45 protein-coding genes and 1 riboswitch are annotated in these 46,987 nt (G+C 53.2%); of the genes, 32 read left to right on the forward strand and 13 right to left on the reverse strand.

What is annotated here, in order from left to right:
* Nucleotides 1–135 precede the first annotated feature (135 nt).
* The 12 genes from cas10 to ACWIUF_RS10235 all read left to right on the forward strand — a co-directional run bounded on the left by cas10 (nt 136) and on the right by ACWIUF_RS10235 (nt 10,099).
* Complete coding sequence (cas10, locus tag ACWIUF_RS10180; RefSeq protein WP_448572295.1) at nt 136–1,341, forward strand: type III-B CRISPR-associated protein Cas10/Cmr2; 1,206 nt, start codon at nt 136–138, stop codon at nt 1,339–1,341.
* Nucleotides 1,338–2,078, forward strand: a complete 741-nt coding sequence (locus tag ACWIUF_RS10185; protein ID WP_448572252.1) for an RAMP superfamily CRISPR-associated protein — start codon at nt 1,338–1,340, stop codon at nt 2,076–2,078. Before cas10 ends, ACWIUF_RS10185 begins: the two co-directional genes overlap by 4 nt.
* A complete protein-coding gene (csx10, locus tag ACWIUF_RS10190) occupies nt 2,065–3,300 on the forward strand; it encodes a type III-D CRISPR-associated RAMP protein Csx10 (RefSeq protein ID WP_448572253.1) in 1,236 nt (411 codons plus the stop codon). The genes ACWIUF_RS10185 and csx10 overlap by 14 nt, the downstream gene beginning before the upstream one ends.
* Nucleotides 3,297–3,749 carry a hypothetical protein gene (locus tag ACWIUF_RS10195; RefSeq protein WP_448572254.1) on the forward strand — a complete coding sequence of 151 codons (453 nt, stop codon included), beginning with the start codon at nt 3,297–3,299 and terminating at the stop codon, nt 3,747–3,749. Before csx10 ends, ACWIUF_RS10195 begins: the two co-directional genes overlap by 4 nt.
* Nucleotides 3,750–3,775: 26 nt before the next feature.
* Nucleotides 3,776–5,035, forward strand: a complete 1,260-nt coding sequence (gene csx2 / locus ACWIUF_RS10200) for a TIGR02221 family CRISPR-associated protein (RefSeq protein WP_448572255.1) — start codon at nt 3,776–3,778, stop codon at nt 5,033–5,035.
* 65 nt (nt 5,036–5,100) lie between these two features.
* Nucleotides 5,101–5,949, forward strand: a complete 849-nt coding sequence (gene csx7 / locus ACWIUF_RS10205) for a type III CRISPR-associated RAMP protein Csx7 (protein WP_448572256.1) — start codon at nt 5,101–5,103, stop codon at nt 5,947–5,949.
* A gap of 19 nt (nt 5,950–5,968) precedes the next feature.
* Nucleotides 5,969–6,916 (forward strand): RAMP superfamily CRISPR-associated protein, encoded by a 948-nt coding sequence (locus ACWIUF_RS10210; RefSeq protein WP_448572257.1) that lies wholly within the window; start codon nt 5,969–5,971, stop codon nt 6,914–6,916.
* 116 nt (nt 6,917–7,032) lie between these two features.
* On the forward strand, nt 7,033–7,365 hold the full coding sequence (locus tag ACWIUF_RS10215) for a hypothetical protein (protein WP_448572258.1): 333 nt from the start codon (nt 7,033–7,035) through the stop codon (nt 7,363–7,365).
* A 65-nt stretch (nt 7,366–7,430) separates the two neighbouring features.
* Nucleotides 7,431–8,525: an RAMP superfamily CRISPR-associated protein gene (locus ACWIUF_RS10220; protein ID WP_448572259.1), complete on the forward strand. Its 1,095-nt coding sequence runs from the start codon at nt 7,431–7,433 to the stop codon at nt 8,523–8,525.
* A gap of 18 nt (nt 8,526–8,543) precedes the next feature.
* Nucleotides 8,544–8,906, forward strand: coding sequence for a nucleotidyltransferase family protein (locus ACWIUF_RS10225; RefSeq protein ID WP_448572260.1), 363 nt, complete (start codon nt 8,544–8,546; stop codon nt 8,904–8,906).
* Nucleotides 8,903–9,388: a ribonuclease toxin HepT-like protein gene (locus tag ACWIUF_RS10230; protein ID WP_448572261.1), complete on the forward strand. Its 486-nt coding sequence runs from the start codon at nt 8,903–8,905 to the stop codon at nt 9,386–9,388. The genes ACWIUF_RS10225 and ACWIUF_RS10230 overlap by 4 nt, the downstream gene beginning before the upstream one ends.
* Nucleotides 9,389–9,418: 30 nt before the next feature.
* Complete coding sequence (locus tag ACWIUF_RS10235) at nt 9,419–10,099, forward strand: hypothetical protein (protein WP_448572262.1); 681 nt, start codon at nt 9,419–9,421, stop codon at nt 10,097–10,099.
* Here the strand turns inward: ACWIUF_RS10235 and gatB are convergent.
* The 3 genes from gatB to ACWIUF_RS10250 form a co-directional block, all read right to left on the reverse strand.
* Nucleotides 10,096–11,586: an Asp-tRNA(Asn)/Glu-tRNA(Gln) amidotransferase subunit GatB gene (gene gatB, locus ACWIUF_RS10240; protein WP_448572263.1), complete on the reverse strand. Its 1,491-nt coding sequence runs from the start codon at nt 11,584–11,586 to the stop codon at nt 10,096–10,098. The two genes, ACWIUF_RS10235 and gatB, sit on opposite strands and share 4 nt — an antisense overlap.
* Nucleotides 11,587–11,909: 323 nt before the next feature.
* The gene (locus ACWIUF_RS10245) at nt 11,910–13,538 is read right to left on the reverse strand and encodes a cation:proton antiporter (protein ID WP_448572264.1); all 1,629 of its coding nucleotides are present in this window, start codon (nt 13,536–13,538) and stop codon (nt 11,910–11,912) included.
* Nucleotides 13,539–13,636: 98 nt separating this feature from the next.
* Nucleotides 13,637–13,736: riboswitch (Fluoride riboswitch) on the reverse strand.
* Nucleotides 13,737–13,926: 190 nt separating this feature from the next.
* The gene (locus tag ACWIUF_RS10250) at nt 13,927–14,760 is read right to left on the reverse strand and encodes an acyl-CoA desaturase (RefSeq protein WP_448572265.1); all 834 of its coding nucleotides are present in this window, start codon (nt 14,758–14,760) and stop codon (nt 13,927–13,929) included.
* A 217-nt stretch (nt 14,761–14,977) separates the two neighbouring features.
* Here ACWIUF_RS10250 and ACWIUF_RS10255 point away from each other — a divergent pair, with 217 nt between their 5' ends.
* Entirely contained in the window at nt 14,978–16,228 is a 1,251-nt protein-coding gene (locus ACWIUF_RS10255; RefSeq protein ID WP_448572266.1) for a methionine gamma-lyase family protein, read from the forward strand.
* A 531-nt stretch (nt 16,229–16,759) separates the two neighbouring features.
* Here ACWIUF_RS10255 and pdxH read toward each other — a convergent pair.
* Entirely contained in the window at nt 16,760–17,419 is a 660-nt protein-coding gene (gene pdxH / locus ACWIUF_RS10260; RefSeq protein ID WP_448572267.1) for a pyridoxamine 5'-phosphate oxidase, read from the reverse strand.
* A 162-nt stretch (nt 17,420–17,581) separates the two neighbouring features.
* Between pdxH and ACWIUF_RS10265 the strand changes: the two genes are divergently transcribed.
* The 6 genes from ACWIUF_RS10265 (at nt 17,582) to ACWIUF_RS10290 (ending at nt 25,108) form a co-directional block, all read left to right on the forward strand.
* Nucleotides 17,582–18,745, forward strand: a complete 1,164-nt coding sequence (locus ACWIUF_RS10265) for a GuaB3 family IMP dehydrogenase-related protein (protein WP_448572268.1) — start codon at nt 17,582–17,584, stop codon at nt 18,743–18,745.
* 348 nt (nt 18,746–19,093) lie between these two features.
* The gene (locus tag ACWIUF_RS10270) at nt 19,094–19,795 is read left to right on the forward strand and encodes an MBL fold metallo-hydrolase (protein WP_448572269.1); all 702 of its coding nucleotides are present in this window, start codon (nt 19,094–19,096) and stop codon (nt 19,793–19,795) included.
* Nucleotides 19,796–19,855: 60 nt separating this feature from the next.
* Nucleotides 19,856–20,728, forward strand: coding sequence for a sulfite exporter TauE/SafE family protein (locus tag ACWIUF_RS10275; protein ID WP_448572270.1), 873 nt, complete (start codon nt 19,856–19,858; stop codon nt 20,726–20,728).
* A 460-nt stretch (nt 20,729–21,188) separates the two neighbouring features.
* Nucleotides 21,189–21,842 carry a hypothetical protein gene (locus ACWIUF_RS10280; RefSeq protein WP_448572271.1) on the forward strand — a complete coding sequence of 218 codons (654 nt, stop codon included), beginning with the start codon at nt 21,189–21,191 and terminating at the stop codon, nt 21,840–21,842.
* A gap of 108 nt (nt 21,843–21,950) precedes the next feature.
* Complete coding sequence (locus ACWIUF_RS10285) at nt 21,951–23,543, forward strand: PAS domain-containing sensor histidine kinase (protein ID WP_448572272.1); 1,593 nt, start codon at nt 21,951–21,953, stop codon at nt 23,541–23,543.
* A gap of 272 nt (nt 23,544–23,815) precedes the next feature.
* Nucleotides 23,816–25,108 (forward strand): Glu/Leu/Phe/Val family dehydrogenase, encoded by a 1,293-nt coding sequence (locus tag ACWIUF_RS10290; RefSeq protein WP_448572273.1) that lies wholly within the window; start codon nt 23,816–23,818, stop codon nt 25,106–25,108.
* A gap of 80 nt (nt 25,109–25,188) precedes the next feature.
* Here the strand turns inward: ACWIUF_RS10290 and ACWIUF_RS10295 are convergent, their stop codons facing one another.
* The 3 genes from ACWIUF_RS10295 to ACWIUF_RS10305 all read right to left on the reverse strand — a co-directional run bounded on the left by ACWIUF_RS10295 (nt 25,189) and on the right by ACWIUF_RS10305 (nt 27,298).
* Entirely contained in the window at nt 25,189–25,560 is a 372-nt protein-coding gene (locus tag ACWIUF_RS10295; protein ID WP_448572274.1) for a cyclic nucleotide-binding domain-containing protein, read from the reverse strand.
* Nucleotides 25,561–25,841: 281 nt separating this feature from the next.
* Nucleotides 25,842–26,456 carry a dephospho-CoA kinase gene (coaE, locus tag ACWIUF_RS10300; RefSeq protein WP_448572275.1) on the reverse strand — a complete coding sequence of 205 codons (615 nt, stop codon included), beginning with the start codon at nt 26,454–26,456 and terminating at the stop codon, nt 25,842–25,844.
* Nucleotides 26,456–27,298: an Npun_R2479 family HD domain-containing metalloprotein gene (locus ACWIUF_RS10305; RefSeq protein WP_448572276.1), complete on the reverse strand. Its 843-nt coding sequence runs from the start codon at nt 27,296–27,298 to the stop codon at nt 26,456–26,458. The genes coaE and ACWIUF_RS10305 overlap by 1 nt, the downstream gene beginning before the upstream one ends.
* A gap of 684 nt (nt 27,299–27,982) precedes the next feature.
* Here ACWIUF_RS10305 and ACWIUF_RS10310 point away from each other — a divergent pair.
* The gene (locus ACWIUF_RS10310; protein WP_448572277.1) at nt 27,983–28,375 is read left to right on the forward strand and encodes a hypothetical protein; all 393 of its coding nucleotides are present in this window, start codon (nt 27,983–27,985) and stop codon (nt 28,373–28,375) included.
* A gap of 109 nt (nt 28,376–28,484) precedes the next feature.
* Here the strand turns inward: ACWIUF_RS10310 and ACWIUF_RS10315 are convergent, their stop codons facing one another.
* The gene (locus tag ACWIUF_RS10315; protein ID WP_448572278.1) at nt 28,485–29,228 is read right to left on the reverse strand and encodes an HAD family hydrolase; all 744 of its coding nucleotides are present in this window, start codon (nt 29,226–29,228) and stop codon (nt 28,485–28,487) included.
* A 14-nt stretch (nt 29,229–29,242) separates the two neighbouring features.
* On the reverse strand, nt 29,243–30,277 hold the full coding sequence (locus tag ACWIUF_RS10320; RefSeq protein WP_448572279.1) for a 30S ribosomal protein S1: 1,035 nt from the start codon (nt 30,275–30,277) through the stop codon (nt 29,243–29,245).
* Nucleotides 30,278–30,735: 458 nt separating this feature from the next.
* On the opposite strand from ACWIUF_RS10320, the gene ACWIUF_RS10325 reads away from it, so the two are divergent.
* Nucleotides 30,736–31,056, forward strand: a complete 321-nt coding sequence (locus ACWIUF_RS10325; RefSeq protein ID WP_448572280.1) for a hypothetical protein — start codon at nt 30,736–30,738, stop codon at nt 31,054–31,056.
* Here ACWIUF_RS10325 and nrdR read toward each other — a convergent pair.
* The 3 genes from nrdR to psbB all read right to left on the reverse strand — a co-directional run bounded on the left by nrdR (nt 31,053) and on the right by psbB (nt 33,708).
* Complete coding sequence (gene nrdR / locus ACWIUF_RS10330; RefSeq protein ID WP_448572281.1) at nt 31,053–31,691, reverse strand: transcriptional regulator NrdR; 639 nt, start codon at nt 31,689–31,691, stop codon at nt 31,053–31,055. The two genes, ACWIUF_RS10325 and nrdR, sit on opposite strands and share 4 nt — an antisense overlap.
* Before the next feature lie 172 nt (nt 31,692–31,863).
* A complete protein-coding gene (locus ACWIUF_RS10335; RefSeq protein ID WP_448572282.1) occupies nt 31,864–31,959 on the reverse strand; it encodes a photosystem II reaction center protein T in 96 nt (31 codons plus the stop codon).
* A gap of 225 nt (nt 31,960–32,184) precedes the next feature.
* Entirely contained in the window at nt 32,185–33,708 is a 1,524-nt protein-coding gene (gene psbB, locus ACWIUF_RS10340; RefSeq protein WP_448572283.1) for a photosystem II chlorophyll-binding protein CP47, read from the reverse strand.
* Nucleotides 33,709–34,025: 317 nt separating this feature from the next.
* Between psbB and ACWIUF_RS10345 the strand changes: the two genes are divergently transcribed.
* From ACWIUF_RS10345 to ACWIUF_RS10385, 9 genes are all read left to right on the forward strand, one after another.
* The gene (locus ACWIUF_RS10345) at nt 34,026–34,322 is read left to right on the forward strand and encodes a 2Fe-2S iron-sulfur cluster-binding protein (protein ID WP_448572284.1); all 297 of its coding nucleotides are present in this window, start codon (nt 34,026–34,028) and stop codon (nt 34,320–34,322) included.
* Between the two features lie 168 nt (nt 34,323–34,490).
* Nucleotides 34,491–34,607, forward strand: coding sequence for a photosystem II reaction center protein PsbM (psbM, locus tag ACWIUF_RS10350; RefSeq protein WP_265900949.1), 117 nt, complete (start codon nt 34,491–34,493; stop codon nt 34,605–34,607).
* A gap of 324 nt (nt 34,608–34,931) precedes the next feature.
* Complete coding sequence (locus ACWIUF_RS10355) at nt 34,932–36,170, forward strand: efflux RND transporter periplasmic adaptor subunit (protein ID WP_448572285.1); 1,239 nt, start codon at nt 34,932–34,934, stop codon at nt 36,168–36,170.
* 313 nt (nt 36,171–36,483) lie between these two features.
* Nucleotides 36,484–39,708, forward strand: a complete 3,225-nt coding sequence (locus ACWIUF_RS10360; protein WP_448572286.1) for an efflux RND transporter permease subunit — start codon at nt 36,484–36,486, stop codon at nt 39,706–39,708.
* Nucleotides 39,709–39,753: 45 nt separating this feature from the next.
* Nucleotides 39,754–39,939, forward strand: coding sequence for a hypothetical protein (locus tag ACWIUF_RS10365; RefSeq protein WP_448572287.1), 186 nt, complete (start codon nt 39,754–39,756; stop codon nt 39,937–39,939).
* Nucleotides 39,940–40,393: 454 nt separating this feature from the next.
* Entirely contained in the window at nt 40,394–40,927 is a 534-nt protein-coding gene (locus ACWIUF_RS10370; protein ID WP_448572288.1) for a methanogen output domain 1-containing protein, read from the forward strand.
* A 280-nt stretch (nt 40,928–41,207) separates the two neighbouring features.
* Nucleotides 41,208–42,545: a PAS domain-containing sensor histidine kinase gene (locus ACWIUF_RS10375; protein ID WP_448572289.1), complete on the forward strand. Its 1,338-nt coding sequence runs from the start codon at nt 41,208–41,210 to the stop codon at nt 42,543–42,545.
* A gap of 492 nt (nt 42,546–43,037) precedes the next feature.
* The gene (locus ACWIUF_RS10380; RefSeq protein WP_448572290.1) at nt 43,038–43,766 is read left to right on the forward strand and encodes a hypothetical protein; all 729 of its coding nucleotides are present in this window, start codon (nt 43,038–43,040) and stop codon (nt 43,764–43,766) included.
* Between the two features lie 165 nt (nt 43,767–43,931).
* On the forward strand, nt 43,932–44,705 hold the full coding sequence (locus ACWIUF_RS10385) for a carbonic anhydrase (RefSeq protein WP_448572291.1): 774 nt from the start codon (nt 43,932–43,934) through the stop codon (nt 44,703–44,705).
* Nucleotides 44,706–44,730: 25 nt separating this feature from the next.
* Here the strand turns inward: ACWIUF_RS10385 and ACWIUF_RS10390 are convergent, their stop codons facing one another.
* The gene (locus ACWIUF_RS10390; protein ID WP_448572292.1) at nt 44,731–44,958 is read right to left on the reverse strand and encodes a hypothetical protein; all 228 of its coding nucleotides are present in this window, start codon (nt 44,956–44,958) and stop codon (nt 44,731–44,733) included.
* A 252-nt stretch (nt 44,959–45,210) separates the two neighbouring features.
* Here ACWIUF_RS10390 and ACWIUF_RS10395 point away from each other — a divergent pair, with 252 nt between their 5' ends.
* Both ACWIUF_RS10395 and ACWIUF_RS10400 read left to right on the forward strand, forming a co-directional pair.
* Nucleotides 45,211–46,464: an iron-containing alcohol dehydrogenase gene (locus ACWIUF_RS10395; RefSeq protein WP_448572293.1), complete on the forward strand. Its 1,254-nt coding sequence runs from the start codon at nt 45,211–45,213 to the stop codon at nt 46,462–46,464.
* Between the two features lie 49 nt (nt 46,465–46,513).
* A partial coding sequence (locus ACWIUF_RS10400; RefSeq protein ID WP_448572294.1) for an alanine dehydrogenase occupies nt 46,514–46,987 on the forward strand: 474 nt, incomplete at its 3' end.

Below are 46,987 nucleotides of genomic sequence, written 5' to 3' on the forward strand. Positions count from 1 at the left end.
GACAAAGCTGCTTCAAGATCAATTTGACAAGCTTCGGGAATGAGGCTATCATAGAACATCATTTTTTATTTGTTAGAGGACAGAATACTGCATTCTGTCCCTTTTTTCCATCGCTTAACCTAACTTTCAACACTTCTGCATCTCAAGGAGAACTATTACCGTCATCAAACTGCGGTTACTGAGGCTCGAACACTCAGGGAAATTGGTAATCTCAGTCAAGATAAAGCTAAAGGTTTTGTCGCCTATATTTATGCAGATGGTAACAATATGGGTGGCTATATTCAGCGCTCTATTACCACACCCCAAGGCTATCAAAAATTCAGTGAGGATGTGTTTAAGGCGGTCCAGGAATCCGTTTACCGTGCGATCGCTCAGCATTTACATCCTCGTCAGCTTCAGGGATTAACTGATGCTGATAACCAGCATCGCAATGGCGAGTGGGTCCATCCGATTGAAATTGTCGCGATAGGTGGTGATGATGTACTATTGATTGTACCAGCAGATCAGGCATTGAGTATCGCTAAGACGATAGGTGAAGAATTTGAAGCTTATCTTCAAAACATTAATTTAGATGATGGTCAGTATGTATATCGTGCAAGTCGGAGCTACACCCCCAACCAGATCCATCGCTATACTGCCTCCGATCTCAGGCAAAATCTCAGCGATCGCGATTATCAATGCCAACTTAGCTTATCAACTGGAGTCTTGATTACAGCAGAAGACACCCCCATCTACTATGCAGAAGATCTGGTTTCACAACTACTGAAATCAGCGAAGAAACGTGCTAAGGATTTACGAAGTAGAGGATATCTTGGTGGTACGATTGACTTCCTAACCCTTAAATCAATTACGATGTTGAGTGATAAAATTGAGGCTTTCCGTCAATCTGGGTTAACTAAGAGGCTGCCAGAGCGGAATCAAGTTCTGAAACAGTATGCGGCTCCTTATACTTTATATGAGATCGGTGGCTTGCTCGAAACTATCAAAGCATTAAAACAAGCCCAATTTCCTAAATCTCAGCTTTACCAAATGCGTAGCCTACTGGCCCAAAGTAAACAAACAGCTATCCTCAACTATCGTTATTTTCGCGTTCGGATGTCGGAAGCGAGTCAACGTCTGCTTCAACAGAAATTTGAGGAGCCTTGGTGTAAGGCAAAGACCAATAATGGGAACCTTGCACCCTGGATGTCAATACTGGATGTAGATGGGGCAACTGGGGATGGGACAATTTACGAAACAATCTGGCGAGATATCGTTGATCTGTATGAATTCATTCCGGTAGATGAGGTGAACAATCCCACTCCAGGTTTAGCTGGAACGATGGTGGAGGGAGCCTCATGATTCAACTAGCAGACCTTACCAGTGGAATTGAGTCATTTAGCATTACAGCGGTTGTGGATACGGCCCTGTGTGTCGGTGCGGGAGGATCGTCCGGTTCTCTAGCAGATAAACCCATTGTGCGAAATGCTGAAGGGAATTTAATAATTCCAGCTTCTCAGGTTAAAGGACGGTTACGCCATGAGTGTGAAAAACTAGCGCGAGGTCTAGGTTGGCCCATCTGTGAGACCCCTGTGGCTGGGCAAATGCGATTGTGGCGACAGTATGCCGTGCCGCCAGAGTTTGTGCGACCAGAGTATGAAGTTCCTGGTTATCCCAACTCCTACCACTGTTTGATTAGTCAAATTTTTGGTGATCCGATTTTACCGTCACGGATTATCTTGGATGATTGGGTCTGTACTGAAGATTCAGGGAGTTTACCAGAGGTAATGCGGCCTGGTGTTAGCATTAATCGCCGTCGGGGTACAGCGGAGGAGAAAAAGTTGTACTTCTTGGAAACGTCGCCAGTAAATGCCCAACTGCGGTTTCAGGGGAAATGTTACCTTCTACCCAGTCTTACCCCCGATCGCCCGGATTATGCAAAAGCGCTAATTTGGGCTGCTTTTCAGCACATTCATGCCCTAGGAGGTAGCAAGTCGGCGGGATTAGGGTGGCTCCACTGGGAGTTACCTGATATTGATGAGGTTAGAGCAGAGGTATGGGATTTTTTGGCGCGAGGGATGTCTAATGTATCAAATTGATTTGCAGATCAAGGCCCTAGCACCTTTAGCCATTAATCGCTGGAAGCCGGGTGGTTCGATCAGCGAAACGGAAGACTATATTCCGGGGAGTGTCCTACGGGGCGCGATCGCGGGACAAATTCTACGGGAAGCAGGCCGAACTTCAGAAAACCTAACAACGAATGGTGGTGATTTTTCAGCTTTGTTTTTGGGTGATTGTCCGGCTATTTTCCGTAATGCCTACCCTGCCAATATTCCTGATAAACCTGTGTCCCGTGGGTTAGAGGTGAGGTATTTACCCGCAACGGCTTTAAGTTCTAAAGCTAATCCAGGCTTTAAAACTAGCTCTGACGCTGAGGGGGTATTTGATACCCTGATCGATCGCTACTGTGCCCAAGTCTGTGGGCATCTCTACGATCCCTGCACACCAAACGGCGATCGCACGGAAGCTTTCAGTGGACTTTATTGTTGTCTAGGCAAAAACTACTATACGCCCAAGATTAACAAACGCTTACTCACACGGGTTGGGATTAACCGGCGACGGGCTACCGCAGAAGAAGAAATTCTGTACAGTACCCAGGTGCTGAATGAATCGAAACGAGATGAGCCTGTCTGCTACCACTCGGTAATTTTGGTACCCAATGAAGGGTTAGCTCAGCAGTTGCAGCAGTATATTAACGATCGGGCTTCCCAGTTTCGGATAGGTGGTTCCAAGTCACGCGGTTTAGGTGCTGTTGAGATTCTAGCGTCAGTGCCAGTCATCAAAACGCCTAATGTGAGATCGCGCGTCGAAGCCTTTAATCAAGCATTGCAGCAGCGTTGGCAACAGTGGGGAATTTTTGGCCCAGCCCGCGATCAATTGGCCATCGATCGTACTTTTTTCACGCTTAACCTCCAAGCAGATGCGATCTTGGTAGATAACTGGCAACGGACAACAGTGATTTCCCCTGAGCTGTTGCAACAGGTTGCCCATATAGCTGACGATTCTTTGCACTTAGAGGTTGCCTACAGTAGTTATGACTATCGTGGTGGCTGGAATGCAGCTTGGGGGCTGATGAAGGATATTGAGTTGATCACGAATAAAGGAGGTACTTATCTTTACAGTACTACTAACCCTGAAATGTGGTTTTCTGCTTTAGAGCATCTAGAACTATTAGGCGTTGGTGAACGCACTTCTGAAGGCTTTGGACAGGTAAGAATTTGCGATGAGTTTCACTTAATATTAAGGGAGAATGCTGTATGATGAATGCTAAGATTGCTTTAAAAGTTCAGAAGGCAATTCGTGCGGTTGAGGATGATTTAGTCATCTGGATTCAAGATGCCTTGGATAATGCGAGCTATGCAAAAGCTACGGGGGAGTCATCCGAAGCTAAGGGAAAAACTAAGGAAAGTACTCAAAAGCTGGAAGAGTCTCAGTTCCGCAATTTAGTTCGTGTTGCTAATGCTAGTGATAGTCCAGAGGTGATTAAAAACTTTTTGCGTTATCAGGTAGGGAGAGATGACAAGTGGGGGCGAGGGAAGAATTCTTTGGCACAACGGATCGTCAGTGATATTGATGGCAATCTTAAAAAAGCCGCAGAGGAAATTTCCACACAAAATAACGCTTCCCAGAAAGTCATTTGGATCGAACTCATCCGACGTTATCTTGGCTACGGTTCTCGTTATCTTAAGTATCTGAATCCCAGTAAATAGTTGTATATCTCAGGAATATAGTTATTATGGCTAAGATACTCATTTCTCCTTTAGGAGTGGGCGGTCGCTTTAAGGGAACCTCTCAAAGCGAGAGAGAATATCGCCCTGCACAGTATGTATTTGAAGATCAATATTATCCAGAGAGTCGTTTTGTTGCATCAGTGCTTTACAAGCATTTGCAGATTGACAGTATTATATTTATTGGAACAGTAAAGTCAATGTGGGAAGAGGTTTACAGATTTTTTTGTGAAGAAAAATTACTGTCTTTTGATCAAGATTATTGGTTTGATCTAGCCAAAAAAATCGATCAACTTGACCATAAAAGTTCACTTGAAGAGATTGATCTATCAAGTGTAGAAGCTGTTTTAGGTAATAGATCTAAGTGTTTACTTATTAGATACGGTTTGACTGAAGATGAAATCTGGTTAAATTTAGAGAAGATTGTTGAGGCTATCCAGGAGCTACAGGAAGGTGATGAAGTGTATCTCGATATTACACACTCTTTTCGTTCTCTTTCGATATTTCAATTTCTAAGCGTTTTATTGATTTATGATCTCTTTCCAGAGAAGCAAATTAAGATTTCAGGTGTATATTATGGGATGCTAGATGTTTCATCAGAATTTGACGGAAAAACTCCTATTATCAATTTGATGCCATTATTTGATATGGCTCAATGGATCAAAGGGATATACAATCTTAATCAATTCGGCAATGGTTATCTAATTGCTAATTTACTCCGAGATCGAGAATTGCCTGATCTTGCAAGACGTATCGAAGACTTTTCTGACGTAGTTAATATTAATTATCTTTCTAATATTAGCCAAAAAGCTACTGATCTTAGGAGTGGACTAAATCAAAATCTACCAACTCCTCTCAGCTACCTAAAGCCTGAGATTGATAGATTTACAAGAAATTTTTTTGGTGGTAATATTCCTAGCTCGAAACTACAGCTTCAGGTTGCTAAATGGTATTTTGAAAACAGGCGCTATGCAACTGGATATATTACTCTAGCTGAAGCATTGATTACCTATGCTTGTGAGCTAGAAAATAAGGATAGTACAGTTAAGGACTATCGAGATCGAATGAAAGAGGCTTTACATGGAGAACGTCAAAATACTGACTTGGCTCGCTTGTTCTTCAAGGTTAATCCCATTAGAACAGCTATCGCCCATGCTCGAATTGATAAACAATTACCTAGTTATCAAAGTGCGATTAATCAGGCTCAAGCATATATCCAGGATGCCGAAAAGATTTTTTTGACAGGAACTTTTAGTATGCCGAATTAGAAAGATATAAAATGCAACTTCTTTCTCAGTATTTTCTAAGTTCGTGAAAATTTACAAATTGACTTATGTTTGACACCTTCAAAAATCGATTGGAGTTGGCCGGGACACTGATGACAGTAACTGCTCTCAGGATTGGTGCAGGGCGATCGACAGAGCCAATTGGCTGTGATCTACCTGTTCTAAAAGACAGCTTGGGTCAACCCTTAATTCCGGGATCTAGCTTCAAGGGAGCCATGCGATCGCGCCTGGAAAGTTTCCTGCGTGGCATTCATGATTCACTAGCTGATGATCCCAGTGAACTCACTTCTCCCCGTCGCCAAAATGAGATTAAAACGCTCAAACAGAGATATGGAGACGATGCGACGCTAACAAACCAGATTCTCCAATTTACTCGTACAGATAGAATTTCCTATCTCTTTGGTGCACCGTGGCTAGCAGGCAAACTACAAATCCGAGACTTAACCGTAAAACCTGATGATTGGTTTGACCAATATGAAGAACGGGATGGGGTTGCTATTGATCGGGACACGGAGACAGCGTCAGATGGTAAACTTTATGACTTTCAAGTGGTGCCTGCGGGAACGCCCTTTGCTTTCCAGGCTATCGTTGAAAATGCCGAGGATTGGGAACTGGGGTTGTTAATGATTGGCCTGCACCAATTTGAACAACAGATGATTCCCCTAGGCGGTGGGCGATCGCGGGGCCTCGGTGTGGTTGAGCTAAGCATTGATCACGTGTGGTGGGTTGATTGCCGCAATAACCCCCAAGCTTTAATTACCTATCTCCAAGATTTAGTTAATAACAATAAAGAGGCTTATCGATTAAGCCCAGAGACCTTTGCCGCTGATCGACAGGAGTGGACTCAATCACTGATCACCCATTTGAATCAATATGTTGCTGGCTCGATCGCTTAACACTCATGATTAACTAACTATGCATAAACGACTTGTCAACCACTGCACTATTACGTTAACCCTGACACCTCAGGGGCCGATCTTGATTAAGGCGGGCAAAGCCGGAGCCGATCCAACGAAACCCGAAATGGAGTTTGTTGAAACCTACTATCAGGGTACTAAATCGATCTACCTGCCAGGCAGTTCCCTCAAAGGAGCCATCCGTGCCCATGCTGAGCGTATCGTGAGGACGGTGGGGAGTGACTCTCATCCTGCCAGTGGTAATCGTCTATGGGCCAATGATCCGCTCAATGATGGACGTGAGTATCTACAAAAGAAACTCGCCCCAGAGGTTTATCAACTTTCCTGCTTTACCGATCAACTATTTGGTAGTACGGAAATAGCTAGCCGGCTTAGGATTGAAGATGCTTATCCTGTCGATCCTCAGACAATTAAACTGGAAGAGCGTAACGGAGTTGCCATCGATCGTGTCTTTGGTTCTGTAGCTGTGGGACCTTTTAACTATCAAGTTTGCACAGCAGGGGAATTCAAAACAAAGATTCATCTTAAAAACTTTACCCTTGCCCAGTTAGGCTTACTTGGCCTTGTTCTGCGTGATCTTAATGAGGGTTGGTTTGGACTAGGCTTTGCTAAATCGCGGGGGATGGGGATTGTGGCTGTTAACTTAGAACAAGCCATTGTCCAATATCCTGGATGTTGTCTAGATCAAGACAGGCGGCAGATTGTCACTCTGGACCGCTCCAAAGAGTGGGGTGATACCTTCCTACTAGGTGCAGGCGAGTTCCTGGATCAAGATGAATACCAACGTTATGGATTCCCAAATCCTGATCACCAAGAAACACCAGTACGCGCTCACCTAATGGACCTAGGTTTTGGTGTGCAACTGGTTTGGTCAGCAGGAACTGTACACGATTTATTTGAACGATCGGTCAAATCTTGGCGTCAGGTATTGGAGCAGCGTCTATGAGTTTTGTAGGATATCGACAGGTAGACTCTGGGGAGACGCTACGGGATCTTATCCATCAGTGCGTGGCGCAAATACCCAGTTACTATTTTTTACGCTGGGCACATCGAGTGAGCGGTATGATAGCTGACCTACCGGAGGATTTTCCCAGCCCTGAGGGGCAGGTTTTTAATGCCGAGATGGAACTGCGCTGGAAATGTCAAGGTCAAGGCTATTCTGTCCTGCTTCTGAGCAATTCCGCAGCCGCAGTTGATGGATTTACGCCCTTACCTGGTGACTGGGAAACCAGCGATCGACTGGCCCATTGTCATGATTCTAAAGAGACCCAATACCCCAAAGGGTTTTACTTCGCACGGGATGTAAATCCTAACTATATTCATCAGCGTTATTTCCGCGATCGTCGTACCGCCACAGTTCATTTCGTTGCTCTCACTCTTACCAACCAGCCATGACTAACCCCCGCCGTCCCAACCGTCCCCAACAACCTCACCGCTCTAATGAACGCTCCGAAAATACCATGTCCCAAAAACCTTATCATCTAATTCCATTTCCTCAAGATACTTCCGGGAAGCTATTGCCTTTAGCGAAAGGTAGACCACCGGGTCTCGCTTGTTATAAAGCAGATCACTATACCGGCAAGATTTCTTTGCGACTACATGTTCATACAGCTACCACAGTTTTATCAGGCATCACTGTGCTGGGTAGTGATATTTCTTCTCGGCTTCCAAAGGATTCACTGGTTAAGACTGCTCTTTCTCAAGCGGGGAAATTGATCATTCCAGGTAGTTCATTAAAGGGAGCAGTGCGTTCTATATACGAAGCAATTACTAGGAGTTGTATTTGTAAAGTATCCAAGAGTTATAAGCTTAATGGAAAGACAAAAGTGGACATCAATGTTCCACAAGGATATAAAGAGTGTTCTCCTCGAAAGGATGATATTTCTGAGAGACAAGTCACAGTTTGTCCTGCCTGTCAGGTTTTTGGTGCAATCAACTGCCAGGGCCTTGTCTCTTTCTCTGATGCAGTATGCATTCAAGAAGCAACGACTAAGTTTGTTCCTTCTTTATATCAACCACATCTTGAAAAACCAGAGTATTACTCTAATGTCAAAGAAAAGTTGGTGGGCGGACGCAAATTTTATTATCATTTCTCTGATTCAGTGCATGAAGGGGAAAGGGGAATTAAAACACAACTCGCAGTATCTGAGTCCCGTTTTGAAGGAAACTTACGGTTTACTAATCTGACAGAAGATCAATTAGGAGGGCTATTGATAGCTTTAGGCAAAGACCAGAATCATCAATTTGCACTAAAGGTTGGCACTGGTAAACCAATTGGAATGGGCAGTTTAACTGTTGATATATCAGAGATAGAAATCTGGACCCGTCCTAGACCTGGGAGTAGAGGCAGTGGGATTATCCCAAACTTACGCGATCGCTATCGTGCCTACACCGTTGCAAACGACACGACTCTGACAGGTCAACCTCTCCAGACATTTATGGATCAGGCGATACAAACAGCCCATCGTGAACTAATTCAAGCCCCACAACTTCAGCAGCTTGCCGAAGTGCTGCGGTTTCCCACTGATCGCACGGCACCCCAGGGAATGTACTAAACTGAGCAACCCTCAACCATGAACCAGATTCCCAGCAACTCCATGCAAACCTACATCAGGACGGCGAAAACCCGACAGCAACGGCGTTTAGCCACCCTAGAGCAGCAGCGTCAACAAGCCCTAGCCATTGCTCAACAAGCAGCCCATATTCTCAAAACCGAGTTTGGCGCTGAACGTGTAGTCGTGTTTGGCTCCTTACTAGACGAGACTTTTCACGAAGCTTCCGATATCGATCTAGCGGTCTGGGGATTACCAGAGGCAGATTACTACGATGCCGTAGGGAAATTAATCTCCCTGAGTCGTTTTTCGGTGGATCTAGTCGAGGCCCAGCGGGCAAGCCCAGAAATACTAGCGGCTGTCCAGCAAGGTCAAGAGCTATGAGTAAATATACTGTTTTGGTTGCTAGACTCAGACAAGAGCTAGCCAAAATTGAAACGGCTACTCGGACAGCGATCTCCCAGGCTAATAAAGCCGAAAATACTGGAGATCTGGACTATTTACAAGCCGCAGCCTTAAGCTTGCAAAATTTCTATATGGGCGTAGAGCAAGCTTTTGAGCAAATTGCCAAACAAGTGGATGAATCCCTGCCAACAGGTGCTAGTTCTCATCAAGAACTATTAGAACAGATGGCTTTGGATATTCCTAACATTCGTCCGGCAGTAATTACCAGTAGTACCTTGAGACAGCTAAACCAATATAGAGGCTTTCGCCATATCGTCATTCATCGCTATGGTTTTGAACTGCAACCAGAAAGAGTGAGAACTTTAGTTGAAGAGTTGTCTCAATGCTACGAAGAACTTAGTCATGATATGGAAAGTTTCTGTCAGTTTCTCATGGAAATTGACACAAGAATTCCTGAATAAAAACTTAAAAATTATTATTAGGTTAATGACATGACCCAACTAACAGCTTCTACGGTAACGACAGCAATTGATGAGATGACTGAAGAACAGTGGCAGGTTGCTCATAAGATCGCCCAATCCTTAGTGAGCAAAGAGACCGATGTGAACGAGGTAAGGAAGAGCATTGCCTACCTACGTTATGCTATTGATCAAAGCTCAATCGAGGCAGGGACAAAATTTTTTAGTTATCTGAAAACGCTGGTGAACCAAGGAAAAAGCATTGGACACAGTAACCAAACTCAAGACTACTATCGCAATTTAGAGGAAGCCTGTAGTAGTCACTTAAAAGGCTATCAAAGTCAACCTGCTGTTTTACTCCATATCCTCAGTTGGGTGGCTCGCCTCATGTTCTACTATAAAAACGGTGGCATATTGGAAGAGACTGCTCCGTTGGATACGACTCAAAAAGATGACCGATCGCAAGCATCTGAACGACAATTAGCGATTCAGACTGCTGCACAAGCTCATCATTTCCAAGTGGGGCAGCGAGTAGACGCGATCGTCACCAGGATTCAAGGGAATGAGGTTACTTATCTCATCTGTGACACCATAAAACTTTCACCCAAGGAACCAAGGAAAGCCAGTCAGTTATCGGTTGGCCAAACGGTGACCGTTGAGATTCTAGATATACGAGATGATGGTCGCATCAAGAAAGTCAAGTGTGTTGACTAAGCTTCACCCTTCAGCTTTTGCATGAGCAATTGATTCGTCAACTTCGGGTCTGCCCGTCCCCCCGTCTGCTTCATCACCTGACCGACAAAAAAGCCCTGGAGCTTCGTCTTACCGTTCCGATACTGTTCCAACTCCTTCGGATTCGCCGCCAACACCGCATCGATCGCCGCCGCGATCGCCCCCGCATCGGAAATCTGCGTTAACCCCTTCTGCTCGACTAATGCCTGCACCGATCCGCCCGACTCCAGCAACTCCGGCAGAATCTCCTTGGCAATCTTGCCGCTAATCGTGCCCTGCTCAATCAGCGTAATCAACTCCGCCAACACCGTCGGTGTCAGAGCAATCTCCGTAATCTTCTGGTTTGCCTTATTCAAATAGGCCGAAATATCCCCCATGATCCAGTTTGCTGCCTGCTTCGCATCGGCCCCGGCAGCGATCGTCGCCTCGAAGTATTCCGCAATGGCGCGATCGTCCGTCAGCACCCGCGCATCATAGGCCGACAGCCCCAACTCCTCTTCATAGCGGCGGCGCTTCTGGGCGGGCAACTCCGGCAACTCCGATCGCCACACCGCCTGTTGCTCCGCCGATACCACGATCGGCATCAGATCCGGTTCCGGGAAATAGCGATAATCGCTCGACCCCTCCTTACTGCGCATACTGATCGTCCGCTGGGTATTCTCCTCCCACAGCCGCGTCTCCTGAACGATCGCCTCGCCATTTTCCAACGCTTCAATCTGGCGCTCAATCTCATACTCGATCGCCCGTTGGATCGCACTGAAGGAATTCATATTCTTGATTTCCACCTTCGTGCCAAATTCCGCCTGACCCACCGGACGCACCGAAATATTCACATCACAACGCAGCGACCCCTCCTGCATATTGCCATCGCTAATCCCCAGGTAACGCACAATCCGCCGCAACTCCTGGGCATACTCCGCCGCCTCCTGCCCCGATCGCAAATCCGCCTCCGAGACAATTTCCACCAACGGAATCCCCGCCCGGTTGAAATCCACCAGCGAATAGGCCGACCCCGCCAAGCGATCGCTCCCCGCATGGACCAACTTGCCCGCATCCTCCTCCATGTGCAGGCGATGAATGCCAATGCGCTTCCGCATAGGTGCCCCCGACGCATCCGGTAGTTCAATCTCTAACCATCCGTGCTCCGCGATCGGCAAGTCGTACTGGGAGATCTGGTAATTCTTGGGCAAATCGGGATAGAAATACTGCTTGCGATCGAACTTACTGTAGGGTGCGATCCGGCAGTTCAACGCCAACCCCGCCTTCACTGCATACTCCAGTACCTTCTGGTTCAACACCGGCAACGTTCCCGGCAACCCCATGCACACGGGGTCAATGTGGGTATTCGGTGGTGCCCCAAACTCGGTGGAACTGGTCGAAAAGATCTTCGTTCCCGTATTCAGTTGACAGTGGGTTTCCAGCCCGATCACAGCTTCATACTGGGTTTTGGCAGGCGCAGCAGAGGTCATAGGGTCAACCGTAGAAGAGGGCAAACAGAAAGAAAAAGTCTAGGCTCCAAACTAGGAGCTTGACAAACACCGCAAGCCTTTGCCTAGCCTTTTTCTTTTAAGCTGAGTTCCATTTTAGCGTCACTCTAGCGCGGCTCCACCTACTAGGACGTAGGGCCGATCAAGGATCAGGAAGCGGCTCAGTCAATTACCAATTGAGCATGGAATGGCCGTCTCGGCTGTCCCAGGAGCAGACAAGATGCCTACCCCACACCTGTTTTTCGTTCGCGTAGCGTCTCCGCAGGTTCAGACTACAGGTTGTTTGAGCATGATTAATCGCTCCCCTAAAATGCATTGGTCGCTTCCACCACCACCACGGGCAGTGTGCTAGTTTCTAAGACGGCTTGAGAAACTGACCCCACCAATACCTCATCCAGAGGACGATGACCGCGCTTACCCATAATAATCTCCGTTACCCCGTAATCTTGCGCCGCACGAACAATTGCTTCGGGAACCGAACCGTTGACTGTGACCATCTGATACCGAATGTCGGCCAAACGGTGTTTGGCATAGCGGTGGAGTCGCTCCACCCCTGGGGGATCATCCCGGCACATGACATGCAGCACAATCACCTCAGCATCACTGCGCCGCGCCAGTTCGGCCACTTTGGTTAAGACCTGTTTGGCCAGGGGCGAAGTATCGACGGCAGCCAGTAAGACAATCTGCTGCGCAACAGACACCTTGGTCGGGTCAACCTCCCCGCGCTCCAGCAGTTTCGGGGCAAAGGTAGGAATGGCCCACGCCCCCAGCGGCGCAGTCACCAGGATGGATAGGGCAGCTAGGGCCAACATCGTCTCACCGCCCTCTATGCCTTGCGCTAAGGGAATGGCCCCGATCGCCGCCTGTACCGTCGCTTTGGCAGAGTTTCCCGGCAGCAGAAATAGCCGCTCTTTCCAGGTCCAGTTACTCCCTAAAGTCGAGAGATACCAGCCGAGGGAACGGCCAATTAGGGTCCCGATCGCCAGAAGGAGTAACCCTTTCCAGAGACTCTCCCCCAGGATATGGAGTTGGATACTGGCTCCCAACAGTACAAAGAGGATGATCTCTGCAATCACCCACAAGCCGTCGAAACCACCACGTAGTCGTCTGGCGAGGGGGGCATCCAACTCAATGAGGAAAAACCCCGTTGCCATCACGGCCAAATAGCCAGAAAACACAGGAAAATCCGCCGCTAAGACGACTAGCAACAGGGCAAAGCTGGCGGTAACGAGGCCATCCTGCACCGCATTTTGGGTCCAGTTCTGTTTTGCTAGCAGCGAGACCAACAGGTGCGCCGTCAACCAACCCAACCCAACCCCCAACCCAATTTGCAAAAGAATTTGCACTGGCAGCAGTTGTACAGGACTCAGGGTTACCCCCCCTGGCAAGATTAGCCCCGTCGTGGTGGTTTGCGACAAAAAGGCGAGTAATAAACTAAAAACCAGCAGGAGCAATACATCCGATAGGGCACTGCCGGTTAAGATGGCATCGGGAATTCCCTTGTTGACCCCCCATCCCAGGCTCTTTAAGCGCAACATCCCTGGCACAATTACGGCGGGGGATTCGGCACCCAGGATGCACCCCAACAGCAGCCCCGTGGCCCAGTCAAATTGGAACAGCCACATGGCAGCCAGTGCCACTGCGATCGCTTCACCGGTCGCCGGTAAAAAGCCTAACCGTAGCGCCACCGTCCCTTGCTGGGCCAGCTTTTCCCGATCCAGCCCTAGCCCCGCCTTCATCAAAATCACCATCACCGCGATCGTGCGGAGGGAATCCGCCGCTGCCAACACCCCTGGGCTGATCACATTACTGATCGGGGGACCTAAGACAAGGCCCACCAACACCATGCCCACTAAGGCAGGGGCCTTGAGTCGTCGCGCGATTTGCCCGACGAAAAAGCCCATTAACAAAATCCCAATAACACTCTCTAACATCTCGCCACGTTGCCCTTGGGTCGGTTAGTGCACGTGACTTGTCGCGGCCAGTTGAGTGAGAGCCGATCGCGGCACTCCCTACTCCTCCGCTACAAGTCGGAACAGTAGGAGCCATCAGCCTCATACACAGTGAATAGATAAAGCGAATAGATAAAGCCGTGTCAGGCGGTTTCGGCGAGCTCCATCGCCATCCCCTTTCTTATAGCATTCTATCGCCCGATCAGAAAGCACTCGCCCTGCAAGCTCTTAACGATGGCGATCTAAGCCAAAAAAAAGAAGCCGAATGGAAGGGCTTCTCTATTGCTATAGCACCGCTAAGGCTGCTTAGGGCTGACGGGGCAATCGGAAAATCCCCCCACGCAGAGGTTTACCCCTGCCCCTGCCTCGCCTAGGCTTCTGCTTCCGAGGTCGCAAAGTTGGGCAAGCGGACCTTGGTGGCTAATCCCAAAAACTGGAGCAGTTGGATCGTCATCCAGGTCATATCCACCTCCCACCAAGCCAAGCCATGACGAGCTGAGTACTGATAGGCATGGTGGTTATTGTGCCAACCTTCACCATAGGTCAGCAAGGCAACCCACCAGCAATTGGTAGAGCGATCGCCACTTGCGTGGGATTTATAGCCAAACAAATGGGTCGCACTATTGACCAACCAGGTGCAGTGAAAAACAAATACCAACCGGAAAAAGACACCCCATACCACCAGCGGCCAGCCGCCCAGCAGGAAAAGGACTAATCCTAAAACAACTTGCATTGGGATGAAGTAGCGATCGAAGAATTCATAAACAGGATCATCATTGAGATCACGGGTATAGCGACGAATGCCTTCCGGATCAGGATTCTTAAAACACATCCAGCCAATATGGCTCCACCAAAAACCGCGATTGGAATCGTGGGGATCAAGCGGCTGATCGGAAAACTGGTGATGTTGGCGGTGTAAACCTACCCAATCAATCACGCCACCCTGGCAGGATAGCGCCCCACAAAAGGCGAAAAAATATTCCAGCCATTTGGGAGTCTGGAAACTACGGTGGGTGATCAAGCGATGAAAGCCTAGGGTAATGCCTAGGCCACCCGTTACCCAGTGGAGGAACAACGCCACGCCCACACCCCACCAGGTAAAATTGCTGGGCAGTAGGACGAAGAGTGCCCCTGTATGGATAATGATCAGGTAAATTACAACGGGCCAATCCAGTTCAGGTTTGTTTACTGTCGCTGTAGTCATTCAATACTCTCAAATCGGGAACCGGGAACTGGCAAAACAACTGCCCGCTAGAATGGCCTCCTAGGTGGTTGTGTGCAGATCCCTGTAGGTACATTATCTCAGTCTAGCTTGTTACCGTATACCCCAAACTCAGATTTTGGTCAATCTTTAGACTTTTTCCCCACTTTTCCCTGCCCTTAGACTTTTCTCCAGCGTAATTCTTCTTGATGTGATGCCCATGACGTGGACAATCTCGCTGCTGCAAGACGCTGAACAGCAACTTCTCTCCCAATTTGCCGCGATCGACGCCCAGGTGAAGGTCAACCTCCAACGGGTCCTCACGGCCTTCCGACAGCACCAGATTGGCGTCCATCATTTTGCCGGGGTCTCCGGCTATGGCCATGACGATCTGGGGCGCCAAACCCTGGATCAGGTCTTTGCGGAAATTATGGGCGCGGAGGCGGCAGCGGTCCGGCTTCAGTTTGTCTCCGGCACCCACGCGATCGCCTGTGCCCTCTTTGGTAACCTGCGTCCGGGGGATGAACTGCTGGCGGTGGCCGGTGCCCCCTACGATACCCTGGAGGAGGTCATTGGCCTCCGGGGGACAGGCCAGGGATCACTGGCTGAATTTGGCATCACCTATCGACAGTTGGACTTGACCCCTGACGGCGCGATCGATTGGGCCGCCCTAGCCACAGCTATCCGGCCCCAAACCCGCATGGTCCTAGTGCAGCGATCCTGTGGCTACAGTTGGCGACCCAGTTTGACGATCGCCGAGATTGGCCAAATCGTCGAACAGGTTAAGCGGCAAAACCCCCAGACAATTTGCTTTGTCGATAACTGCTACGGCGAATTTATTGCGGACCAGGAACCCCCCCACGTTGGGGCGGATCTGATCGCCGGGTCCCTGATCAAAAATCCAGGGGGAACAATCGTCCCCACCGGTGGCTATGTGGCCGGACGTGCTGATTTAGTCGAAGCCGCCACCTGTCGATTAACGGCTCCGGGGATCGGCAGCAGTGGCGGGGCGACCCTCGATCAAAGTCGCCTCCTGTTCCAGGGCCTCTTCCTCGCGCCCCAGATGGTGGGGGAAGCCGTGAAGGGAACCCACTTGTTGGCCTATGGGTTTGAAAAGCTGGGCTATCCAGTGCAGCCCCGTCCGTTTGAACCCCGCCGGGATGTGATTCAGGCGATTCAACTGGGTTCACCGGCCAAACTGATGGCCTTCTGTCGGGCGATCCAACAACATTCGCCCGTTGGCTCCTACCTTGATCCTGTCCCCGCCCCCATGCCCGGTTACGCGAACCAGTTAGTGATGGCGGGGGGAACCTTTATCGATGGTAGTACAGCTGAATTCTCCGCCGATGGCCCCCTCCGGGAACCCTATGTCGCCTTTTGTCAAGGGGGAACTCACTGGACCCATGTCGCGATCGCCCTGGAAGCAGCGGTTCGAGCTGTCAGTGCTGTTGATGAAGATGCGCCGTCTTAAATCCGGTCAAATGGCATCGTCATTAGGATTGGGGTGCCACCCTGACGCTTGGCCCCACGCTTCACATCCCGCTATCAAGCCGCCCTCGAACACGGACCAATCGCTAAAGAAACCGGTCGGAACGCCGTCTCAACAAAGGACTGGCTACAGGAAAACAAGGTATAACCATTCACCCGCATCAAGGAAACCACACCCGATTGGCATTCAACAACCCGATAGTAGTCCCCCGCGTTTGATATCAAAAATTCTCCCACTTGAATTTTCATGGCTAAATACCACGGAATGTAAAGGGTTATTTTTTTTAATTTATTTTTTTATCTTCCCCAAAGCTTTGACAACGGACAAATAAGATTTGTAACACATCATACAAAATCTCGGCTCAATCGCCGGCTTTGGGCCGGCAAACTGATGGGGGACTTGCCTCGCACGCAACGGGATTGATTGCTGCTTGAAAGGGGCCAAATTGATGCGGGGCTGATGCGGCGGCTTGAAGCCCTATCCTCGCTTTGAGGGGAGTGTCCTGGAAACCCCCTAGGGAGCCAGACGTTCGAGGTGCCAATCGGGGGAAATCCTCGTCCCCTGTTGACGATAGCGGAGGCGATCGTGCAACCGATTGGGACGCCCCTGCCAAAACTCGATCGTTTGGGGGCACACCCGATAGCCGCCCCAGTCTGGGGGACGAGGGACTGGGCGATCGCCATATTGCTGGCTGACTACCTGCAACCGGGCTTCTAGCTCCGTGCGATCGGCAATCACCTGGCTTTGGGGAGAAGCCCAAGCCCCTAGTTGGCTCCCGCGAGGGCGGGTTTGAAAGTAGGTGTCGGAGACTGCCGCTGGCAACTGTTCCACAGTCCCTTCAATGCGGACTTGGCGTTCCAATTCATGCCAGAGGAAAACGAGGGCCGCGTGGGGGTTGGCCGCCAACTCTTGGCCCTTGCGGCTGTGGTAATGGGTATAGAAGAGGAAACCCGTCGCATCCACGCCATTGAGCAGGACAATGCGGGCAGAGGGTAACCCCGTCGGCCCCACCGTAGCCAACGTCATTGCATTCGGCTGGGGTACTTCAGCCGCCACCGCCTGCTTAAACCACCGGGCAAATTGCTGCATGGGGTCAGCCGCCATATCGGCTTCCCGAAGCACCGCTTGGCTATACTCCTGCCGAAGTTGGGCAATCTCCTGTGCGGTCAACACAATCCGTCGTCCAGAGGGTGCGTAAGTCTGTTAGTCTAGCCTAAATAATTGTACAAATTGTACAAAAGTTGCGAGTGGCTAAACCAGGCAGTTGCAAAACCATTACTGGTGGCAACTAGCGTCAAGAAGCGTTCCTGTAGTTGATTGGGCAAGGGTTAAGACGTGGAGATTCAAATTGGGCGGGGTAAGATTGCCCGCCGAGCCTATGGCATTGATGAAGTTGCACTGGTGCCAGGACAACGGACCTTAGATCCCAGTCTGGCTGATACGACTTGGCGCATTGGCGAGATCGAACGTGAAATTCCCATCATTGCCAGTGCGATGGATGGGGTGGTGGATGTGGCAATGGCGGTTCGCCTGTCGCAATTGGGGGCGTTGGGGGTCTTAAACCTGGAGGGTATCCAAACCCGTTACGAAGACCCGCACCCCATCCTCGACAAGATTGCCACCGTTGACAAGACAGCCTTTGTGCCCCTGATGCAGTCACTCTATGCGGAGCCAATTAAACCAGCATTGATCCAGCGCCGCATTAGCGAAATTAAGGGGCAGGGGGGCATTGCCGCTGTCAGCATTACCCCCGTGGGCGCAGCCCTGTATGGCGAAACGATCGCGGCAGCACAGCCGGATCTGGTCTTTGTGCAGGCGACGGTTGTCTCCACCGCCCATTTGGCACTGGCGTCGGTCCAGCCATTGGACCTTACAACTTTTTGCCGTGAGATGCCCATGCCCGTTGTCCTGGGCAACTGCGTCACCTATGACGTGGCGGCCCAACTTATGCGGGCGGGTGCCGCAGCGGTCCTCGTGGGGATTGGCCCCGGTGCCGCTTGTACGTCCCGGGGGGTCTTAGGCATTGGCGTGCCCCAGGTGACCGCGATCGCGGATTGTGCCGCAGCCCGTGATGATTTCTACCGCGAGACGGGCACCTATGTCCCCATCATTGGTGACGGTGGACTCATTACCGGCGGCGACATTTGCAAATGTATTGCCTGTGGGGCCGATGGGGTAATGATTGGTTCTCCCTTAGCGCGGGCTGCCGAAGCCCCTGGTCGTGGGTACCACTGGGGGATGGCAACGCCCAGTCCGGTCTTACCGCGGGGGACCCGGATTCGAGTGGGGACGACGGGCACCCTGGAGCACATCCTACGCGGCCCTGCCCAGTTGGATGATGGCACCCATAATTTGCTAGGTGCACTCAAAACCAGCATGGGCACCTTGGGGGCGAAGGATCTCAAGGAAATGCAGCAGGTGGAGGTGGTGATTGCCCCATCCTTGTTGACGGAAGGGAAGGTGTACCAAAAGGCCCAACAGTTGGGGATGGGCAAGTAGACGATCGTGGCGATCGCCGGTCCCCCCCACGGACACAGCCCCGGATCGCCAACCGCTTGTGGGATAGCCAGGACGGCTGTCCCCATCTTTTAGCCTCGGCCATCCTCAATTTTTGGATGACTCAGGACATTTTTGAGGATCACTCAGGGCAACTGAGATGCTCCTAGGATCGGCGCTTCCGGCACGGTGGGGGTGCGTGCAACCGTCAAAAGCCCAATTCCAGCTAAGTGAGTTGAGCTGGTTGCAGCGATTCCCCATTGACTGGCCTACCTCCGGTAATTCTGTACACGATGACGCCAACTTTTTGACGACGAACTACCTTACGAACCCTATCTCCGGTAACCCCCTATGCTATTCCGCCAACTTTTTGACTACGAAACCTATACCTACACCTACCTAATCGCCGACCCCAACACCCACGAAGCTCTCCTCGTCGATCCCGTGCTTGAACAGGTCGATCGCGACCTCAAACTCCTTAAGGAATTGGGGCTAATCCTGCGTTACTGCCTAGAAACCCATATCCATGCTGACCACATTACCGGCACGGCTAAACTCCGTACCGTCACCGAGTGCCAAGGGATTGTGCCCCACAATGCCCAGGCCCAGTGCGCCGATCGCCTGATCGCCGATGGGGAAGTCCTGCAGATAGGTCAAGTTAACATTGCCGCGATCGCCACCCCTGGCCATACCGACAGCCACATGGCCTATTTAGTTAATAACACCCACCTGCTCACGGGCGATGCCCTCTTCATTCGCGGTTGCGGTCGCACGGATTTCCAAAGTGGTGATGCCGGTACCCTCTACGACTCCATCACCCAGCGTCTCTTCACCCTGCCTGATGCCACCCTTGTCTACCCCGGTCATGACTACCGGGGCCATACCGTCTCAACGATCGGCGAAGAGAAGCAATGGAACCCTCGCTTAACAGGCCGCGATCGCGCCAGCTTCGTCCAACTCATGGACAGCTTGGATTTGCCCGATCCCAAGAAAATTATGGAAGCCGTTCCAGCCAATGAGCAGTGTGGGAATGTGCCAACCCTGGTCAGCTAGGCAGTTGAGGGGCTTAGGAAACTCAGGCATGATGAGCAAAAGCTATCGCAAACAACTATTATGCTGATCTGGATCGTTGGGCACCTGTTAGCCGCAGGGATTGGCCTGAGCTTGGGCCTGATTGGGGGGGGGGGTTCGGTTCTGGCTCTGCCGATTCTGGTCTATGTCATGGGCGTCCCCCCCAAATCGGCGATCGCCATGACCCTAGTTATTGTCGGTAGCGTAAGCCTCCTGGCCCTGATCCCCCATGCGCAACGGGGCCAGGTCAATGTCAAAAAAGCCCTTCTCTTCGGGTCAGCAACGATGTTGGGGGCCTTCCTCGGTGCCCGCCTTGCCCTACTTCCCTGGGTAACTGAGACCTTCCAAATGCTGCTCTTTGCCGTGATGATGGGGCTGGCAGCCGTGTTCATGATTCGCAAAACGGCTAAAGCTGGGCCAGTTCCCCCAACGGCCATACCAGGGGGTGATCTCAGCCTCTACCCGCAGCCAGTCTGTAAATACTGCTGGCTTTGGATGCTCACGGAAGGGTTGGGGGTTGGGGTACTGACGGGACTCGTGGGGGTGGGCGGTGGCTTTGCGATCGTGCCGGCCCTAGTCCTGTTGGGGAATACCCCCATGCGGGAGGCGATCGGCACCTCGCTGCTGATCATTGCGCTGAACTCCGTGGCCGGTTTTCTGGGCTATGTGGGCCAGGTGCCCCTGGATTGGGGGCTAATCCTGTCGTTTACGATCGCGGCGGGCGCGGGTACGCTGATCGGCGGCCAGTTGTCCGGTCGGGTCAAACCGCAGCACTTGCAAAAGGGGTTTGGTTACTTCTTGCTCGCAATGGCAGCCTTTATCCTGGTACAAAATCGGGAAGCGCTGCGCCCGCGATCGAGCGAGCAGCCCCATTCCATCCCTGTCCTTGCCCAAAAAAACCTGAAATTGCGTTAAATATGACACAAAATTAGCCAGAGAGGTTCAGTAGAATCAATCAGATTAATTTGGCCCCTGTCGCCAGGGTGCTGAGGTTTCAGGTTTGGCAGGTTTGGCAGTTAAGGCAACCCGTGGGAACACGCAAATACTGTCATGGCTCAGGGTAGATCTACGCAGTGTTGCTGATGTGTTGAACGATTTATCTCAGATTTAATCCGGGATGGTCGTTAGAAGGATAGTAGATGTTAGGCTGTGTCCGCCGAACGATACCCCATACAGTTGGGTGGGTAGGTATTCGTTTTGGCAAATTAAGACATACGGGCCAATAAGACCAATTCAGCCGATCGCGTGGTCGGCAATTTTAACCACGATCGCCAAACGATCGCCAAAGTTTATGTATAGCTTGACCGGTTTTACATTACGAGACATGACCGAGTGTGGGGCAAAGCTGCGCAAACTGGGCGTGGGGGCAAGTAGCATGGAGGAGGTTGCGAACAATCTGGTCAGTTATTTTTACCACCAGTTTCGAGATCCCCAAACGGGCGAATCCGCCTTGGCGTTAGTGCGTTTTTTCAAGACCCATGCCTATGGAGAACTACCCCATGCCCTCCAGCAGATAGCCGATCAGGCGCTAGGCGATCGTTCCCATTCCCCTGAACTGAAGTGTTTGACGCTAATGGCAACCGTGGGCGATCGACCAGAATGGCATGATCGCACAACGTCAGTGGGACACCAAGTAATTCCCCTGCTGAGTGAACAAATAGTCGCCCAAATCCCAATGATCGCTCAACTGATCAAACAACTGGGATTAACGATCGGGGATGTCATTGCACCCAATTCTGATCTGTTGATGGGTTTAGAGGAACGCACCTATAACGTTTTTCATATTGCCAATGCCCAGGGTAGCCCTTATATTCCTGCTCAAACGGAATTTGTTCAGCCGTTCCAGATTCGATCTGTGTTGGGATTTGGTGGTATTTTACCCTCGGGAAACCTAATGATCATTATTTTGTTCTCTAAGCTACCAATTCAACGGGAGACGGCTGAACTATTTAAACCCCTAGCGCTCAATGCCAAGATCGCCGTCCTTCCCTTTGATCAGGGAACAATTTTCGCACCGGGAGGGACTTGAGGGGAATGGGGAGGGAAGAGCGCAGGATCGGGATGAATATTGAGTTTCAGAGTCATAGCCCCTCGTTGCGTTATCCCAAAGCTGGATAGTTTATTGCAAGTTGATCGCATGAGTCAGGACGGAAAGAAAATGACGGTGAGTTTTTCTAAGATTGTAGCCACGACTAACCCAGCCGCCCCATCCCGCAGCGAAGTGGAGCACCTGCGGGCGCAGGTAGCAGCGTTGGAGCAATTACTAGAGGTTTATGAACAAGAAACCGTCGAAAAATCGACACGATTGGAGCAGACCCTGGCCGATCTCCATCACCATACCCAACGTCTGAGCCATGCGGAATCCGCCCTAGCGACCCTGCGATCGATGCTGAATAGTGTGGGCGATGCGGTAGTGGTCGTGGATCACCAAGGAAACTTCCTGTTTACCAATCCGCCTGCGGAACGCCTACTCGGTATCAGCCCTACCTGTTTATCTCTCGACTGTTGGGCGCAGAATTGGGCCGTCTATCTACCCGATCAAGTAACGCCCTATCCATTAGAGCATTTCCCTTTGCGCAAGGCGATCCAAGGCGAAGCGCCGGCGGCAGAGCAAGCGCCCTACGAGATTTTTGTGCGCTCTCCCCATCCCGCAGCCAGCCAACCCCTCGCGGACCCAAGCCCAACCGAACAGGCCCTAGAGAACCCAATGGCTACTGGCTATTGGTTTAGTTTAACCACACGATCGTTCTATAGTCCGGAAGGCGAGATCCAAGGGGGCATTGCTGTTTTTCATAACATTACCAATCTCAAACAAACCGAGATTGCACTGCGTCAATCAGAAACCTGCTTCCGGGAGCAAACTCAGCAACTTCAAGCTGCCTTTGATAACCTGCAAACCATGCAGGCGCAATTGGTTCAAAAGGAGAAAATGTCGAGCTTGGGGGAACTGGTCGCTGGTGTCGCCCATGAGATTAATAATCCGGTGAATTTTATTCATGGCAATCTGATCTACTTACAAGATCATACGGAAGCCCTGATTAACTTTATCTATCGCTGGCAAGCGCAAGATCCCCATCCTAATCCTGTGATGCAGGCTGAGGCCGAAGCGATTGATCTGCCCTATTTACTGGATGATTTACCGAAAATTATCGAGTCGATGCAAATAGGGACCGATCGCATTCGTAAGATCGTGCTTTCCCTGCGTAATTTTTCCCGCCTAGATGAATCGAAAAGCAAAAGTGTTGATATTCATGAGGGGCTTGAAAGTACCCTATTGCTGTTAAAACACCGTATCAAACCAAGGCCAAACTTTCCAGAGATTATTATCAATCGCAACTATGGCGATTTACCGCTGATTGAGTGCTATCCTAGCCAATTAAATCAGGTTTTTATGAATATTTTGGTCAATGCGATCGATGCGCTGGAAGATCAGGATTTTGAGGCATCAGATGCCCCCCAGATCAGTATCCGCACCGCTGCGATCGCGCCTGAGTGGGTTGAGATCGCGATCGCGGATAACGGGATCGGCATGGATGAAACGGTACAGGCCCACCTCTTTGATCCCTTTTTCACCACTAAACCCGTAGGACAAGGTACGGGGATGGGGATGTCGATCAGTTATCAAATTATTACGGGAAAACATCGGGGTAAACTCTACTGTTTTTCTACCCTTGGTCAAGGAACCGAGTTTGTCATTCAGATCCCCACCAGCCAAACGATGCTGAGCTAAACACACCTCATCCCCTAGGGAAACCCTATTCAGGCAGCTCCGACGCCCTCCTCTCGATACGGCGTTGGTGCGGTCCCCATCCTCACCCCACTTGACCATGCCGCTGCGTATAACTAGAAGCAGCAAAAATTGCCGATCGCCATTGAAAAAAAGTATCAATCGCTACCGTTCCTGCGATCGCGGTTTAGGGCATCCTGGGGATAGGACCATGCCAGTAACCATGCCAGCCAATCACGAACCGAATAATTCCGGTTTAGGGAGGATAGGGAATCATGTCAGACTCACTGTTTGCCGATGCCAGCCAACGTTTTGCCCAAGCCCTCAAATACGTTCAGATTTCCGAAGATGCGATCGAGCACCTCAAGTATCCAAAGGCCAGTTTGCAAGTTTCGATCCCAGTGCGTATGGACGATGGCTCCCTACGGGTTTTCCAGGGCTATCGAGTCCGCTACGACGACACGCGGGGACCGGGTAAGGGGGGCGTGCGCTTCCACCCCAGTGTCTCAATGGACGAGGTGCAATCCCTGGCTTTTTGGATGACCTTCAAGTGCGCGGCGCTGAATTTGCCCTTTGGCGGTGCGAAGGGGGGGGTAGCCCTCAATCCCAAGGAACTCTCTAAGTTTGAGTTGGAACGCCTGAGTCGCGGTTATATCGAAGAAATCGCTGACTTTATTGGCCCCGATGTCGATATTCTGGCCCCCGATGTCTACACCAACCAGATGATCATGGGCTGGATGATGGATCAGTACAGCGTGATCAAGCGCAAAATTTCCCCGGCGGTGGTCACTGGCAAACCGTTGACAATGGGGGGCAGTTTGGGCCGGGATACGGCCACGGCTACGGGTGCTTTCTTTGTGATTGAAGCCATGATGCCGAAATTTGGGCGGCGGCCCCAGGAAACCACCGTGGCGATTCAGGGGTTTGGCAATGCCGGAGCCGAATTGGCCCAACTCCTCTGGCAGGCGGGCTATCGGGTCGTGGCAGTGAGTGACTCCCAGGGGGGGATTTATGCCGCGCAGGGTCTAGATATCCCCAGTGTGCGCCATTTTAAGGACACAACGCGATCGGTGAAGGCAGTCTACTGCGAAGGCACGGTCTGTAATATCGTCGAGCACGAAGTGATTACCAACCAAGATTTGCTGGCTCTTGATGTGGATATTCTGGTACCAGCGGCGCTGGAAAACCAAATTACGGCTGACAATGCGGCTAATTGTCGGGCTAAGTTTATTTTTGAGGTTGCCAATGGCCCGGTCTCAGCGGCAGCCGACCCAGTCCTGAACCAAAAAGACTGCTATGTCTTCCCCGATATTTTGGTTAATGCAGGGGGGGTGACGGTGAGCTACTTTGAGTGGGTACAAAACCGCAGTGGGCTGTACTGGTCGCTGGGTGAGATTAACCAACGCCTACGGCAGCGCATGGTCGAGGAAGCCGAGCATATTTGGGCGATCGCGCAGGACTTGGCTGTCCCCATGCGGACTGCGGCCTATATCCATGCGATCAATCGGCTAGCGGAAGCCCTATCCGCCAAGGGAACGCGCGACTACTACGTGAATGGGCATCACTGATGTGAATGGGCATCACGGATCGGCCTCCTGTTTGGGCGGCTTGCTTCGCGATCGCCGGTACCCGCGATCGACCGCTGGATCTACAACATCCGTCGGAGGCGGCGTAGCCGATTGGAATAGCTCCGCATCACCTCTAGGGCAAATTCTGGGGTTTCCTGGACTGCGAAAAGGAAGTGGAACTTATTCATCACGGCTAGCTTACAGTCCGTTTTGGCAATGGTCGTGGAACCACGCGTACCCGCAGCATGGATCAGCGCCCCTTCGCCGAACACATCCCCAACGCCGATCGTTTCCACCACCTTCCCATCGACCAAAAAGTCAACCTCTCCCTCCAGAATGCCGTACATTTCTGTCCCAAGCTCGCCTTCTGAAAAAATGATGTCGCCAGCAGAAACGTGCTTGAAGTCAGACTGCTTCTGAAAAATGCTAACGGTGATTGCAGGGTCCATCATTATTCTGCCGACTAGGGTTGATTAGTGTGGCGCTTAGAGTATACGGGTAAAGAGGGATCAGCAGCAATCCCAGACTCATCAGTGGATCACAAATTTTTGGTAGGATAGCCGTCTTGGTTGTCTCAGGGGCAGGCAGGATGCCTACCCCACAACTGTTTTTCACTCGCGTCGCATCTCCACAGGAGACTGGACTGAGGCGATGGTTGAGGCTCGTTGATGCCCCCTGTCTCAGGTGATCGCTGTCTGCAAGCCGATACCAAGGCTGCTAGCAGGGCAGGGCATCAGCGATCAAGCGCCGCCTGCACTTGGGGCCAGAGGTTCTCCAGGGTTGTCGTATTATCCAAAACCACATCAGCCTGTTTGACTTTCACGGCTAAATCCCACTGGCTTTGTATGCGGGCTAGGGCTTGCTCTAGGCTAAGCTGATTGCGATCCATCAGACGGACTGTTTGCTGAGTGGGGGTACAGGTAACGACCCAAATTTCAGTGACTAAATCTGTCATCTTGGCCTCAAACAGGAGCGGAATGGCAAGAGCCAGCGTTGGGGTGGTCAGATGGGTGGTGGTTAGGGCAGTCAGAAAGCGATCGCGCACATAGGGGTGGATTTGCTGCTCTAACCACTGACGTTCCCGGGCATCTTGAAAAACCACGTCGCCTAAGCGCTGGCGATCGAGGGTGCCATCCGCTTGCAGTATCGTCGCGCCGTAGCGATCGCGAATCCGGGCCAAAACCTCAGTGCCCGGTTGCACCGCCTCACGGGCATAGACATCTGCATCCAAGACAGGGATGTGGGCAGCAGCTAGGAAATCGGCCACCGTCGTCTTCCCAGTTGCGATGCCCCCCGTTAAGCCAATCCGCCGCTGTTGGGGGTTGAGAGCGGACAGCCCTTCTCCCATTAGGTGGGGGGATTTTCCTCATGTTCCACGACAAACACGTTGGAGTAGAGGTTCGCAATCACCTGCTTGCCCTGCTGGGTTAAGGACAGGTAGTTCAAGCCATCCTTCACGTAGGGATAGACCCCTTTCCAGTAGAACTGGGGATAGTTACGTCGCAAATCTCCCGGATTCTTGTACCCCAGAGCCTTATTGACACCAGTTTCCTCAAATTCATAGAACAGGGCGCAGATCTTGCGGAGATAGCGCGGATCACTGAGTTGGCCAATCAAGTCTGCTGCCCGCACCAAGCCAGGATAGTTGGCAGTTTCCTGGTGATCTTCGGCCTTCGGCACCGGGAAACGGGTTAGTTCAATGTTGCGCTTGATGACCTCAGCATCGATCAGCTTGTGGCCGCCAAACCGCTCATCGACAAATAACTTGGCGCGATCGACATGGTAGGGAGTCAAGCTCGCATCCGAGGCCCCCGGTGTTAAGGACACCATCGTGTCGCCCTGGCCAGTCGAATAAAAACCATTTTTATCCTGGCGGCAAACCCCCTTGACATAGCCAATATCATGGCAAACCAGGGAGATAATATAGTGCAACCAATCCTCACAGGAAACCCCGCCCTCGCGGATATGCTTCCCCCGTAGGATTTCTTGACCAACCAGCGTCACCAGAATCGTATGCTCAACGTTGTGGTACAGGGCATCACTGTTGGCGATATTTTCCAGTGCCATTGAGCCAGCCCAGGCGATAATGTCTTCGTAGTCAGGCTTCCAGCCACCATAGGTGCGGTGGTATCCAGCCCTAAGCTTGCCCACAAAGTTATCAATGAGGAGTTCGGTAGAGTTAAACAGCATACTCGTATCTACAGTTGACTGAGTGCGTTTGCCAGAAGCCTAACCAAGTGTGTCCCTTCCTCTTCAACTATATACATTGCCTTGTCAAGGCCCCTTGATTCATATCACAAGTTACTGATATTTACCAAGGGTATTCCCACCACGCCAATTGCCCCATCGATGTGACGGCGATCGCAGCCAAACCCGGCAACGATCGGGTACAAAGGCATCAGGTGCCGCACGTCAGCTAGGCTCAGTAGATCACAAGGTTACAAGTTTAACGTGGGATAGCTGTCTCGGTTGTCTTTGGGGGAGGCAAAATACCTCTGGTTGGGGTAGATCTGCCGGGCAGCGAACTCGAATAGCCGTCTCGGCTGTCTCCGGGGCAGATAGGATGCCTACCCCACACTTGTTCTCGATCTAGCGAGGCTACAGGAAGAGGGTCTATTCATCCCTGGAACCGGGTACTCTCCCGCAGATACCGGATCGCGCGATCGCCCAAAAAAAATCCCCCAGGACTAGGGCTGGGAGATCCGGCTACGAGTGATACGAGTCTTGGTGTGTAAGGTTATTCGTAGTGTGACCGTTGGAGATGACAACCCCATGACAATGGTTTGACACTGGCATGACAAGTTCAGCCAAGCTGGGAACAATTGCCTACCCCGGCTTGTATTGCCCACCCTACTAAGAATTTATGGATCTCCTATGAATTATCAAGCCGCCTCCCGTTGGATTGTCCTGGCACTGGCTGGGGCAATCGGTTCGCTCCCACTGCTGTTACCGGCCCGCCCCGCAGTGGCTACTCCAACCTTCCAAATTGCCCAAGCGGAAGCCCAAGGGCTGGATCTGCAACAGCTTCGACAGAGTATTCAGCAAAATCCCCAGCTTCAACAACAAGCGATCCAGCTCCTTCAGCAAAACCCGGAACTGGTGATGCAGATGATGCAAACGCTCCTCACGAATTATCCTGGCTTGCTGGATCAGTTACAACAGAACCCGGAATTTGTGCAACAAGTCGCCCAACAGCATCCTTTACTGATTCAGATGTTGCAACAGAACCCGGCATTAGTGGAGCAAATGCGCCAACTGCTAGAGTAGGCTCCCCTAGTAAACCAGATATCCGTTCTGCAACGTTCGTAGTGACGACTTCAGTCGTAACGGGCCAGCGCCTTACACGACAAACCGTGCGGATTGACAGGTTGCTGTACTAGATCGCTGTCACGGTAATGGCCTGCCATTGGGCCGTTACGCAGTCGGCGTGTTCTAACAACACCGGGGGCGACCAGCCCCAAGTCACTCCAATACTGCCCGCCGCCCCCGCCGCCTGGGCCATCACCGCATCTACTTCAGCATCCCCAATCATCAGGGTGGCCGCAGGATCAACTCCCAAGCTATGGCAAACAGCTAGGAAGGGACTGGGATCGGGTTTAGCGGGGGGCTTGTCGGTCCCCTGGGCGATCGTGAACAGCGACTCTAGATGGTAGAACGCCATAAAGTCCTGCACGTTGGCCGGGGTATCGGACGATAGGAGGGCCAGTTTCAACCCACTGGCGGCGAGCGATCGCAGCCAGTCGGCAATACCAGGGAAGGGCGGCGTATGCTCTGCCTTACGGGGAAGGGATTGGTCCGCCTCCTGAAAGGCCGATCGCGCAATCTCTAGGGCGGCATACCAACTACGACCGGTTTCAGCCACATAAGCCGCCGCTGCAATTTCATTCTCATGGCGAGTCCCCACGGCCAGCAAACCCGCCGCATCCAGACGGGACCCATTGAGGCCAAAGGCCATGAGGAGGGGATCTTGTACCCCCGGAATTTGGGCATCGATCAAGCGCGATCGCCGATGTCCCAGTGTGCGGAGGAACTGGGCAACATCTGCGATCGTCCCATCCTTATCGAGGACGATCGCCTGAATATTCGCAAAAACAACCCCGTTACAGTGAACCGATGCCACAGGTTTAGCTAACCTTACGCCTCACTACCGGCGGCCACAACCTCCGGCTCAGCGGCTACAGGCACCTCAGCGTCGTCCGGCAGATCCCCAACCTCTGCGGCTGCGGGTGTTGCTTGGGTAGCACTCGCTGCCAAGCCTTCCTGCTTCGCCCGCATTTGTTCGCGGTAGCGCTCGGCCATTTCTTCCGCCTTTTCGTAAACCAGATCCGGATTCTTGACCATATCCCCCGGTTCCGGCTCCAATTGCTTGGTGGACAAGGAGATCCGACCCCGCTCTGCATCCAGGTCAATGATCATCACCTTGACTTCATCATTGACGTTAAAGACGCTGTGGGGCGTGTCGATGTGATCGTGGGAAATTTCCGAAATGTGCAGCAGACCGCTGACACCGCCGATATCGATGAACGCCCCGTAGGGTTTGATCCCGCGCACGGTACCAATCACCACTTCGCCCACTTCCAGGCGGTTCATCTTGCGTTCCACTAACGCCCGACGGTGGCTCAACACTAGGCGATTGCGTTCTTCATCCACTTCCAGGAACTTCAGGGGTAGCTCTTCACCCACCAGATCTTCCTTGGGTTTGCGGGTGCTGATGTGGGAACCGGGAATAAACCCGCGCAGCCCTTCGATCCGCACTAGGGCACCGCCCCGATTGGTGGCAAAAACGCCCGATCGCACGGTAGCATCTTCCTGCTGGAGTTGGCGTACCCGTTCCCAGGCCCGCATGTACTCGATCCGCCGAATCGATAGGGTGAGTTGACCATCCTCGTTTTCATCGCTCAGGATAAAAAACTCACGCGTCTCGTTCGACTGCAATACCTCATCCGGGCTATCCACTCGGTTAATCGACATTTCCTGGATGGGGATATAGGCCGCTGTCTTCGCACCAATGTCAATCAGTGCCCCCCGTGGCTCCAGGCTGAAAACCGTCCCTGCGACAATGTCGCCAGGACTAAAGTGGTAATCATACTTGTCCAGTAGGGCGGCAAAATCTTCGTGGGTAAACCCAATGTCTACACTATCTAATTTTTCTAACTGCTGATTGACCATGCTGCGGTTTCCTGACTTGGTGTCTCCATGTATATTGGCAGAAGTTGAAACAACGCCTGCGGCGTCTGAGCGGACTCCCACTCCCAGTCTGTTCCCCTGTTCTCCCCGACATGTCCATGCTCAAGGAGTCCGATGGGCATAGATTATCTATCATAACCTAATCTGCGATCGTTGATCGGTCGGAGGTAATCAGGTAATAAGGTAATCGAACCGATCGGGGCAATTCGGAGCAATCGCCTACTGCTACCCACCAGGCACATGACCTGCAGCGACTGTTAATCGGCGATTGTTAATCGGCGATCGTGGGCAAGCCCCTGACTGTGGCTGTTCTCTAGCAGTCAGCCTTGGGTTTGAACCCCCCTTGGGGTGGGTACCGTCCCCAGCTTTCCCTGTGGCTCAAGCTCTGTGAGTAGCGCTATAACTTGACCAAATTTATCCTAACGGAGCCATTTTCAAGGATGAATAGTACTCACTGGTCGCTGATCACGCTGTCCCTGGGCAGTGGCTTGGCGACGATCGTTCCCATATTGCTTACGGTAATTGTCAATGTTCTATTCACGATTGGCATCGCACAGGACGTAGATCGGGTGTGGCGTCGCGGACAAGATACTGTTCTGGTTTGTCCGGCAGCATGGGTAGCAGCTACCCTGTTGGGGGGGATCTATGTCGCGGGTCTTTATTGGTTGATCCACCACTCCATGCTGAGTCCCTATAACGCCTGGGAACGGCCCAGTGATCCTAGCCCGCCGCAACGGGAGAGGGGACAATCGCTTGACTAACTGCTGGGGGTGGAGACTAAAGGATTACTGGGCAGGTCAGAATTCCGCGCCTCCGAAGAGGCCAGCGTTGGGGTTGGCAACAGTGAACAATGGGATTGTGCTTCCGAGGGGTAGGGAATAACCTCACTGGCAGCCGCGATCATGCCGCCTTCCCCATCTGAGGCTTCCCCGTTCGTCGCAGCCCGCTCCTGGCGGAGGCGATCGAGGGTATCAACAAAGTCACGAATCCCTCGAAATTGACGATAAACCGAGGCAAAGCGAATATAGGCTACTTCACTTAAGGGCTGGAGTCGTGCCAACACTAACTCACCAATTTCTGCACTGCTCACTTCTCGCACGGCCCGTTGTTGCAGATCCGCCTCGATCTCATCAACCAGGGTTTCCTGTTGCTCTAGGCTCACCCCGGTTTTTTCGCAGGCACGGATAACCCCACGTAATAATTTAGAGCGATCGAAGGACTCGCGCAGTCCATCCCGCTTAATCACGGTGATCTGAATAAATTCAATCCGTTCATAGGTGGTAAACCGTCGCCGACAGGACAAACACTCGCGTCGCCGCCGCACGCTCTGGCCGGCTTCTGCCGATCGCGATTCCAGAACCCGGCTATCGGTGTGCTGACAGAACGGACATTGCATAGGTCATGCCCCTAACAATAGCGGTGAATGCCGTCGGGATGAATTCAATTCAGGCGGAACCAGCGAAAACCGATTCAGAAAATGATCAAACTGCCCAAGTTATGCCGCAATCGTCATTGCCTGGGCAGTCGTGATCTCAACCATAGCCACAACCACAATTAGGAAGATTGGGTTACTTCCCAATCCGGGGGGGTTCCCGGAATGCGATCGCGAAAAAGAGAACCGCGATGGCTCCCGTTAAGACGAGGATATAAATCACACTCTCCATAGGAAATCGGGATAATTATTGAGGATTGATTACATCGCTTCCATTCTATCAGGATGGGGAAAGTAAAACCGCAGTCTTTTAGGAATGAAAAACAAAACAGGAGAGCCAGACTTGACTCTCCTAGAACCGTTAACCAGACAATCTGATTAAGTATTTATACGTTAACGGGTCAGCACCCTTGGTTAAGTCCCTTGACCCTAACCCATTAACACAAGCGCGGGCGAATTACGCCTGCCGGGTGGTCTTGTCACCCACCTTGGCGTAGAAGCCCCACTCCACTTGTTCTTCTTCCAGATCGGGGTCAATCCCAGCAAACACATCGCGGTACAGAGTCCGCGCCCCGTGCCAGATATGACCAAAGAAGAACAATAGGGCAAAGACCGCATGGCCAAAGGTAAACCAACCCCGGGGGCTGGTGCGGAATACCCCGTCAGAGTCTAGGGTTTCCGTGTCAAACACGAAGGGTTCCCCTAGCTGGGCTTGACGGGCATAGCGCTTGACCACTGCCGGATCTTTGAAGGTTTGGCCATCTAGCTCACCGCCATAGAAGGCCACCGTCACGCCCGTTTGCTCAAAGCTATACTTGGACTCCGCCCGCCGGAAGGGGATATCGGCCCGCACGATGCCATCCTTATCGGTCAGGATCACCGGGAAGTTCTCGAAGAAGTTGGGTAGGCGGCGAACCGTCAGTTCCCGACCCGCACCATCGGTGAAGACCGGGTGACCTAGCCAGCGTTGGGCAATCCCATCCCCAGAGTTCATCGGGCCAGCCCGGAAGAGACCACCCTTAGCGGGGCTGTTGCCCACATAGTCGTAGAAGGCGAGTTTTTCCGGAATCGCAGACCAGGCTTCGCTCAAGCTTTTCCCTTCTGCCACAGCGGCATCAACCCGACGTTCAATTTCTTGACGGAAGTAACCCTGATCCCATTGATAGCGGGTAGGGCCAAACAGTTCGATCGGGGTAGCAGCACTGCCATACCACATGGTCCCCGCCACGACAAAGGCAGCAAAGAAGACGGCGGCAATACTACTGGACAGGACGGTTTCAATATTCCCCATCCGCAGGGCGCGATACAGCCGTTCGGGCGGACGCACACTCAGATGGAAGAGACCCGCGATAATACCGACGATCCCAGCCGCAATATGGTGGGCCACAATCCCGCCTGGATTATAGGGGTTAAACCCAGCCGGTCCCCATTCCGGTGCAACGGCTTGTACACTCCCCGTCAAACCGTAGGGGTCAGAAACCCACATCCCTGGGCCAAACAGACCCGACAGGTGGAAAGCGCCGAACCCAAAGCAGAGCAGGCCCGACAGGAACAAATGAATCCCAAACATTTTGGGCAAATCAAGGGCAGGTTCACCGGTGCGGGGATCGCGGAACAGTTCCAGATCCCAATACACCCAGTGCCAAACTGCGGCCAGGAACAAGAGACCCGACAGCACGATGTGGGCGGTTGCCACCCCTTCAAAGCTCCAGAAACCCGGGTCTACCCCCGTTTCTCCGGTAATGCTCCAGCCCCCCCAGGACCCGGTGACCCCTAAGCGTGCCATGAAGGGTAGGACAAACATCCCCTGACGCCACATCGGATTGAGTACAGGGTCGCTCGGATCAAAAATTGCTAGCTCATAGAGCGCCATTGAGCCAGCCCAGCCTGCCACCAATGCGGTATGCATTAGGTGAACAGCAATCAGCCGTCCTGGGTCATTCAGGACGACTGTGTGGACTCGATACCAGGGTAGTCCCATTGACTACGCTCCTCCTTCAAAAATCTCCGTTTCGTTAAAATCCTGCTTTCAGCATCCCACCTTGGTGCCCCAGTACGATCGCGGACTTGTCAGTCAAGTTGCGATCGGTCTGAAAGCTGGGGATTTTTAGCATTTTCTGAGGATAAAGTATAAAGAATTGTAACCAGCGTGAGGACGCTTGGCAAGCATCTTGAGGGTATTCTGAACCATTCTCAAATCCGGTGGGGATCACGGTTTGAGTTGGTAATTTTTATTTATAATTCTTTACAATTGCAACTAGAGACTGTGTTACTAAGGACACCATTACCAAGGGGCGTATGGCGGACATCACCTTTGTCAAGGAAAACAAGCTCGTCATTGCGGCGGATGGGGCCAATCTGCGGCTCCAGGCAGTGACCAACGGCGTGGATCTGTACACGCTGACGGGGAAGCTGATGAACTGTGGGGGCTATGGCCAGTGTGGCACCTGTATTGTCGAGGTGGTTGAGGGCATGGAAAATTTGTCGCCCCGCACGGAGGTGGAGGAACGCAAGCTGAAGCGGAAGCCGGCCTCCTACCGGCTGGCCTGTCAGACGATCGTCAATGGCCCCGTCTCCGTCAAAACTAAGCCCTGATGGGGCGATCGTGCGGGTTTCATCCGTTGGGCGATCCAATGGGGGGATCGGTTTGGGGGATCAGTTGGGCGATCGGTCATGTGTGATGGCGGTGATCTATTTTTGCGATCGCGCGATGATACGCTAGAAACTGTTGACGACTGAACACTTCATACGAGGTGGGGACGGATGGAAGTTAATAATCTCGGTTTTGTTGCGAGTCTTCTGTTTGTACTGGTTCCGGCAGTTTTCCTGTTGATCCTGTACATCCAAACGGCGAGCCGCGAAGGCAGCAAAAACTCCTAACGCGGTGATCAACGTATTCCTGATGCGCGATCGCGATCGCGCTGCCCCTCGCTGACTGGGCTGCCCTTGGGTAAGTCTGGTTGGCCGAGGGGTTTTTACTGGCAGGGTCTAAACGGGAAGAGGCCGTAGAAAATCTATCGCACCGGATTGAACCAAAGGGGCGTGACCAGCGTCTTAATTCTTAACAAGCAGCGTGGCAGAGGCATGATGTCAACATCCCAGTCAACATCCCAGTCAACATCCCAGTGTCTTAAACCTCAGCGAACTCAACGACAATCCCCCTGGCTGAGATCCCCCTGGCTGAGATCCCCTTGGCTGACGGGGGTGGCGATCGCCAGCTTACTCGTGTTGCCGACGACGGGGTGTGTCTGGCAGAGCCGAGGTCAGGCCGGTGCCCAGCAGGGACCCCCCAGGGGACAACGGGACAGTGGCCCGATCGTGGTGGAAACCGCCGTGGCAACAACCGGGGCGCTCGGAGAAGCCCTGATCTTTACCGGGACGACGGAACCGCGTCAGCAAGTGACCCTGAGATCGCAGGCAGATGGGCAATTACTCAATCTCAGGGTTGATGTGGGTGATCCCGTCCAGCAAGGGCAACGCTTGGGCCAGTTGGATGCGGTGTTGTTGGAAACCGCCGTCCGGGAGGAAGAGGCCGAACTGGCGGCTCGTCAGGTGGAAGTTTCTCAGGCGAAGACCCTGGTTGCTGATGCCCAAACCCAGGTAGAGCAGGCACGGGCAACCCTACAACAGGCCCAAGCCGATGCCGATCGCCTCCAGTCCCTTGCGGATCAGGGGGCGATTTCGCAACAGCAAGCCGAATTAGCCCAAACCAGCCGACGCACGGCGGAGCAAGCCCTCCGGTCTGCCCAAGAACAGGTGCGGACCCGGCAACAGGCGATCGCGGCAGTGGAACGGCGGGTGGCGGCCCAACAGGCGATCGTGCAGCAAGCAAAACAACGCCTCACCCATACCGTCCTGGTATCCCCCCTCACGGGCGTGGTCCTGCGTCGCTTTGTGGAAGCGGGGGATTTGATTCAGCCCGGTCAAGAGGTGCTGCAACTGGGGGATCTGCAAACCCTAAAGGTACGGGTGCAGGTGAGCGATCGTGACCTTAGCCAAGTCCAGACTGGACAAGCGGTCCAAGTCCAGTTTGATGCCCTACCGAACCAAACCTTTTCTGGTCAGGTAGCCCGTATTGCCCCCACGGCTGATCCCGCCGGTCGCCTGTTACCCGTGGAAATTAACCTGCCCAATCCCAACGGGAAGCTGGGCAGTGGGTTGTTGGCACGGGTACAGTTTACGAGCCTTGCCCCCACCCTCGTGGTGGTGCCGGAAGCCGCCTTAGCCGTCGGCGCTGATACCGAGAAACCGACCATCTTCGTCGTCCAGGAAACCGAGGCCCAACTGACGGTCCAGCCCCGTCCGGTACAAATCAGCCAACAGGTCGAGGGCCAAGTCGCCCTGACCACTGGCCTACAACCCGGTGAGCGCTTCGTGATCCGCAGCAATCGCCCCTTGCGACCAGGACAGCGTGTTGAAACCAGCTTGCTGTCAGAGTCCTAGGCAAAAGGCAAAAGGTAAAAGGCAAAAGGCAAAAGGCAAAAGGCAAAAGGCAAAAGGCAAAAGGTAAAAGGTAAAAGGTAAAAGGTAAAAGGTAAAAGGTAAAAGGCAGAACTCAAGTTTCCTGAGTGGTTGATGAAGGCTATAGCACGCCCCTAAGGTTGGGGCAGGCAGGATGCCTACTCCACAATGCTTCTGTCTTCTGTCTCCAATCTAAAATCCAAAATCTAAAATCTAAAATCCAAACTCTAAAATCCAAACTCTAAAATCCAAACTCTAAAATCCAAACTCCCCTCCCCCTATCCAATGAACGCTTATGACTTCCTTCCCTAGTCGTTCCGGTGTTAGCCTCAGTGGGCTGGCGATTCGACGGCATATTGGCACCCTGGTTTTGACGCTGGCGGTGATTGTGTTGGGGGTGTTTGTCGCCCTGCGGTTACCGGTTGATCTGTTGCCTTCGATTACCTATCCCCGGATTGGGTTGCGGATGGCGGCCCCAGGGATTGCTCCTGAGGTGGCGATCGATGAAATTACCCGGCCCCTGGAGGAGGCCCTATCGGCAACGGAGGGGGTGGTCCAGGTTTTCTCCCAGACGCGGGAGGGACAGGTGAGCCTGGATCTGTTTTTTGAACCGGGCGGTAACATTGACCAAGCCCTGAATGATGCGACGGCGGTGCTGAACCGTGCCCGCGATCGCTTGCCGGATACGGCGGAAACCCCCCGGTTATTTAAGTTCGACCCCTCGCAACTGCCTGTTTATGAAATGGCCCTGATGTCGCCTTCCCTGCGGGCGGTGGACCTGCGGGTGTTTGCGGATGAGGAGTTGGCGCGGGAGTTGGCGCGGGTGCCGGGGGTGGCGAGTGTCAATATTTCCGGCGGGGTGCGCGAAGAAGTGCAGGTTAACCTGGATCTACAACGGCTTCAGGCGGTCGGGTTGGGCCTCAATGATGTCTTGAGTGCGCTGCGGGAACGGAATTTGGATACGGCGGGGGGACGCATTCGCGGTGGGGAAACGGAACCCTTAACCCGTTTGGTCGGGCGCTTCCAGGATGCGGAGGCGATCCGCAATTTGCTGATCCCCGTCCCCAATACGTCACCACCCCAACAGGTTTACCTGCGGGATGTGGCCACGATTACTGACGGGACGGAAGAACAACGGATTTTTGTCATGCTCAATGGCGAGCCTGCGGTCAAGGTCAGTGTGCAAAAGCAGGCGGAGGCCAATACGGTCCAGGTTGTGGAAGGGGTCAAGACTCGACTAGAGCAACTTAAGCAATCGGGGGTTCTCCCGGCGGATCTGGTGCTGACTCCCACCCTGGATGAGTCCCGCTTTATTCGTAACTCGATCCGCAATGTCATCACTGCGGGGCTGTCTGGGGCGGGCTTGGCGGCGATCGCGGTGCTGCTATTCCTGGGGTCCTTGCGTCAAACGCTGATCATTGTGATTGCAATTCCCCTGGCAACCTTGACGGCCCTGCTGCTGATGGGCTTTTTCAACCTCTCGCTGAACGTCTTCAGTTTGGGGGGCTTGGCCCTAGGGGTGGGGATTGTGGTCGATAACGCGATCGTTATGCTGGAAAATCTGGCCACGGGGATGGAGGTGAGCCAACGGCGGGCGGGAGAGGCTCCCCTCTCGTCCCAACAGGCCTTGCTCCAGGCGGAGGTGAGCAGCCGCGAGTTGGAGTCGGCCCTGCTGGCCTCCACGACGACGAACCTGGTGGTGGTCCTGCCCTTCCTGCTGCTGGGGGGCTTTATTGCCCTCCTGTTTAATGAACTGGTTTTGACCATTAGCTTTGCCGTCGCGGCCTCGCTGGTGGTGGCCTTAACCGTCGTCCCCACGCTGGCCTCGCGGCTCTTGGCCCTGCCCGTGCGCAGTGGTTTGCAGCAATTCCTGTTGATTCGGGTTTTTCAGCGGCAATTGCAAGGATTAACCCGTCAGTATGCGAACTTCCTGGCCGAGGTCTTGCGCCATCGCCTGATCACGATCGCCCTTGCGGTGGTCATCTTGGGGGGTGGGAGTCTCTGGCTACTCGGTCAAGTGCCCCAGGAAATTTTGCCCCGAATTAATACGGGACAGGCTCGGATGTTTGTGCAATTCCCCCCTGGGACACCCTTGAGTGCCAACCGTAGGGTTATGCAAACCCTGGACGACCTGCTGCTGCAACAACCGGAAACGGACTATGTGTTCACGACGGCAGGCGGGGCACTGTTTGGGACCTCGACCAGTGAGAATGCGTTGCGGGGGTCCAGTACCATTACCCTCAAGCCGGGGACCAGTGTGTCGGCCTTTGTCGATCGCATGGATGGCATTTTCCAGGACCTGCCCCTGGTGGATACCACGATTCGGATGCAGCCGGAGTCGGTCCGGGGGTTAATTCTCAGCAATTCGCCAGTGCGGGCGGATCTGGATATTGGGTTACAAGGGGACGACCCGCAGGCGTTGGAGCAAGCGACTCGTCAAGTCCTGGCGGCCCTGCGGGAACAGGCAACCCTGGCCCGTTTCCGGCCCGATGCGGAGCAACGTCAGCCGGAGATTCAGATTCGACCGGATTGGAACCGGGCAGCGGATTTGGGGCTGTCTGCCCGAACGATGGGCGAAACGATTCAAACGGCCTTGAATGGGTCGGTGCCCACCCAACTCCAACGGCAAAACCGCCTGGTGGATATCAAGGTGCAAGTCGAGCCAGGCAGTGTGCAGCGTCCTGGTCAGTTACGTCAGATTCCCCTGTTTACCCCCGATCGCCAGCGGGTGCAGTTGGGGGATGTGGCCACGATCGCCGTGGGGACGGCTCCGGGTGAAATCCAGCGCATCAATCAACGTCAGGTTTCGCTCATTGCGGGGAGTTTGACCGATGGCGCTAGCCTCAGTAAAGCCCTCGCGGAAGTCGAAGCCATTCTGGCCCAGGTGGAACTGCCCCCCGGCGTATCGGTGCTGCCCAGTGCCAATGCGGCGACGAACCGGCAATTGCAATCCTCGCTGGTCCTGTTGGGGGGGCTGGCCGCGTTCATGGTGTTTGTGGTGATGGCCGTGCAGTACAACTCCCTGCTGGACCCGCTCGTGATTATGCTGACGGTGCCCCTAGCCTTAGCGGGGGGCATTCTGGGCCTCTATGTGACCCAAACGGCGATCGGGGCGACGGTCATTGTTGGGGTGGTGTTGCTCGTGGGGATTGTGGTGAACAACGCCATCATTATGGTGGAGTTGGCCAACCAGATCCGCGATCGCGAACAGGTTAGCCATACAGTGGCCATCCTCAAGGCCGCACCGCAACGCTTACGCCCGATCCTCATGACTACGATTACTACGGTGTTGGGTCTCTTCCCGCTGGCCCTGGGTTTAGGGGAGGGCGGCGAATTTCTGCAACCGTTGGGGATTGTGGTGTTCTCTGGCTTGTCCCTGGCGACAATGCTGACCTTGTTTATCATTCCTTGCTTCTATACACTGCTCCATGAACCGCGACGGCCCCGTGGTCAGACGCTTGTTTCTGTTGCAGAACCGACCCCGTCTAGTTACGACCTTGACCCGATGGGGCGTTTATGATGAACTGGCTTGCCCGTTAGTCTGGCAGGGTCAGCAATAGTAAAAATGCCCCCTACCCCTACCCAACTACTGCACTTGTTGATCAACATCGGGTTGGGGACCTATTGCGCAGCCACCCTAGGGGTAGAAGCAAGTGTCGCCGCTGCTCTGCACGACCAGTTTTGGGTTTATCAGCGGCATGGGGTGCAGGAGCAGATGGTTTGGTACACCTATAATCAAGCGATCGCTTAATTTTACTTAGATGAGGTGGGCGATCCAGCCCTCGCGCCCGGTGGGGCTGGGGTTTATCATAGGCAGCAATTTCCGGAGCTAGTCTTAGCCTGTGATCGTCTCCTGGCCGATGATCTTGCCGCAGTCCTCAGCATCCTCTAGCAGGGGATTAATACCCCTGAACATCAAGGATTTGTTGATCACTTACAGCGCTTACATGCCGAGTAAGGTACAGGGATCAACGCTGCTTGATCCCCCAACCTTGGTCATCTAAGGTCATCTAAGGGGCGATCGGGCTAGAAAATTAGACGACCAAGATTTAGTCAAATTGTCCGGACTCCTGCACCCAAACCGTTGAGTATTATAGAAACAGGCTGCGGGTTTCCGCATCGCACCAGTGGGAATTGCGACTAGGGGCAATGACTCAACTTGTCTAGCTCGCGATTCGGTAGGGTTGAACTTATGAGGATTTCCTATGAGTGAATCGACGACGGCCATAGCCTCATTCCGGGATCTGCCCGTCCCCTTAGAGCGGGATGTATTTTTACGCACCTTGATCCGCGAACTGGCGGGTACGCTCCAGGACGTAGTGGGTCTGGAAGAAGCCTCCGGATTTATTAGTGTGGTGGGGCAAGCGATGGGCCGCCAAATTGACCATGCCTATAAGGCAGCCCTACAGGTTTCGGATCTATCCCGCGAACAGGTGGCAGCGGTGCTGGTGGATCTGAAGGCCCGCATTCAAGGAGATTTTTACATTATTGAGGAAAGCGACGAAAAGATTGTTTTTGGGAATCGCGTCTGCCCCTTTGCCGAAAAGGTGATTGGTCGCCCGTCCATGTGCATGATGACCTCCAATGTATTTGGCTCGATCGCGGCGGATAACCTGGGTTATGCCAAAGTTGAGCTACAGGAAACGATCGCCGATGGGGCAAGTGGCTGCCGAGTTGTGGTCTACCTAAAACCCACGGAAGCAGCCGAAGAAGCGGAAGGTTGCGAATACTTCAAGTAATCTAGCCAACCCAGGAGATAGCAGATGCCAGGTGGAATAGCCGTCCCAGTATAGCGAGGACTTGGCTGTCCCCAGCGCGCCCAAGCGTTCCCATCACAGGCGGGCTACCTACCCACCCACGTTTTAGAGATTGGGGAACCCTCTTGTCTTGCGGGGATTTCCCTCCGCCCTAACACTCGGCGAAGGGCGATATGGGCGGTATCAGGGGGTAGGACCTAAACCGGTACTGCTGCGGTGCAACGATTTCGTTGGGAGAAGGGCGATCGCCTGCCGATTAGTTATGACCCCCGAACAATTTCTTCAGGTTGCCAAAGTTTTACCAGAAGCGATGCTGCTGGTGACCAGTGACGGTGAAATCTTAGCGAGTAATAAGCCAGCGGCTAACCTTCTGGGGCTTAAGCGCAAGGACCTAGTGGGCAAATGGCTCTGGGATTTACTGGTGGAACCGCCAGAGCCGGTGATTGCCTATTTGCAAGCCTGCGCCAAGAGTCGGCAATTGGTGCTGGGGAGCTTAACTTTAAGCAGTCCTTTAGAATCGGGCGAAGCAGCGATCTGTCGTGCGGAAGGGGCTGTGTTTCGTCCCTGGTCGCCAGAGGCCCCAGCGTTGGTCTTGTTAAGGCTGGAACTGCGATCGGCAGCCAATGCTGACTTTACCCTCCTCAATCAGAAAATTGAAGAACTCACCCAGGAAGTCCATCAACGCCAACAGGCCCAAGCTGAACTGGCCCGAAGCCATGCGGAGTTAACTGAACTGCTGGAAAAATTTCAACAAACCCAACTTCAGTTGGTGCAAACCGAGAAAATGTCAAGCCTGGGGCAATTGGTCGCTGGCATTGCCCATGAGATTAATAATCCCGTCAACTTTATTTATGGCAACCTGAACCATGCCCATCAGTATTTTAATGATTTACTAGGACTCTTAAACCTCTACCAGGAACATTATCCTGAGCCAGCGCAGGCCATTCAAGACGAGATTGACACGATCGATTTAGCCTTTCTACAACAGGATCTTGAGAATGTCATTCACTCAATGCAAACGGGAGCAAATCGTATTTGTGAGATTGTTAAATCGCTCCGGATGTTCTCACGTCTAGATGAGGCCGAAGTCAAGCAAGTCAATATTCATGAAGGGATTGATAGTACCCTAATTATCTTACAGAGTCGCCTCAAGGCAACCACTGAACGGCTCGCGATCGAGGTAATAAAAGAATATGGTAATGTCCCCCTTATTGATTGTTACGCGGGTCAGTTGAATCAGGTTTTTATGAACCTTTTGGGGAATGCGATCGATGCTTTGGAGGAAAGCCAGCAGCAGCGACGATCTGGCTTTATCCGTATTGAGCCTGGACAGATCCGGATTCGGACTGAAGTTTGCCGCGCTGGTTGGGTCGCGATCAGCATTAGCGATAACGGACCAGGCATCCCAGAAGCAGTTGTCCAACGCATCTTCGACCCCTTTTTCACGACCAAGCCTGTGGGTCAGGGAACAGGTCTGGGCCTGTCCATTAGCTACCAGATTGTGACAGAGAAGCACGGCGGGAAATTATCCTGCACTTCTGCACTCGGTAAAGGCACCACATTCACGATCGAAATCCCTGTCCACCGGTTAGTGCCCTAAGGAATAACCAGGTGTCTAGTCGAAAGCCAGCCACTCCTGCTAAGTACCGCGCCCATTGGAATCGCATCCTAACCCTGGGCAACTGCATTGGGTAACTGGCGTGATACCCATCTCGCAAACTTTTAGACAAACATCACTTAGCATGGCCGTCCTGGGAATTGTCTTAATAAAAAGTTAGAGAATGATCTGAATTTGGCTGAATTTTGTTGAATAGATTAAGGTCGATTGCAGGTTAATGGCACTTGCTTGCAACTTTGTGGGCCTTGCGCCATTCTGGATAGACTCTGAAGCCCTCACATCATAAGGAGACATGGTATGGCCAGGAAGAGCCGCAGCACGAGTTCCTCATCGTCTAGCACCCCCACCAGGAGTAAGCCGAAAGCGAGTCAATCGTCCTCGACGGCCACGAGTTCCTCGCCCTCAGCACCAACGGAAGCTGCCCCCGCAGCGAGCGGGTCGATCGCACCTGCAACAGTAACACCCGAAACTGCGGTGCCGGCGGCGGCTGAGGTCACCCGTCCAGCCAAGACAGCCACGGCGGCTCCGTCGCCTGTGGCCCAGCCGGTCACCCCCAGCAAGGTGTCCCCGGAGGGTCCGTTATCGGCCCAACTGGAGCGTCAGATGGCTGAACAGGCTGCTTTACAGGCTCGCTGCGAAGCACTGCAACAGACCCAACAGGACCAAGCCACCACGATCGCCCAATTGCAGCAACAGCTTGCGGAGCAGGCCCAAGTACGCCAACAGCAAGAACAAACGATCGCGGCACTCCAACAGGCCGAGGCTTCTCTCCAACAACAGCTAGCCCAGCGATCGGATGAGGTCACCACCTTGCAAGCCGCCCTGCACGATCGGGAGCAACACCTACAGACCACCCTGGCTGCCCAACAGGCTGCCCAACAGGTTTGCCAGAATTTGCAGCAGCAAGTGGCTGACTTACAGCAACAGTTAGCCGCAACCACCGCCGCCAGCACGGCCCAAAGCCAGAACGACCAAGCCCAACTCACGGCCCAGGCCCAAATAATCGCCGACCTGCAAGCGCAAGTTATAGCCCTGCAAACGCAACTGGAGGCAGAGTCTACCCAGGAGGCATCTACCCAAGCGGCACTACAGAGCCAGGTGGACACCCAAGCCCAAACGATCGCCGAACTCAATCAACGTCTCCGGGAGCTGCACAGTGTTGCCGCGATCGGGGAATTCCAGCTACGGAAATGGCAACGCTAAGGGACTCCCTTGGCATCAGGAGCAATTGGGATCAGGGGTAACCCCAAGGGGTAGGATAGGAATCGGGTTAAGACTGCTGTCAACGATCGCCCTGCCCCTGGATGGTTTGACTTAGGACGGGGAGTGTTTAAGGCAGCGCTCATCGTCTTCAAAAAGGGGGTTGGCGTGGAAAAAGCAATTCGTGGTCTGAGAAACTTTAAGGCTGGGTATTTCTGTAGTCATCAAGATCTGTTTGAGCAACTAGCCGAGGGACAAAAACCCAGGATTCTCTTCATTGCCTGTTCTGACTCGCGGGTTGATCCCAATCTCATTACCCAATCGGAGTTGGGTGAATTATTTGTTCTCCGGAATGCCGGCAATATTGTGCCTCCCTATGGGGCTGCCAACGGGGGAGAAGGAGCCGCGATCGAGTATGCCATCCACGCCTTGGGCATTGAACAAATTATCGTGTGTGGCCATACGCACTGCGGGGCAATGAAGGGCCTGCTCAAACTCCATGCGATCGAAGAATTCATGCCCCTGGTCCACGAGTGGCTCAGACATACCGAAGCCACCCGTCGCTTGTTACTCGAAAACTACAGCCAGCGCGACCACGAAGAACTGATCGAATTGGCCGTGGCGGAGAATGTCCTAACCCAACTGGAAAACCTACGCACCTATCCGGTTGTGCGCTCGAAACTCCACCAGGGCAAGCTGAAGCTCTATGGCTGGATTTACCAAATCGAAAAGGGTGAAGTGTTGTCCTACGATCCCAATCAGCAGGCATTTGTCCCCCTCCATACGGAGATTCCCGCCTGCGATCTGCCCCAAGTGCCCTCAGCAGCGACCAACAGCCACACGGCCTATGGTACAAACTGGTTGCCGCCGGAGCAGGCCGATCGTATCTATCGGGGGTCAGCTTCGGTGCGTGAATCGGTGCGTGAATCGGTGCGCCCATGAGACGCGCTCAACATCCCAGGGGGCCTTAACAGACGACGGCAGCCGGGACGGGAGCCGCGATCGGCTGCAAACTGTAGCCCACAACGGGCACCCCTCGGCAAAAGAAACCCTGGCGTGGCCGTAGCTCAAACGCCGCTGATCGCCCCTGTTGCCATTCCGCTTCCGTTAGCACCTGCATCCCGTGGGCGGTGGGGATAAGCTGGACGGGGGTTTGCCGCGATCGGGTGATTAAAAGATGAGTTGGCTGAAACATTTCGTTAATGCTCCTGGTCAATAGGCCGTTAAATCTTAGAGTCACGGCCCGCTATCTGCCCATAGCGTAACAAAAATATTAAGTTGTGTAATATTCTCTCATCAAGTTAATGGGTGGGGATTGCCGCGATCGCGGGTACGGGTTTCCCGATACTTGCATTACCCATCGGCCAAGGGTTATCCATCTAGCACCACCATCCCCAGGGCAGGCGCTATACACTGGGAGTTCAGATACCCTCGCAACCTTGCGCCTATGCCTCAGTTATCTCCTGCCTCTTCCCAACCCATGTCGCTACCCCCAGCACTGCCCGATACCGTTACGGCCCTCAGAATTGCACCGGCCCAAGTCATACGCGGTCGGGGGGTTCTGGCGGCCATGACGGCCACGATCGCCCGTTTAGGCCAGCGGCCCTTGGTGATTGGCGGGGCACAGACTTTAGCACTACTCATGGCCCAGTGGCAACCCGATCTGGACAAGCATTCCCTCGCGATCGCCCAGGCAGAGTACACCCCCGACTGTAGTGAAGCTAGCCTCCAGCGATTGCGCGATCGGGCCGCCGCCCACCAGGCGGATGTGGTGATTGGGGTGGGGGGCGGTAAAGCCCTCGATACGGCCAAATTGCTGGCAGCGCAATGCCAGGTGCCGATCGTTACCATCCCCACCGCTGCCGCCACCTGTGCCGCCTGGACCGCCCTCTCAAATGTCTATTCTGACCAGGGGGCTTTTCTTTACGATGTGGGGCTGAGTCGCTGCCCGGATTTGCTCATCCTCGACTACGACCTAATCGCGACGGCCCCCCAACGCACACTGGTGGCCGGGATTGGGGATGCCTTGGCCAAATGGTACGAAGCCTCGGTTAGTAGCGGCCATGCTTCGGACACCCTGATCATCGCCGCTGTGCAGCAGGCGCGGGTGCTGCGCGATATCCTCTTGCAAAAATCCCTAGCGGCTCTCCAGACCCCCGGTAGCGAAGTCTGGCAGGAGGTGGTTGATGCGACGGTATTAATGGCGGGGGTGATTGGTGGCCTTGGGGGTGCCCAATGTCGCACGGTGGCTGCCCATGCGGTCCACAACGGCCTCACCCACCTGACGGCAACGAAGCGCTTCCCCACCCTACATGGCGAGAAGGTGGCCTATGGCATCCTGGTGCAACTGCGGCTAGAGGAAATGCTCCAGGGTAGCCAACTGGCGATCGCGGCCCGTCACCAATTACTAAGCTTCTATCAAACCATTGGGTTACCGACCTCTTTGCATGACTTGGGCCTAGCCGAGGTCACCCTGGCGGAACTGGAGCAAGCAGCGGCGATCGCCTGTGCCCCGACCTCAGATTTGCACCACCTGCCCTTCCCCGTCGTCCCGACCCAACTCGTGGCAGCGATGGTTTCCACCACTGCCCCCAGCGAGATCAGCGGCAGCTGTTATGCCATCAGCAACCCCCAGGGGCAGCATACGCCCCCCGCTAGCGCCCCAGCGAACCCCCCAGCTTCCCAGGAATTGGCCCCCTGAGGCTTACCATGCTTAAGTAGGGCACAGGTTGCGATCGGGGAGGTTGCGCATGGATATCGGCATTCCTAAGGAAACGAAGGATCAGGAGTTTCGGGTAGGCTTGAGTCCGAGTAGCGTGCGGGTGTTAACGGAACGGGGACACCACGTTTGGATCGAAACAGGGGCTGGGTTGGGCGCAGGCTTCACGGATGCGGACTATCAGCAGGCCGGGGGACACATTGTCCATACCGCTGCCCAGGCGTGGAATCAACCCCTAGTGGTTAAGGTGAAGGAACCCCTGGCCAGTGAATATGAATGTCTGCAAACGGGCCAGGTGCTTTTCACCTACCTGCATCTCGCCGCCGATCGCACCCTCACGGAAAGACTGATCGCCAGTGGCACCACCGCAATCGCCTACGAAACGGTCGAATTACCCGATCAGCGCTTGCCCTTGTTAACCCCGATGAGCATTATTGCCGGACGCCTATCGGTACAATTTGGGGCACGGTTTTTAGAACGACAGCAGGGGGGGCGGGGGGTGCTC

Source organism: Trichothermofontia sp., assembly GCF_053493415.1.

Coding starts and splice junctions, on each gene's coding strand:
- ACWIUF_RS10185 (WP_448572252.1), top strand. CDS start 1,338: ATGATTCAACTAGCAGACCTTACCAGTGGAATTGAGTCATTTAGCATT.
- csx10 (WP_448572253.1), top strand. CDS start 2,065: ATGTATCAAATTGATTTGCAGATCAAGGCCCTAGCACCTTTAGCCATT.
- ACWIUF_RS10195 (WP_448572254.1), top strand. CDS start 3,297: ATGATGAATGCTAAGATTGCTTTAAAAGTTCAGAAGGCAATTCGTGCG.
- csx2 (WP_448572255.1), top strand. CDS start 3,776: ATGGCTAAGATACTCATTTCTCCTTTAGGAGTGGGCGGTCGCTTTAAG.
- csx7 (WP_448572256.1), top strand. CDS start 5,101: ATGTTTGACACCTTCAAAAATCGATTGGAGTTGGCCGGGACACTGATG.
- ACWIUF_RS10210 (WP_448572257.1), top strand. CDS start 5,969: ATGCATAAACGACTTGTCAACCACTGCACTATTACGTTAACCCTGACA.
- ACWIUF_RS10215 (WP_448572258.1), top strand. CDS start 7,033: ATGATAGCTGACCTACCGGAGGATTTTCCCAGCCCTGAGGGGCAGGTT.
- ACWIUF_RS10220 (WP_448572259.1), top strand. CDS start 7,431: ATGTCCCAAAAACCTTATCATCTAATTCCATTTCCTCAAGATACTTCC.
- ACWIUF_RS10225 (WP_448572260.1), top strand. CDS start 8,544: ATGAACCAGATTCCCAGCAACTCCATGCAAACCTACATCAGGACGGCG.
- ACWIUF_RS10230 (WP_448572261.1), top strand. CDS start 8,903: ATGAGTAAATATACTGTTTTGGTTGCTAGACTCAGACAAGAGCTAGCC.
- ACWIUF_RS10235 (WP_448572262.1), top strand. CDS start 9,419: ATGACCCAACTAACAGCTTCTACGGTAACGACAGCAATTGATGAGATG.
- gatB (WP_448572263.1), bottom strand. CDS start 11,586: ATGACCTCTGCTGCGCCTGCCAAAACCCAGTATGAAGCTGTGATCGGG.
- ACWIUF_RS10245 (WP_448572264.1), bottom strand. CDS start 13,538: ATGTTAGAGAGTGTTATTGGGATTTTGTTAATGGGCTTTTTCGTCGGG.
- ACWIUF_RS10250 (WP_448572265.1), bottom strand. CDS start 14,760: ATGACTACAGCGACAGTAAACAAACCTGAACTGGATTGGCCCGTTGTA.
- ACWIUF_RS10255 (WP_448572266.1), top strand. CDS start 14,978: ATGACGTGGACAATCTCGCTGCTGCAAGACGCTGAACAGCAACTTCTC.
- ACWIUF_RS10270 (WP_448572269.1), top strand. CDS start 19,094: ATGCTATTCCGCCAACTTTTTGACTACGAAACCTATACCTACACCTAC.
- ACWIUF_RS10275 (WP_448572270.1), top strand. CDS start 19,856: ATGCTGATCTGGATCGTTGGGCACCTGTTAGCCGCAGGGATTGGCCTG.
- ACWIUF_RS10280 (WP_448572271.1), top strand. CDS start 21,189: ATGGAGGAGGTTGCGAACAATCTGGTCAGTTATTTTTACCACCAGTTT.
- ACWIUF_RS10285 (WP_448572272.1), top strand. CDS start 21,951: ATGAGTCAGGACGGAAAGAAAATGACGGTGAGTTTTTCTAAGATTGTA.
- ACWIUF_RS10290 (WP_448572273.1), top strand. CDS start 23,816: ATGTCAGACTCACTGTTTGCCGATGCCAGCCAACGTTTTGCCCAAGCC.
- ACWIUF_RS10295 (WP_448572274.1), bottom strand. CDS start 25,560: ATGATGGACCCTGCAATCACCGTTAGCATTTTTCAGAAGCAGTCTGAC.
- coaE (WP_448572275.1), bottom strand. CDS start 26,456: ATGGGAGAAGGGCTGTCCGCTCTCAACCCCCAACAGCGGCGGATTGGC.
- ACWIUF_RS10305 (WP_448572276.1), bottom strand. CDS start 27,298: ATGCTGTTTAACTCTACCGAACTCCTCATTGATAACTTTGTGGGCAAG.
- ACWIUF_RS10310 (WP_448572277.1), top strand. CDS start 27,983: ATGAATTATCAAGCCGCCTCCCGTTGGATTGTCCTGGCACTGGCTGGG.
- ACWIUF_RS10320 (WP_448572279.1), bottom strand. CDS start 30,277: ATGGTCAATCAGCAGTTAGAAAAATTAGATAGTGTAGACATTGGGTTT.
- ACWIUF_RS10325 (WP_448572280.1), top strand. CDS start 30,736: ATGAATAGTACTCACTGGTCGCTGATCACGCTGTCCCTGGGCAGTGGC.
- nrdR (WP_448572281.1), bottom strand. CDS start 31,691: ATGCAATGTCCGTTCTGTCAGCACACCGATAGCCGGGTTCTGGAATCG.
- ACWIUF_RS10335 (WP_448572282.1), bottom strand. CDS start 31,959: ATGGAGAGTGTGATTTATATCCTCGTCTTAACGGGAGCCATCGCGGTT.
- psbB (WP_448572283.1), bottom strand. CDS start 33,708: ATGGGACTACCCTGGTATCGAGTCCACACAGTCGTCCTGAATGACCCA.
- ACWIUF_RS10345 (WP_448572284.1), top strand. CDS start 34,026: ATGGCGGACATCACCTTTGTCAAGGAAAACAAGCTCGTCATTGCGGCG.
- psbM (WP_265900949.1), top strand. CDS start 34,491: ATGGAAGTTAATAATCTCGGTTTTGTTGCGAGTCTTCTGTTTGTACTG.
- ACWIUF_RS10360 (WP_448572286.1), top strand. CDS start 36,484: ATGACTTCCTTCCCTAGTCGTTCCGGTGTTAGCCTCAGTGGGCTGGCG.
- ACWIUF_RS10365 (WP_448572287.1), top strand. CDS start 39,754: ATGCCCCCTACCCCTACCCAACTACTGCACTTGTTGATCAACATCGGG.
- ACWIUF_RS10370 (WP_448572288.1), top strand. CDS start 40,394: ATGAGTGAATCGACGACGGCCATAGCCTCATTCCGGGATCTGCCCGTC.
- ACWIUF_RS10375 (WP_448572289.1), top strand. CDS start 41,208: ATGACCCCCGAACAATTTCTTCAGGTTGCCAAAGTTTTACCAGAAGCG.
- ACWIUF_RS10390 (WP_448572292.1), bottom strand. CDS start 44,958: ATGTTTCAGCCAACTCATCTTTTAATCACCCGATCGCGGCAAACCCCC.
- ACWIUF_RS10395 (WP_448572293.1), top strand. CDS start 45,211: ATGCCTCAGTTATCTCCTGCCTCTTCCCAACCCATGTCGCTACCCCCA.